This is a genomic window from Pseudomonas sp. NPDC089407, from assembly GCF_044900445.1.
GTDB lineage: Bacteria > Pseudomonadota > Gammaproteobacteria > Pseudomonadales > Pseudomonadaceae > Aquipseudomonas.
Map to the genome: position 1 here is coordinate 1 of NZ_JBJDNB010000015.1, position 56,665 is coordinate 56,665.

48 protein-coding genes and 1 pseudogene (1 of these 49 cut by a window edge) are annotated in these 56,665 nt (G+C 62.0%); 28 read left to right on the plus strand and 21 right to left on the minus strand.

From position 1 onward, the window contains the following. The coding region (locus ACI2KG_RS13455; protein ID WP_404662234.1) for an amino acid adenylation domain-containing protein at positions 1-6,672 on the plus strand (6,672 nt) is incomplete at its 5' end. A 222-nt stretch (positions 6,673-6,894) separates the two neighbouring features. Here the strand turns inward: ACI2KG_RS13455 and ACI2KG_RS13460 are convergent. Then, positions 6,895-9,351 (minus strand): TonB-dependent siderophore receptor, encoded by a 2,457-nt coding sequence (locus ACI2KG_RS13460; protein ID WP_404662235.1) that lies wholly within the window; start codon positions 9,349-9,351, stop codon positions 6,895-6,897. 127 nt (positions 9,352-9,478) lie between these two features. Beyond that, positions 9,479-10,339: a formylglycine-generating enzyme family protein gene (locus ACI2KG_RS13465; protein ID WP_404662236.1), complete on the minus strand. Its 861-nt coding sequence runs from the start codon at positions 10,337-10,339 to the stop codon at positions 9,479-9,481. A 594-nt stretch (positions 10,340-10,933) separates the two neighbouring features. On the opposite strand from ACI2KG_RS13465, the gene ACI2KG_RS13470 reads away from it, so the two are divergent. Further along, a complete protein-coding gene (locus ACI2KG_RS13470) occupies positions 10,934-11,815 on the plus strand; it encodes a DMT family transporter (protein WP_404662237.1) in 882 nt (293 codons plus the stop codon). A 3-nt stretch (positions 11,816-11,818) separates the two neighbouring features. On the opposite strand, the gene ACI2KG_RS13475 is transcribed toward ACI2KG_RS13470, so the two are convergent. Together ACI2KG_RS13475 and ACI2KG_RS13480 are read right to left on the minus strand one after the other, a co-directional pair. Further along, positions 11,819-12,277: a DUF4265 domain-containing protein gene (locus ACI2KG_RS13475; RefSeq protein WP_404662238.1), complete on the minus strand. Its 459-nt coding sequence runs from the start codon at positions 12,275-12,277 to the stop codon at positions 11,819-11,821. Positions 12,278-12,290: 13 nt separating this feature from the next. After that, entirely contained in the window at positions 12,291-13,166 is an 876-nt protein-coding gene (locus ACI2KG_RS13480) for a DMT family transporter (protein WP_404662239.1), read from the minus strand. Positions 13,167-13,414: 248 nt separating this feature from the next. Here ACI2KG_RS13480 and aceK point away from each other — a divergent pair, with 248 nt between their 5' ends. Further along, on the plus strand, positions 13,415-15,130 hold the full coding sequence (aceK, locus tag ACI2KG_RS13485) for a bifunctional isocitrate dehydrogenase kinase/phosphatase (protein ID WP_404662240.1): 1,716 nt from the start codon (positions 13,415-13,417) through the stop codon (positions 15,128-15,130). Between the two features lie 128 nt (positions 15,131-15,258). Here aceK and ACI2KG_RS13490 read toward each other — a convergent pair whose 3' ends face one another. Next, entirely contained in the window at positions 15,259-16,119 is an 861-nt protein-coding gene (locus ACI2KG_RS13490; protein ID WP_404662241.1) for a DUF6279 family lipoprotein, read from the minus strand. 130 nt (positions 16,120-16,249) lie between these two features. On the opposite strand from ACI2KG_RS13490, the gene ACI2KG_RS13495 reads away from it, so the two are divergent. Further along, positions 16,250-17,086, plus strand: coding sequence for a S1 RNA-binding domain-containing protein (locus ACI2KG_RS13495; protein WP_404662242.1), 837 nt, complete (start codon positions 16,250-16,252; stop codon positions 17,084-17,086). 5 nt (positions 17,087-17,091) lie between these two features. Here the strand turns inward: ACI2KG_RS13495 and ACI2KG_RS13500 are convergent, their stop codons facing one another. After that, on the minus strand, positions 17,092-17,472 hold the full coding sequence (locus ACI2KG_RS13500; RefSeq protein WP_404662243.1) for a hypothetical protein: 381 nt from the start codon (positions 17,470-17,472) through the stop codon (positions 17,092-17,094). Between the two features lie 350 nt (positions 17,473-17,822). Here ACI2KG_RS13500 and ACI2KG_RS13505 point away from each other — a divergent pair, with 350 nt between their 5' ends. The 3 genes from ACI2KG_RS13505 to def all read left to right on the plus strand — a co-directional run bounded on the left by ACI2KG_RS13505 (position 17,823) and on the right by def (position 19,699). Next, the gene (locus ACI2KG_RS13505) at positions 17,823-18,002 is read left to right on the plus strand and encodes a CsbD family protein (RefSeq protein WP_325979805.1); all 180 of its coding nucleotides are present in this window, start codon (positions 17,823-17,825) and stop codon (positions 18,000-18,002) included. Between the two features lie 204 nt (positions 18,003-18,206). Further along, positions 18,207-19,166, plus strand: coding sequence for a YihY/virulence factor BrkB family protein (locus ACI2KG_RS13510; protein ID WP_400613559.1), 960 nt, complete (start codon positions 18,207-18,209; stop codon positions 19,164-19,166). Beyond that, entirely contained in the window at positions 19,163-19,699 is a 537-nt protein-coding gene (gene def / locus ACI2KG_RS13515) for a peptide deformylase (RefSeq protein ID WP_404662244.1), read from the plus strand. The genes ACI2KG_RS13510 and def overlap by 4 nt, the downstream gene beginning before the upstream one ends. On the opposite strand, the gene ACI2KG_RS13520 is transcribed toward def, so the two are convergent. Next, positions 19,654-20,022, minus strand: coding sequence for a GNAT family N-acetyltransferase (locus ACI2KG_RS13520; protein WP_404662245.1), 369 nt, complete (start codon positions 20,020-20,022; stop codon positions 19,654-19,656). The two genes, def and ACI2KG_RS13520, sit on opposite strands and share 46 nt — an antisense overlap. 356 nt (positions 20,023-20,378) lie before the next feature. On the opposite strand from ACI2KG_RS13520, the gene ACI2KG_RS13525 reads away from it, so the two are divergent. The 6 genes from ACI2KG_RS13525 to ACI2KG_RS13550 all read left to right on the plus strand — a co-directional run bounded on the left by ACI2KG_RS13525 (position 20,379) and on the right by ACI2KG_RS13550 (position 23,970). Beyond that, the gene (locus ACI2KG_RS13525) at positions 20,379-20,636 is read left to right on the plus strand and encodes a DUF2790 domain-containing protein (RefSeq protein WP_172285903.1); all 258 of its coding nucleotides are present in this window, start codon (positions 20,379-20,381) and stop codon (positions 20,634-20,636) included. A 286-nt stretch (positions 20,637-20,922) separates the two neighbouring features. After that, entirely contained in the window at positions 20,923-21,255 is a 333-nt protein-coding gene (locus tag ACI2KG_RS13530) for a type II toxin-antitoxin system HicB family antitoxin (protein ID WP_404662246.1), read from the plus strand. Positions 21,256-21,410: 155 nt separating this feature from the next. Then, positions 21,411-21,836 (plus strand): YybH family protein, encoded by a 426-nt coding sequence (locus tag ACI2KG_RS13535; protein WP_404662247.1) that lies wholly within the window; start codon positions 21,411-21,413, stop codon positions 21,834-21,836. A gap of 44 nt (positions 21,837-21,880) precedes the next feature. After that, complete coding sequence (locus ACI2KG_RS13540; RefSeq protein ID WP_404662248.1) at positions 21,881-22,225, plus strand: YciI family protein; 345 nt, start codon at positions 21,881-21,883, stop codon at positions 22,223-22,225. A 21-nt stretch (positions 22,226-22,246) separates the two neighbouring features. Next, a complete protein-coding gene (locus ACI2KG_RS13545; RefSeq protein WP_404662249.1) occupies positions 22,247-22,732 on the plus strand; it encodes an SRPBCC family protein in 486 nt (161 codons plus the stop codon). Further along, entirely contained in the window at positions 22,732-23,970 is a 1,239-nt protein-coding gene (locus ACI2KG_RS13550; protein ID WP_404662250.1) for an RNA polymerase sigma factor, read from the plus strand. The genes ACI2KG_RS13545 and ACI2KG_RS13550 overlap by 1 nt, the downstream gene beginning before the upstream one ends. 126 nt (positions 23,971-24,096) lie before the next feature. Here the strand turns inward: ACI2KG_RS13550 and ACI2KG_RS13555 are convergent, their stop codons facing one another. Together ACI2KG_RS13555 and ACI2KG_RS13560 are read right to left on the minus strand one after the other, a co-directional pair. Beyond that, on the minus strand, positions 24,097-24,567 hold the full coding sequence (locus ACI2KG_RS13555) for a MaoC family dehydratase (RefSeq protein ID WP_012273633.1): 471 nt from the start codon (positions 24,565-24,567) through the stop codon (positions 24,097-24,099). Positions 24,568-24,601: 34 nt separating this feature from the next. Next, complete coding sequence (locus ACI2KG_RS13560; RefSeq protein WP_404662251.1) at positions 24,602-25,546, minus strand: lysophospholipase; 945 nt, start codon at positions 25,544-25,546, stop codon at positions 24,602-24,604. Between the two features lie 218 nt (positions 25,547-25,764). On the opposite strand from ACI2KG_RS13560, the gene fadD2 reads away from it, so the two are divergent. Both fadD2 and fadD1 read left to right on the plus strand, forming a co-directional pair. Further along, positions 25,765-27,453 (plus strand): long-chain-fatty-acid--CoA ligase FadD2, encoded by a 1,689-nt coding sequence (fadD2, locus tag ACI2KG_RS13565; RefSeq protein WP_404662252.1) that lies wholly within the window; start codon positions 25,765-25,767, stop codon positions 27,451-27,453. Between the two features lie 327 nt (positions 27,454-27,780). Continuing rightward, positions 27,781-29,478: a long-chain-fatty-acid--CoA ligase FadD1 gene (gene fadD1 / locus ACI2KG_RS13570; protein ID WP_400613580.1), complete on the plus strand. Its 1,698-nt coding sequence runs from the start codon at positions 27,781-27,783 to the stop codon at positions 29,476-29,478. Positions 29,479-29,636: 158 nt separating this feature from the next. Here the strand turns inward: fadD1 and ACI2KG_RS13575 are convergent, their stop codons facing one another. Together ACI2KG_RS13575 and ACI2KG_RS13580 are read right to left on the minus strand one after the other, a co-directional pair. Next, the gene (locus ACI2KG_RS13575) at positions 29,637-30,944 is read right to left on the minus strand and encodes an NAD(P)/FAD-dependent oxidoreductase (protein ID WP_404662253.1); all 1,308 of its coding nucleotides are present in this window, start codon (positions 30,942-30,944) and stop codon (positions 29,637-29,639) included. Between the two features lie 23 nt (positions 30,945-30,967). Beyond that, positions 30,968-32,332, minus strand: coding sequence for a glutamine synthetase family protein (locus tag ACI2KG_RS13580; protein WP_404662254.1), 1,365 nt, complete (start codon positions 32,330-32,332; stop codon positions 30,968-30,970). A gap of 569 nt (positions 32,333-32,901) precedes the next feature. On the opposite strand from ACI2KG_RS13580, the gene hrpA reads away from it, so the two are divergent. Continuing rightward, positions 32,902-36,807: an ATP-dependent RNA helicase HrpA gene (gene hrpA / locus ACI2KG_RS13585; protein WP_404662255.1), complete on the plus strand. Its 3,906-nt coding sequence runs from the start codon at positions 32,902-32,904 to the stop codon at positions 36,805-36,807. 233 nt (positions 36,808-37,040) lie between these two features. Continuing rightward, positions 37,041-38,162 (plus strand): beta-ketoacyl-ACP synthase III, encoded by a 1,122-nt coding sequence (locus ACI2KG_RS13590; RefSeq protein WP_404662256.1) that lies wholly within the window; start codon positions 37,041-37,043, stop codon positions 38,160-38,162. A gap of 201 nt (positions 38,163-38,363) precedes the next feature. On the opposite strand, the gene ACI2KG_RS13595 is transcribed toward ACI2KG_RS13590, so the two are convergent. Continuing rightward, positions 38,364-39,608, minus strand: a complete 1,245-nt coding sequence (locus ACI2KG_RS13595) for a putative porin (protein WP_404662257.1) — start codon at positions 39,606-39,608, stop codon at positions 38,364-38,366. 262 nt (positions 39,609-39,870) lie between these two features. Here ACI2KG_RS13595 and ACI2KG_RS13600 point away from each other — a divergent pair, with 262 nt between their 5' ends. Further along, positions 39,871-40,998, plus strand: a complete 1,128-nt coding sequence (locus tag ACI2KG_RS13600) for a GNAT family N-acetyltransferase (RefSeq protein WP_404662258.1) — start codon at positions 39,871-39,873, stop codon at positions 40,996-40,998. 125 nt (positions 40,999-41,123) lie between these two features. On the opposite strand, the gene ACI2KG_RS13605 is transcribed toward ACI2KG_RS13600, so the two are convergent. From ACI2KG_RS13605 to ACI2KG_RS13620, 4 genes are all read right to left on the minus strand, one after another. Continuing rightward, positions 41,124-42,956, minus strand: a complete 1,833-nt coding sequence (locus ACI2KG_RS13605; RefSeq protein WP_404662259.1) for an ABC transporter ATP-binding protein — start codon at positions 42,954-42,956, stop codon at positions 41,124-41,126. Between the two features lie 63 nt (positions 42,957-43,019). Further along, positions 43,020-43,577, minus strand: a complete 558-nt coding sequence (locus ACI2KG_RS13610) for a peptidylprolyl isomerase (RefSeq protein ID WP_404662260.1) — start codon at positions 43,575-43,577, stop codon at positions 43,020-43,022. Further along, positions 43,571-44,383: an alpha/beta fold hydrolase gene (locus tag ACI2KG_RS13615; RefSeq protein WP_404662261.1), complete on the minus strand. Its 813-nt coding sequence runs from the start codon at positions 44,381-44,383 to the stop codon at positions 43,571-43,573. The genes ACI2KG_RS13610 and ACI2KG_RS13615 overlap by 7 nt, the downstream gene beginning before the upstream one ends. 13 nt (positions 44,384-44,396) lie before the next feature. Then, complete coding sequence (locus ACI2KG_RS13620; RefSeq protein ID WP_012273620.1) at positions 44,397-45,320, minus strand: LysR family transcriptional regulator; 924 nt, start codon at positions 45,318-45,320, stop codon at positions 44,397-44,399. Positions 45,321-45,369: 49 nt separating this feature from the next. Between ACI2KG_RS13620 and ACI2KG_RS13625 the strand changes: the two genes are divergently transcribed. From ACI2KG_RS13625 to arfB, 5 genes are all read left to right on the plus strand, one after another. Further along, a complete protein-coding gene (locus tag ACI2KG_RS13625; protein ID WP_400613600.1) occupies positions 45,370-45,684 on the plus strand; it encodes a 3-phosphoglycerate kinase in 315 nt (104 codons plus the stop codon). Between the two features lie 109 nt (positions 45,685-45,793). Continuing rightward, positions 45,794-46,393 (plus strand): FMN-dependent NADH-azoreductase, encoded by a 600-nt coding sequence (locus tag ACI2KG_RS13630; protein ID WP_003254608.1) that lies wholly within the window; start codon positions 45,794-45,796, stop codon positions 46,391-46,393. 314 nt (positions 46,394-46,707) lie between these two features. After that, complete coding sequence (locus ACI2KG_RS13635; protein WP_404662262.1) at positions 46,708-47,583, plus strand: carboxylate/amino acid/amine transporter; 876 nt, start codon at positions 46,708-46,710, stop codon at positions 47,581-47,583. A gap of 1 nt (position 47,584) precedes the next feature. Beyond that, a complete protein-coding gene (locus tag ACI2KG_RS13640; protein WP_404662263.1) occupies positions 47,585-48,520 on the plus strand; it encodes an AEC family transporter in 936 nt (311 codons plus the stop codon). 65 nt (positions 48,521-48,585) lie between these two features. Beyond that, on the plus strand, positions 48,586-48,999 hold the full coding sequence (gene arfB / locus ACI2KG_RS13645) for an alternative ribosome rescue aminoacyl-tRNA hydrolase ArfB (protein WP_404662264.1): 414 nt from the start codon (positions 48,586-48,588) through the stop codon (positions 48,997-48,999). Positions 49,000-49,156: 157 nt separating this feature from the next. Here the strand turns inward: arfB and ACI2KG_RS13650 are convergent, their stop codons facing one another. Continuing rightward, positions 49,157-50,458, minus strand: a complete 1,302-nt coding sequence (locus tag ACI2KG_RS13650; RefSeq protein ID WP_404662265.1) for a mechanosensitive ion channel family protein — start codon at positions 50,456-50,458, stop codon at positions 49,157-49,159. Between the two features lie 103 nt (positions 50,459-50,561). Between ACI2KG_RS13650 and ACI2KG_RS13655 the strand changes: the two genes are divergently transcribed. Beyond that, entirely contained in the window at positions 50,562-51,923 is a 1,362-nt protein-coding gene (locus ACI2KG_RS13655; protein ID WP_404662266.1) for a DEAD/DEAH box helicase, read from the plus strand. Positions 51,924-52,093: 170 nt separating this feature from the next. On the opposite strand, the gene ACI2KG_RS13660 is transcribed toward ACI2KG_RS13655, so the two are convergent. Continuing rightward, positions 52,094-52,366, minus strand: coding sequence for a hypothetical protein (locus ACI2KG_RS13660; protein WP_404662267.1), 273 nt, complete (start codon positions 52,364-52,366; stop codon positions 52,094-52,096). A 206-nt stretch (positions 52,367-52,572) separates the two neighbouring features. Here ACI2KG_RS13660 and ACI2KG_RS13665 point away from each other — a divergent pair. Next, positions 52,573-52,772, plus strand: a pseudogene (locus ACI2KG_RS13665) (3-oxoacyl-ACP synthase). A 49-nt stretch (positions 52,773-52,821) separates the two neighbouring features. Here ACI2KG_RS13665 and ACI2KG_RS13670 read toward each other — a convergent pair. Both ACI2KG_RS13670 and ACI2KG_RS13675 read right to left on the minus strand, forming a co-directional pair. Continuing rightward, positions 52,822-53,115 (minus strand): addiction module antidote protein, encoded by a 294-nt coding sequence (locus tag ACI2KG_RS13670; RefSeq protein ID WP_404662268.1) that lies wholly within the window; start codon positions 53,113-53,115, stop codon positions 52,822-52,824. Further along, positions 53,108-53,410, minus strand: a complete 303-nt coding sequence (locus tag ACI2KG_RS13675; RefSeq protein WP_404662269.1) for a type II toxin-antitoxin system RelE/ParE family toxin — start codon at positions 53,408-53,410, stop codon at positions 53,108-53,110. Before ACI2KG_RS13675 ends, ACI2KG_RS13670 begins: the two co-directional genes overlap by 8 nt. 178 nt (positions 53,411-53,588) lie before the next feature. Here ACI2KG_RS13675 and ACI2KG_RS13680 point away from each other — a divergent pair, with 178 nt between their 5' ends. Next, positions 53,589-53,984: a transcriptional regulator gene (locus tag ACI2KG_RS13680; protein WP_201205240.1), complete on the plus strand. Its 396-nt coding sequence runs from the start codon at positions 53,589-53,591 to the stop codon at positions 53,982-53,984. 106 nt (positions 53,985-54,090) lie between these two features. Next, positions 54,091-55,017 (plus strand): DMT family transporter, encoded by a 927-nt coding sequence (locus tag ACI2KG_RS13685; RefSeq protein WP_404662270.1) that lies wholly within the window; start codon positions 54,091-54,093, stop codon positions 55,015-55,017. Positions 55,018-55,147: 130 nt separating this feature from the next. On the opposite strand, the gene ACI2KG_RS13690 is transcribed toward ACI2KG_RS13685, so the two are convergent. Further along, on the minus strand, positions 55,148-56,320 hold the full coding sequence (locus tag ACI2KG_RS13690; protein WP_404662271.1) for an MFS transporter: 1,173 nt from the start codon (positions 56,318-56,320) through the stop codon (positions 55,148-55,150). Positions 56,321-56,426: 106 nt separating this feature from the next. Between ACI2KG_RS13690 and ACI2KG_RS13695 the strand changes: the two genes are divergently transcribed. After that, on the plus strand, positions 56,427-56,665 hold the 5' portion of the coding sequence (locus tag ACI2KG_RS13695; RefSeq protein ID WP_404662272.1) for a LysR substrate-binding domain-containing protein. The gene runs 655 nt beyond the window's last position; only the first 239 of its 894 coding nucleotides appear in the window; the start codon lies at positions 56,427-56,429; its stop codon lies beyond the right edge, outside the window.

A 56,665-nucleotide genomic window follows, 5' to 3' on the forward strand; every position in this document is an offset into this window, starting at 1 on the left:
TACAGCGACAGCAACCTGAACATCGATGTGGCGCCGCTGAACCTGGCTTACGTGATCTACACCTCCGGCTCCACCGGCCGCCCGAAAGGCGCCGGCAACAGCCACCAGGCGCTGGTCAACCGCCTGTGGTGGATGCAGAAGGCTTATGGCCTGGACGCCAGCGACAGCGTGCTGCAGAAAACCCCGTTCAGCTTCGACGTGTCGGTGTGGGAGTTCTTCTGGCCGCTGATGACCGGCGCACGCCTGGTCATGGCCCAGCCGGGCGCGCACCGCGACCCGCAACTGCTGGTGGAAACCATCAACCACTACGGCATCAGCACACTGCACTTCGTGCCATCGATGCTGCAGGCGTTCATGACCCACGAAGCGGTGGAAAGCTGCACCAGCCTCAAACGCGTGGTGTGCAGCGGTGAAGCGCTGCCGGCGGAGCTGGCGCGCCAGACCCTGCAGCGCCTGCCGGCGGCCGGCCTGTACAACCTGTACGGCCCGACCGAAGCGGCGATCGACGTTACCCACTGGACCTGCCAGCCGGACGAGAGCATCAGCGTGCCGATCGGCCAACCGATCGACAACCTGAAAACCCACATCCTCGAAGGCAGCCTGCAACCGGCGGTACGTGGCAGTGCTGGCGAACTGTACCTGGGCGGCGTGGGCCTGGCCCGCGGTTACCACCAGCGCCCATCGCTGACTGCCGAACGCTTCGTACCGGACCCGTTCAGCGCCAACGGCGGGCGCCTGTACCGCACCGGCGACCTGGCGCGTTATCGCGCCGATGGGGTGATTGATTACGCCGGGCGTATCGACCACCAGGTGAAGATCCGCGGCCTGCGTATCGAACTGGGCGAGATCGAAGCACGCCTGCTTGAACTGCCGAGCGTGCAGGAAGCGGTGGTGCTGGCCCAGGACGGGCCGAGCGGCAAACAACTGGTGGGTTATGTGGTGCCTGCCGACAGCACGCAAGAGCAGAACGCCTTGCGTGACAGCCTGCGCGAAGCCCTGAAGACCGGCCTGCCGGACTACATGGTGCCCGCGCACCTGCTGCTGCTCGACAAGCTACCGGTGACGCCGAACGGCAAGCTGGACCGCAAGGCCTTGCCACAGCCGGATGCCAGCCAGTTGCAAGGCGAGTACATCGCCCCGCAAAGCGAACTGGAGCAGCAAATTGCGGCGATCTGGGCGGATGTGCTGAAACTGGAGAAGGTCGGGCTCACCGATAACTTCTTCGAGCTGGGTGGCGATTCGATCATTTCGTTGCAGGTGGTGAGCCGTGCGCGTCTGCTGGACCTTCAGTTCACACCTAAAGAGTTGTTCGAGAACCAGACGGTACAAAGGTTGGCGGCGGTAGCACGACGTGATGCGCGTGCAGCCATCGATCAAGGGGCGGTTTCTGGCAGCATGCCATTGACTCCGATCCAGCAGTGGTTCTTTACCGAAGACATCCCTCAACGCCAGCACTGGAACCAATCGGTGCTGTTACAGCCGCGCGAAGTACTCAATAGCGAAACCATGAATGCCGCATTGTCTGCGTTGGTGGCGCATCACGATGCATTGCGTCTGGCTTTTGAACAAAGCGAAAGCGGCTGGCGTGCGACATTCCATGACGCGCCCCAGGCATTGCTTTGGACGCGTTCGATACTGGATAGCAGTCAATTGCCGCAGGTGACGGAGCAGGCGCATCGCAGTCTGGACCTTCAGCAAGGGCCACTGTTGCGTGCAGTGCTCATCGACCTGGCCGACGGTAGCCAACGTCTGCTGCTGGTGGTGCACCACTTGGTTGTCGACGGTGTTTCGTGGCGTGTACTGCTGGCCGACCTGCAACAGGCTTACCAGGCTTTGCGGGTCGGGAAACTGCCGCAGCTGCCGCCGAAGACCAGTTCGTTCAAGGCTTGGGGGCAGCAGCTACAGGACTACGCCGCAAGCCCCCGGTTGATGGCACAGATGAGCTTCTGGCAGGCGCAACTACAAGGTGTGAGCGATGCGTTGCCGTGTGACAACCCGCAAGGCGCAAACCTGCAAAAGCACGTGGCGTCTGTCAGCAGTCGTCTGGATAGTGAGAGCACGCGTCAACTGCTTCAGGTTGCACCTGCGGCATATCGCACGCAGATCAACGACCTGCTGCTGACGGCATTGGCCCGTGTGGTTTGCCGCTGGGCTGCACAACCGCAGCTGTTGGTACGCTTGGAAGGTCATGGTCGTGAGGATCTGTTCGAGGGTATCGACCTCAGTCGGACGGTGGGTTGGTTCACCAGCATGTATCCGGTAAGCCTGCAGCCACAGCATGGCATGGCCGATTCGATCAAGGCGATCAAGGAGCAACTTCGGGCGGTTCCGGACAAGGGCATTGGTTATGGGCTGCTGCGTTACCTAGGCGATGACGAGGCACGCAATACCTTGGCGCAATTACCTCAAGGCGACGTGGTGTTCAATTACCTTGGCCAGTTCGATGGTAGTTTTGATGCATCCTCAGGTCTATTCGTGCCTGCCAAGGAATACCCGGGGGCACCTCAAGATGAGTCCGCGCCGCTGGCAAGCATGCTGACAATAAATGGGCAGGTATACGGTGGTGAGCTCAAGCTGAACTGGAGCTTCAGCCTGGATCGGTTCGAGCTGGCATCGCTGCAGCGCTTGGCCGATGACTATGTTGCCGAACTCAAGGCATTGATCGCTCATTGCTGCCAGCAACAGCACATCGGTGTCACACCTTCGGACTTCCCGCTCGCAGGCCTGAACCAAGCTCAACTGGACAGCTTGCCAGTACCTGTTCATCAGGTCGCCGATATCTATCCGTTGTCGCCAATGCAGCAGGGCATGTTGTTCTATACCCTGCAGGGGGCTGAGTCCGGGCTGTATATCAACCGGACTTCAGTAGAAGTGGCCGGCCTTGAGATCGACCGTTTCATTGCGGCCTGGAATCAGGTGATTGCGCGTCATGACATTTTGCGCACCGGCTTTTGGCTTTCGCCGACGCTGGCAGAGCCGCTTCAGGTGGTGCATCGCCAGGCCGAAATGCCTACACGGGTACTGGATTGGCGTGGCCGTGAGGTAAGCGCAGATGATTTGCGCACCTTGGCAGCGGACGACACCGCGCAAGGCTTCGATCTGATGCATGCGCCACTGATGAAACTGATATTGGTCAGGCTGGACGATGAGCGTTTGCATCTGATCTGGACGCGCCACCATATCCTCATGGACGGCTGGAGCAACTCGCGACTGCTGGGTGAGGTTCTACAGTGCTACTACGGTCAGGGGCCGAGTGTGCCGGTCACGCGCTTTGCCGAGTACATCCGCTGGCTCGCCCGCCAGCCGCAGGCTACGTTGCAGGCGTTCTGGTCCTGCAAGCTTCGCGAGCTTGAAAGCCCGACCCTGCTGGCAGGTACTGTTGCCCCGTATGCCGATAGCAAGCTTGAAGGCCACGATGCGTTGTACCTCAACTGGGATGCGGTGAAGACTTCGCGCCTGCGTCGACAGGCGCAGCGTTTGCGGGTAACGCCGAATACGCTCATTCAGGCTACCTGGCTGCTGTTGCTGCAACGCTATACGGGGCAGTCCAGCGTCTGCTTCGGCGCAACGGTAGCGGGGCGGCCTGCGGGCCTTGTGGGCTCAGATAAAATGTTGGGCCTTTTCATCAACACCCTGCCTGTGGTCCAGGCTCCACAACCGGGCGCAGTGGTGTCAGACTGGTTGCAACAGTTGCAGGCCTACAACCTGGAGCTGCGTGACCATGAGCACGCAGCGTTGGCAGATGTGCAACGCTGGGCCGGTCAACCCGGACAGCCGTTGTTCGACAGCATCGTGGTGTTCGAAAACTACCCGGTGGATGAGCGTTTGCGCGAAAGCGCGGGCAGCAAGCTGCGGTTCGGTGAAGTCAGCAACCGTGATGTCACCAACTTTGCCATGGACTTGGCGGTTCACCTGAGCGACACGTTGTCGGTCGAGTTCCTTTACCTGCGCAGCCGCTTTACCCAGGCAGCCACTGACGCCATACGCGGCAGCTTCGAGTCGTTGCTCACCGCAATGCTGGATAATCCTTTAGCTACCATCGGCAGCCTGGATATGCTCACGTCGGCCCAGACGCAACAGGTGGTCGAGCGCAATCAACTGTCTGCGGACGATGGCAACAAGGTGCACCTTGCCGGGCAAATCGCGCGGCACGCCCTCGAGCGTCCTCAGGCGGTGGCAGTGAGTTGTGGTGAGCAGGCGCTGACCTACGCCGAGCTGGATGGTCGTGCCAATAGACTGGCACATCATCTGATCAGCCTGGGCGCGCGCCCTGAAGTCACGGTCGGCATCGCCCTGGAACGGTCAGTGGACGTGATCGTGGCATTCCTCGCCGTGATGAAAACCGGCGCCGCCTATGTACCGCTGGATATCGACTATCCGCAGGACCGACTGCAGTGGATTGTCGAAGACTCCGCCATGAAATTGCTGATCAGTCGCAGTGGCTTGCGTGAGCGCTTTGCCTTGGTTCGCGACTGTGTCGAGTTGGACCTGCTGACAGCGCTGGAGCTGCCTGACAGTGCGCCGCAGCTGCAGGTACAGGACAACAACCTGGCTTACCTGATCTATACCTCCGGCTCTACCGGCAAGCCAAAGGGCGTGGCCGTAAGCCATGGGCAGATACGCATGCATTGCCAGGCCATCGCCCAGTTGTATGAGATGGATAAGGCGACGCGCGAGTTGCTGTTCATGTCGTTTGCATTTGACGGTGCCCAGGAGCGCTGGCTTTCGACCTTGTCGACCGGTGGCAGCCTGGTGGTACGCGACAACCGGTTGTGGACGGCCGAAGAAACCTGGCAGGTGTTGCATGCACAACGTATCGATATTGCCTGCTTCCCACCGGCTTACCTGCAGCAACTGGCCGAATTCGCCGAAGCGTCGAAACAAGCTGCGCCACCGGTACGCATCTATTGCTTTGGTGGCGATGCGGTGCCCGATGCTCTGTTCGAACTGGTCAAACGCACCTTGCGGCCTCACTACCTGACCAATGGCTATGGGCCGACAGAAACGGTCGTCACGCCACTGTTGTGGAAAGTACCGGTGCAGCAATCGTGCGAAGCGGTCTATGCACCGATCGGTACACGGGTCGGTATGCGCACGCTGCACGTACTCGACCAGAACCTGAACCCGTTACCTGATGGCATCGCCGGCGAGCTCTACATCGGAGGCGAGGGTGTAGCGCGGGGCTACCACCGGCGCCCGGCGCTGACGGCCGAACGATTTGTCGCAGACCCTTTCAACCCAGGCTCACGCTTGTATCGCACGGGTGACCGGGTACGACGTCGTGCCGATGGGGTCATCGACTTCATCGGCCGGTTGGACAACCAGTTGAAGATTCGAGGGTTCCGCATCGAACCGGGAGAGATCGAAGCGCGCCTGCGCAATCTGCCGGATATCAAGGACGCGGTCGTTGTGGCTCGCGAGGTTGCCAATGGCAAGCAGCTGGTGGGGTACGTGGTAGCTGCAAGCGCGACGGTAGAGGCGGCGCAGGTGCGTGATGCCTTGCGTGTTGAGCTGCCCGACTACATGGTGCCAGCGCACATTGTTCTGCTTGCGTCGATGCCACTTACGCCAAACGGCAAGATAGACCGTAAAGCACTGCCCGCGCCAGAAGCTAACGGGCAGCGCAGGCGCGTGGCGCCCCGCAATGATGTCGAGCATGTACTGTCGCGTATCTGGCAGGAAGTGTTGGAGGTTGACCAGATCGGGGTCGACGACAACTTCTTCGAGCTCGGTGGCGACTCGCTGCGGGTGCTGAAAATGCTGTCCAAAGTCCGCGCTCACGGTGATCTGACCATTGAGTTGAAGCTGCGCGATGTCATGGCCAAGCCGACTATTGGTGAGTTGTCGGGCTTTTCTGTCGCAGGCAATGACCTTGACCCACTGTTGTTGCTCAACAGCCGTGTCACCGATGCCACACCGTTGTTCTGCTTGCACGCAGGCTTTGGCACTGTGTTTGACTACGAGCCGCTGGCGCGTCGCCTGGATGGCCATTGCAGTGTCTTCGGTTTGCAGTGCCGCATGCTGCTGGATCGTGGCTGGGAGGATGACTCGCTTGAATCGATGGCCATTGACTACGCCCAGTACATTCGCCAGAAACAACCTGAAGGCCCCTATCACCTGATGGGATGGTCGCTGGGTGGAACTCTGGCGCTGATGGTCGCCCGGGAACTGGAGAATCAAGGGCAGCGAGTAGCTGCACTTGGCCTGGTAGACAGCTACATGCCGAAGCCGGGTTCAGTATTGGCTGTAGGCGACTGGGGTAATGATTTGCGAAGCTTCCTGAGCGTCGTGCTGGGCGCTGCAAAGGACGCGTTGCCAACAGCAACGGTACCTGTCGATACCGATACAACTACCTTGGAGCAACTGATCGAACGATGGCGCGCCAACAATGGCGAAGGGGCGGCGTATGCCGAAATCAGCAGCGGCGAGTTGGCCCACACCTTCGTCGTGGCCATGCGATTGAAGGCGCTTTCGTTGATGATCAGCGATTTGCCGAAAACCATGGTGCAGGCTTCATGCTGGTGGGCAGGCAATACCCTCAACCCGTTCTGGGCCCGTCGTAGCAATGTCAATGTAGCCATCAATGCCGGGCATTACGAAATCCTCAAGCAACCGGAAGTGCTCGATGGCCTGGTCGCAATGGTTCGGGAGGTTGACAAGGTCAGCGATTGACAGAGCATGCCCCTGAACAAGGGGCGTTGCCTGGATACAGCAACCTGCGGTGACATTCGTCCAGGATGATACCGCAGGTTTTTTTTGCGCAGGCTGCCAGCCTGCACCAACTGCAATGCAGGACCGTCAGGTGAGTTGGCCTTTAACGATGGATGATGGCCGGCAGCGAGGCAAAAAAACGCCCTTCATGAAGAAGGGCGCTGTCCATTCGAGCGGGCAGAATCAGAAATCGTAACGGACATCGAGTGTTGCGTTACGCGGTGCGCCATAGTGGCCATAACTGCCGGCCATGCCGGAGTAATACTTTTCATCAAACAGATTGTTGACGTTTACGGTAGCCGCCAGGTGTTCAGTCACCTGGTAGCGGGCCATGAGGTTGACCACGGCAAAATCGTCATCCTTGGCCTTGGCATTGTTGATGTTGGCAAAGGTCAGTGATTTGCTCGAATCCCAGTTCACACCACCGCCCACCGTCAACTTGTCCCAGTCGCCCTTGAGATGATAGGTGGTCCACAGGCGGAAAGTGTCCATGGGCAATTGAGTGGTAAGGCGTTCCCCATCGGCGTCCTTGGTTTTGGCGTGACTGTACCCCGTCTGCACGTTCCAGCCCGGTGCGATCTCACCGGTGACCTCAAGGTCGAAGCCTTTGGTCTTGGCCCCGTCAACGGCACGATAGGCCGAGGAGCCGGTCGGGGTAAGCTGGCCGGGATCGAGTTCGGCAAAGTTGTCACGTTCGACCATGAACACGGCAGCGCTGGTGTTAAGACGGCCCTGGAAGAACTCGCCTTTCCAGCCCGCTTCGTAGTTCTTGCCGACTACTGGCTTGAGGACTTTGCCATCCTTGTCCATCGACGTTTGCGGTTTGAAGATATCGGTGTAGCTGAAATACACGGACTGTTCAGGCGTCACGTCATAGATCACGCCGGCGTACGGTGTCACCTGGCCGGTTTCACGCATCTTGCTGACGGTGTTGGTGTTGGCGATCAGCGACGTCAAGTCGGAGTCGTAGGTGTACTGTGAAACCCGGGCGCCTAGCAGCAGGTGAAGATCATCCGTGAGGTTGAAGCGGTTGGCCACGTAGTAGCCGCTTTGGCGAGTCTTGATGTTGAAGATCAACGATGGACGGTAGCCGTCGCGGGCAAGGTAGTTGTCCCACGTGTAGAAATTGAAGGTGGCAATTCCGCCTGTCTGGGAGTGGTGGTCGTTTTCGTACTCGGAGTAGTTGTAGCCCAGTACCAGATCGTGGCTACGGTTGAACAGGTCGTAGGTGCCGGCGAGATTGACGTCCAGGCCTTTTTGCGTTTGGTCGGCAGAGATTTTGGCCCGCTCGGCGCTTGCCGAACCGGTGGCTTCGTTCAGGTATGCGACCCCGGATGTGCTTCGATACCAACCCAGGTCGGCATCACGGTCCACATCCATGTAGTTGGCCACCACCCGAAGCTTCCAGTCGTTCACCAACTGCTGTTCCAGGGTCGCGGTGTAGTTCATGGTTTCGAAGTCGTCATACATCCACCGTGCACCGGAGCTGGTGGAGCGTGAGAAATCGGTTTGCTTGCCATTGGTGAACAACAGTGGAACACCAGGTGAGCCGGTCGACCGGTATTTCTGATAGTCGACACCGAAGCGTACCAACGTCGTGTCGGTCACATCGGCCTCGACAACCCCATAGAAAATTTCACGCTTCTGGTCGTACCAGTCCATGAACGTGTGGTTGTCCTGCTTGGCCGCGACCATGCGTCCTCGTACGTTGCCGCTTTCCGTCAGGGGGCCAGATACATCCGCTTCGCTGCGATAGTTGTCCCAGGAACCCACGCTGCCCTTGATATAGGACTTGAACTCACGGGTCGGTTTTTTGCGGATCAGGTTGATGACCCCACCAGGTTCACCTGCCCCTGTCATCAGGCCGGTGGCTCCGCGGACGATCTCCACCCGGTCGTACAATGCCATGTCCAGCAGTGTGCTGGGCATGTTGCGCGTCTGGTTTTCCTGGCTGGTATTGACGCCATCGAATTGGTAAGTGTCTATGGCACTGCCGCGTGAGTAGACGTTGAAACGCTCCCCGCCGTCCTGGGAAATGGTGATGCCTGGTGTTTGTTTCAGTACGTCAGTAATAGCGCCCAGATGCTGGTCATCCATGCGTTGACGGGTGACAACAGTAATCGATTGGGGGGTTTCGCGAAGCGACAGGTTCATTTTTGTAGCCGTGCTTGTCACGCCTGTCGTGTAAGAGCCTGTGCCTTCGGTAGTTGCGTCCAGGCCGACGCTATTGACGTTGGTCGCCGAAAGCTCGACCTGGCCGTCCTTTGCACTTGAGCTGGCCGTCACGGTCACGGTGTTGCCATCGATCTGGTAACGCAAGCCGGTGCCTTGCAGCAACGTCCGCAACGAAGACTGCAGGTCATGCCTGCCTTTCAGCGCTGTGGAACGCACCCCGCTGATATCCTCCGGGCTATACAGCAACTGGGTATCCGTCTGCTTGGCCAGTGCCTGCAGCGCCGAGTTCATCGACTGCGCCGGAATATCCAACGTCCACTCCTGCGCCTGCACCTGGGCAACCAGCGCACCGGACAGGGCCAGGCCCAGGCCGATGCGCGACAGTGCGCGCTGGGGGCGAAGGGAATGACGGATCAGTAACGCTTTGGCAAGCGGGTTGAGCGGGCCGGGCAAGGACTTGGACATCTATTGCGGTCTCGTTGGCAGAGGGGTTTTTAGTTATGTCAGCTATGTGACGCAGCACGCGAGAAAAACCGGAACGATTCTTATTGGCGATTTTTTTCAGGGCTGCTGCGTCTACTGCGTCACACCTTCACAATTCGCGTGCTACGCGAAAGCCGAGGAAGTCACCACGGGTGGTCTTGAGGCGGTCGTTGCGGTTGGCCGAGCGGGAGAAGATCGGCGGCTCGCCCCAGTCGTTGCCACGCATGTGCGCGCGGATGCATTTGGGGTCGTGGATCCAGGCGCTGCCGTCGCTGGGGGCGCCTTCGTAGCTTTCGTGATAGCAGTCGGCAACCCATTCGTAGACGTTGCCATGCATGTCGTACATGCCGAAGGCGTTGGCCGGGTAGCTGCCCACGGGCGAGGTGAAGGCGTAGCCGTCCTTGGGGCCGTAGGTGTTGGCGTGCTTGCTGATTTCGTACTTGCCCGGCTCGTCGAAGGGGAAGGGGAACGGCCCGGTCGAGCCGCCGCGGGCGGCGTATTCGCGCTCGGCTTCGCTGACCATGCGGTAGGGCTTGCCGGTGGTTTTGGCCAGCCACTGGGTGTAGGCCTGCACTTCGTCGTAGTCGACGCACACTGCGGGTTGGCGGGGGCCTTGCTTGTAGGTCGGCTTGCTGGCTTCGCACCAGCGGCCTGGGCGTTCGTCGCCGCTCTTGATGACGGTGCCGGTGGCCTTGATGTAGGCGTCCAGTTCACCCGCGGTTACCTGGTAGCGGCTCATGGCGAACGGCTTGGCGAAGGTCACGGTGTGCAGTGGGCCCTCGTCGGGCTGGCGGCCGACTTCGTCGTCGGGGGCGCCCATGACATAGCTGCCGGCGGGCAGCACGACCATTTCCGGGCAGTCCTTGCAGTCTTTGAACACATCGCCGGGCTTGGCGGCGTGGGCATAGGCGCTGACCAGCAGCAGGCAGGTGATCTGGGCTGGCCGGTAGAGCCAGGTGGATACGTTCATCGGTATTCCTCGAAGCGGGTGAATGCGTGCTGCGTTTCGCATTCAGACGAGTCGGGGGGGTGAGAAATTAACCAATACAGACGCGGCCTCTTGCCAGTCAGCTAGCGTCACTGGGGCTGCTGCGCAGCCCATCGCCGGCAAGCCAGGCTCCCACAGGGATCGCGAAAATCTTGAGGTTTGCGCCGTACCTGTGGGAGCCTGGCTTGCCGGCGATGGGGCGCGAAGCGGCCCCGGCAATAGCGCCGGCGGGGTAGTTGCCAGCCAGGAAACACCGGGCTATAGTCCAGCCCATTGTTCTCTTCCCGAAGACCTGTTCATGCCAGCCAGCCCCTCCACCACATGCTTTGCCATCGCGCCAGTCGCGGGCATGGTCGTGCGTGGCAGCCAGCAGCCAGCCATGATCAGTCACTACCCACCACCTGTCAGTGGCGTTGTAGGCGGCGTAGCTCCGCCTCCTTGCGTGGTTGTGCTGGGCTGATCGGCTTCTGGCCGCATCCCTTCGCACACGCAACCTACTGAACACGGTCGGCTACTTCCCTCGCTGAAGCGCACGCCGTCCGTTTGGCTTATTCGCCTACTATCAGGTGGCAATACATGTCTGTCTTTAGCAAAGCATCCGTGGCCTCGGCGGCCACCACCAGCCTGTTCGTCCTGCTGTGGAGCAGCGGGGCGATCGTCTCCAAGCTGGGCCTGGCGCATGCCAGCCCGTTCGCGTTCCTGCTGTTGCGTTCGGCATTGGCCCTGACTGGCCTGTTGCTGATCGGCCCGCTGCTGGGGCTGCGCTGGCCGCGCAGTCGCGGGGCTATCCTGCGGGCCCTGGGTACCGGGTGCGTCCTGCTCGGTGCCTACCAGATCTTCTACCTGTTGGCGCTCAACACCCATGTCACCCCAGGCATCATGGCCACGGTGATGGGGGTGCAACCGATCCTTACCGTGGTGCTGATGGAGCGCCAGCGCTCGTGGAGCCGCCTGTTCGGCCTAGGGTTGGGCTTGAGCGGCCTGATCATGGTGGTCTACCAGGGCATCAACCTAAGTGGGGTGTCGCTGGCGGGGATGCTGTTCGCCCTGCTGGCGCTGGCCAGCATGACCTTTGGCTCGATCCTGCAGAAGCGCATCACCGACAACCCCATGGGCACGCTGCCGCTGCAATACCTGGCCGGCTTTGCCATGTGCGCGCTGTTCGCACCGCTGCAGCCGCTGCAGGTGCAGTGGACCGGCGGCTTTATCGGTGCGTTGCTGTGGATGGGCCTGGTGGTCTCGTTGCTGGCGACCTTGCTGCTGTACCGGCTGATCGCCAAAGGCAACCTGGTCAATGTCACCAGCCTGTTCTACCTGGTGCCGGCAGTCACCGCCGTGATGGATTTCCTCATCTTCGGTAACCGCCTGGCGCCGCTCAGCCTGCTGGGCATGGGGCTGATCGTGGTGGGCCTGCTGTTCGTGTTTCGCAAGCCCGCCGCCCGTTTGGCCGAGGCGTAAGCCTTAGCGGAACTCTTCGGGGATGGCGTGGCGCAATACGCCCTCCTCGAAGTCAAGTAGGCCGGCTTCGCGCTGGGTGAGCAGGTAGTAGAGCAGGGTGTCGAGTGACCGCTGCGGCGGCACTTCGACGGCCAGCATCTTCACTGCCGGTTCGGTTTCGCAGGCGCAGCCGAAGTCCTGCAAGGCGGCGCGAACCTGGTCCAGGGTTTCCGGTGGCCGCACGACAATCCGGAACACCGAGCTGCCGCCACTCTGGCGCAGTTCGGCGAACCAGGTTTCGCCGGCCTCTTCGCGGGTGACGATCACGTCGCCCGGGGCAATGCCGTAGACATGAAACGGAATGTTGTCGATGGCATAGCCACCTTCTACCGCCTTGGCCCACAGGCCCTCGACCGAGGCCGGTGGGTAGCCGTTGGCGTCCTGTGCCAGGCGGAACAGGACCTTCTTGTACGTGCTGTCCATCACACCTCCCGCTTCAGTTGCGCGCCGGGCGCAGCACCAGCCACAACGCCGCGCCAATCAGCACGCCGCCGTACAGGTGCGCCATCGACAGCGGCTCGTCGAGCAACCACGCCCCCCACACTACGCCGAATACCGGGATCAGGAAGGTAACGGTGCTGGCTTTTACCGGGCCGATTTCGGCCAGCAGGCGGAAATACAGAATATAGGCGAAAGCGGTGCACAGCAGGCCCAGGCCCAGCAGCGACAGCCAGACCTGCCAGCCACCCCAGCTCGCCGGCGGCTGGGTGAGGGCGCTCCAGGCAAACAGCGGGGTCATCAGCAATGTTGCGCCGAGCATGCTGCCCAAGGCCGAAAGCCGGCTGTCCAGGCCGCTGACCCAGCGCCGTGCGAGGAAACCGGCAAAGCCGTAGCAGGTGGTGGCGGCCAGACAGGCCAGAGCCCCTTGCACCAACGCCATATCGAAGGTGACCGGGCCGGCACCGCTGAGGATGCCGACGCCGAACAGGCCAAGGAAGATGCCACCGAGCTTGGGCAGGGTCATGGCCTCGCGGAAGAACAGTGCACCGATCAGCACGCCCATCAGCGGCGTAGTGGCGTTGAAGATCGCCGAGTAGCCGGCGGGCAGTACCTGTGCGGCCACCGAGTAGAAGGTGGCGGGGATGCCGGAGTTGATCATGCCCAGCACCAGGCAGGCGCCGAGCTTGCCCTGGAAGTCCCAGCGCACGCGGGCGGCGGCGAGCAGCGCGATCAGGCCGAGGCAGGCAATGGACACACGGAAGAACGCGGTCGGCACCGTGCCCAGCTCGGGGGCGATGATGCGCATGAACAGAAAGCTCGCCCCCCATACGGCGGCAAGGGTCAGCAGGCGGGCTAGGGCGATGGGGCTCACAACGGTCTCCGGAGGCAGGGCAGGGGCGCGAGTGTACGCCAGGGTGCGGGGGGATTCTTGTGCTTTCTTGCGGTGTAAACCTGCTCTGACGCAATCGCCGGCAAGCCAGCTCCCACAGGTACTCCACCCTCTTCAGCCCTGTGGTAATCCTGTGGGAGCTGGCTTGCCGGCGATTGGGCCAGCACAGCCTTCGCATTACGGGCAGGCCGACTAAGCTCTCTATCTCACCTTGCCCCGAGGCGCTCCCCATGCCCCAGCCCTGGCCCGCAGTCGAAATCGCCCGCACCATCCTCGCCGGCTTCGACGACTACCGCGACCACTTCCAGCGCATCACCCTCGGTGCCCGCCAGCGCTTCGAGCAGGCGCGCTGGCAAGTTATCCAGCAGGCCGCCGCCGAGCGCATCAACCTCTATGAAGAGAAGGTCGCCGAGGTCAATGGTTGGCTGCGCCAGGCGTTTGCGGCAGACGTGCTGCTGGACGTGGAACAGTGGCCACTGGTGAAAAACGCCTACATCCACCTGATCGACCCGCGCCTTGACGATGAGCTGGCCGAGACCTGGTACAACTCGCTGTTCTGCAGCCTGTTCAGCCATGACCTGATCAGCGACGGCTGCATGTTCATCCACACCACCCGGCCGTCCATGCGTGGCCGCGAACGGGCTGCGCAAACCCGAACCTATCGGCTTGAAGGCGGCCTGAAGGGCTTGTTGCGCGCGCTGTTCGCCGATTACCCGTTCGATGTGCCCTATGGCGACCTGGAAGGGGACCTGGCGCGCCTGGAAGAGCAACTGCGCGAATGCCTGCCTGACTGGGTGTGCAAGGACCCGGCCCTGGCTCTGGAGCTGTTCGTGCCGGTGCTGTACCGCAACAAGGGCGCCTACCTGGTCGGGCGCCTGTACAACAGCGACGAGCAGTGGCCCTTGGTGATCCCCCTGCTGCACCGCGAGGGCCACGGCATCGAGGCTGATGCGCTGATTACCGACGAGTCGGAAGTGTCGATCATCTTCTCGTTCACCCGCTCGTACTTCATGGCCGATGTGCCGGTGCCGGCCGAGTTCGTCAACTTTCTCAAGCGCATCCTGCCGGGCAAGCACATTGCCGAGCTGTACACCTCGATCGGCTTCTACAAGCAGGGCAAATCGGAGTTCTACCGCGCCCTGATCAACCACCTGGCCAGCAGCGACGACCGTTTCGTCATGGCGCCGGGGGTGCGGGGCATGGTCATGAGCGTGTTCACCCTGCCGGGTTTCAACACCGTGTTCAAGATCATCAAGGACCGCTTTGCGCCGTCGAAGACGGTTGACCGTGCCACGGTGATCGACAAGTACCGGCTGGTGAAAAGCGTCGACCGGGTAGGGCGCATGGCCGATACCCAGGAGTTTGCCGATTTTCGCTTCCCGCGTAGCAAGTTCGAGCCGGAGTGCCTGGCCGAGCTGCTGGAGGTGGCACCCTCGACCGTGGTACTGGAAGGCGACACGGTGCTGATCCGCCACTGCTGGACCGAGCGGCGCATGACCCCGTTGAACCTGTACCTGGAGCATGCCAGCGAGGGCCAGGTGCTGGAAGCGCTGGAGGATTACGGCCTGGCCATCAAGCAGCTGGCGGCGGCGAACATCTTTCCCGGCGACATGTTGCTGAAGAATTTCGGCGTTACCCGCCATGGCCGGGTGGTGTTCTATGACTACGACGAAATCAGCTTCTTGACCGAGGTGAATTTCCGCCATATCCCGCCACCGCGTTACCCGGAGGACGAAATGTCGGGCGAGCCGTGGTACTCGATCGGGCCGCATGACGTGTTCCCCGAAGAGTTTCCGCCGTTCTTGTTTGCCGATATTGGCCAGCGGCGGTTGTTCAGCCGTTTGCATGGGGAGTTGTATGACGCGGATTACTGGAAGGGGCTGCAGGCGGCGATACGGGAGGGGAAGGTGATTGATGTGTTTCCGTATCGGCGCAAGGCCCGATAAATGCTTTGCCTGTCCCGGCCCTATCGCAGGCCAGCCAGCTCCCACAGGGCCCCACAATATTCAGCCCTGTGGTAATCCTGTGGGAGCTGGCTTGCCGGCGATAGGGCCGTTGCAGGCAATCAATGAGCTCAGCCCTTCAAACACTTCAACTCACTGAAATCGGTGCGCACTTTGCCCAGCCGCTCCTGCAGAAACCGCCGCTGCTGCGGGGTACTCTGCTGCACCAAATCCACCAGCAAGCTGCGCGCCTGCTGCTCGGTATTCTGATACGCCGCCCGATACTCCGGCGTCCACAAGCTCTCCTTGCGCTGCAACAAGGTCGCCAGGCGCGGCTCGAAGCTGGCGTCGTTGCGCTGGTTCATCGCCAGCAGCAGTTGCTGCTGCCAATGGGCGCGGTTGGCGATCCATTCACGGTTCTGGTCGCCCAGCGCCGCGGACCAGGCTTCTACCCGTTGCTTCTGCACCGGGGTCAGCTCGCCAAACCACGGCGTCAGGCGTTTTTCCATGCGCTCGCTACGGCGGGTTATTTGCTTGGCCAGCGGGGTATCTACATATTTTTTCTGCCGCTCGCTGATGTCGTCGCGAAACGCCTCGCGCATTTCCGCCACTTGGCTATCGCTCATGCCGCGCAGCAATTCAGCGGCCGACGGGGTGATTTCCTCGGCCACCACGCCAATCGCCTGGCGGGCTTCGCGGGTGCGTTGCTGCAGGGCCTGGTCGGTCACCTGATTGTCGGCGACCATGCCGCGTACCCGGTCCAGCCAGTCGAGGTAGCCGGGCAGCTGGGTTTTGCAATGCCAGGCCAGGTGTTGCTTCAGGCGGTCGTCGAGCAGGGTTTTCTGCTCGCGGTTCATGTCCAGGTAATCGCCCAGCGACCACGGCACCAGGTGGTCGAGGTTGCGGTAGGCCAGGTCCATGCGGCTGCAGGCGGCAAGGGCCAGGGCGAAGCCGATGGCGATAAGCAGGGCTTTGGACAGGCGGAGTGGCATGTGCTGTTCCTTGCTGGGACTGGCCAGACGGTAGACGCAAGGGGCGGCTGACGGTTCCACTGTATCAGCGGCCGGGCGACACGCTGGCTTCAGGTGTAGAATAGCCTCCTTGTCTTGAGGATCATCGGAAATGGCTCTGCTTGGGCGTTACAACAGTTTGCAAATCGTGAAACACGTGGACTTCGGTCTGTACCTGGACGGCGGCGCCGATGGCGAGATCCTGCTGCCCGGGCGCTACATCCCGAAAAACGCCGAAACCGAAGTCGATGACTGGCTGAACGTGTTCATCTACCTGGACAGCGAAGACCAGCTGATCGCCACCACCGAGAAGCCCAAGGTGCAGGTTGGCGAGTTTGCCAGCCTCAAGGTCAAGGACATCAACGGTGCCGGCATCTTCTTCGACTGGGGCCTGTCCAAGGACCTGCTGATGCCATACTCGGAAGAAGCGCGGCAGCTGAAGATCGGCGACTACTGCGTGGTGCACGTGTACCTCGACAAGCGTACCCGCCGTATCACCGCCACTTCACGCCTGGACCGTTACCTTGACGTTGCCCCGGCTGACTACAAAGTGGGCCAGCCGGTCGAATTGCTGGTGGCAGGCGAAACGCCGATGGGCTTCAAGGCCATCATCAATAACCGCCACTGGGGCCTGATCCACAAGAACGAGGTATTCAAGTTCCTGCGTTCGGGCATGCACGAGAAGGGCTTCATCAAGGAACTGCGCCACGACGGCAAGATCGCCCTCAGCCTGCAGCCGGTAGGCGCTGCCCTGGCCGACAGCCTGCAAGAGCAGATCATGGCGCGCCTGGAAGCCGAAGGTGGGGTGCTGGGTGTGTGTGACAAGAGCGACCCGGCGCTGATCAGCAAGCTGTTCAACGTCAGCAAGGGCAACTTCAAGAAGGCCATTGGCGGCCTGTTCAAGCAGGGCCTGATCGTCATCCATGACGACCGGATCGAAAAGGCCTGACGGCCTTACACCTGCACGAAGTTGCGGAAGTCCAGCTGCTCGCCACCCGGACGGGTGTCGCGCAGCAGCGAGTCGCGGTCGGCGCTGAGGGCCAGGCTGATGGTCGAGCGGCGCTTGCCGGGCTTGCGCACTTCCATCTGCTCCAGGTGGGCCTTGAGGAAGTTGGTGGGCACCTTCAGGTGCTGCAGCTCATCGTTTTCCGGGGTGTGCAGCAGCAGGTTGACCCAGTCGGCCTGGCCCTTGCCCAGCAGCGCCACCGGCACTTCGAACCACCACAGGTTGCGTTTGTTGTCCAGGATGGCGAACAGGGTGTTGCTGCTGTTCAGCACCGGGCGGGCCAGTGCTTCGTTACGCCGGGCGATGGCGGCGGGTTTGTCGAGTTTCATGCAGGTTCCTGCGGGTTGACGCTATGAAGGCCTGCATTGTGAGGGGTGGCACGGGGGCGGGGCAAGGATTGTAATTTGCTGTGTCTGGGCTGGCCCTTCGCGGGTAAACCCGCGAAGAGGCCAGTTGCCGTACCGACGAACCGGCAGGCTCAACTCAGAAGTGGCCCCATCAGCAGTAGTCACAGTCGCAGAAAAACTGCGTAGGCGTGCACGGGTAATTTGGTGCGGTATTCGCCCGTAGTTTTACCGTTCGGCTTGTGGCTGGAAAATTGGTTGAAACTCCTGGCGCAGACGTTGGGTCCACCCTCTGTCGACACGGTTCACGTGTCTCCATTTGCAGGAGTTTTGCCATGAGCGGTACTAAAGACAAAGCGAAAGGCCTGGCCAACGAGGCGATCGGCAACGTGAAACAGGGTGTTGGCAAGGTGACCGACAACGACAAGTTGCGGGCCGAGGGCAAGGCGCAGGAAATCAAGGGTGAAGGGCAACAGATCAAGGGTGATATCAAGGATGCGGTGAAGAAGCCTTGATTTGAGGGGGCCTGTGCCGGCCTCATCGCGGCTGAAGCCGCTCCTGCATTGGGCAGTGTACGCCGGCCAATGCAGGAGCGGGTTCACTCGCGAAGAGGCCCTCACTTTCGTAAGAATATTCTGTAAATGGCCGGGAGCAGCACAGCATCGGCATGGTCTATTAAACTTGCCTGTTGTAACGATCGAGCGGCGAAAGGAGACGCTATGATTTTTCCCGCCCTGCAGGGCCTGCCCTTGCACCGCGTGCTGGTGCGTACCGTCAAGGAATTCCTCGACGACGAGATGTCCACTTATGCCTCGGCCCTGGCCTACCAGGCGCTGTTCTCGCTATTCCCCTTCCTGCTGTTCCTGATCGCCCTGATCGGCTTCCTGCACCTGCCAGACTTCTTTTCCTGGTTGCGCCTGCAATCGGAACTGGTGCTGCCACCGCAGGCCCTGGAGCAGGTCAACCCGGTTATCGACCAGCTGCAACAGTCCAAGGGCGGGCTGCTGTCGGTCGGTATCGTCATCGCCCTGTGGACGGCATCTGCCGGCGTGCGCCTGATGATGAGTGCAATGAATGCAGCCTACGACGTGCCTGAGGGCCGTCCGGTATGGAAGCGTATTCCGCTGTCCATCTTCTACACCGTGGGCTTGGCCGGCATGCTGCTGGCGGCCGCCGCGCTGATGGTACTCGGCCCGCAGGTCATGGAATGGATCGCCTCCCAGGTTGGCATGGAGGAGTTCATCGTTACCCTGTGGACTGTGCTGCGCTGGCCGGTGATCGTCCTTTTGCTGATGGTGGCGGTGGCGCTTATCTACTACGTGATGCCGGATGTGAAACAGAAATTTCGCTTCATCACCCCGGGTTCGGTATTGGCGGTGGTGGTGTGGATCCTGGCTTCGCTGGGCTTCGCCTACTACGTGAAGACCTTCGCCGACTACAACGCCATGTACGGCAGTATTGGTGCAATCATCGTGCTGTTGCTGTATTTCTATATCTCGGCTGCCGTGCTACTGCTTGGCGCCGAAATGAATGCCGTGATCGAGCACATGTCGGCCGAGGGCAAAGACCCGGGCGAGAAGGATTTCGACGGCGAAAAGCCCAAGGAAACCATCACCGTGCTGGGCCATGAGCACCCGAAACCGAGCGAGCCTCATACCTCCGAGCCTCAACCCCGATGATCCGCGAAATCCTGAAAATGGGCGATGAACGCCTGCTGCGCATCGCCCCTCCCGTACCCGAGCACATGCTCGGCAGTGCCGAGCTGCAGCTACTGATCGACGACATGTTCGAAACCATGCGCCACGTTGGCGGCGTGGGCCTGGCCGCGCCGCAAATCGGTATCGACCTGCAACTGGTGATCTTCGGCTTCGAACGCAGCGAGCGCTACCCGGATGCCGAGGCGGTGCCGCAGACCATTCTGCTGAACCCGGTCATCACGCCGACTTCCAGCGAGGTCGAGGACGGTTGGGAGGGCTGCCTGTCGGTGCCCGGTTTGCGTGGCGTTGTGCCGCGCTTCAAGCATATCTGCTACGAAGGCATCGACCCGCAGGGCAACCCGATCAGCCGCTTTGCCGACGGCTTCCATGCCCGGGTGGTGCAGCATGAGTGCGACCACCTGATCGGCCGCCTGTACCCGTCACGCATCCAGGACTTTGCCAAATTCGGCTACACCGAGGTGTTGTTCCCCGGGCTGGAAGTCAACGACGACTGACCCCGCTGCAGGGCTACCAGCCGTTTGCTGCGCTGGTAGCGTTGCAGGCGGCCAGCCAGGGCTTCTGGCAACTGCCAGGCCTGGTCGAAACCCAGGCGCTGGTAGAAGGGCGCCAGGTCCGGGTGGCAGAACAGCCAGGTTGGCCCATCGGCCTGTGCCAGCGCTGCCTCGACCAATCGCCCGGCCACCCCTTGGCCGCGTTGCTGCGGGTCGACGAACAGGCCGGTCAGCCAGAAACCCTCACCCACCTTGCTCAGACTTAGCCCGGCGATGATGCCCGGGCCTCTGGCCACCCACAGTGTTGCATCGCTCGCTGCACGCATGCGCGAGCCGTGCTGGCGGTAAAAATGGTCCAGCAGCCGGCGTTCTGTGTCCGAAAGTTTCGAACACGATAAATTTTCAGAAATCACGGGCCCTTACCCTGAAAGCTCACCAGAGGCTCTGGCTTAAGGATTTGCAGCCATCTTGTCGCAGATTGTTGCAAATCCGGCAAGGGTGAATATCCGAGTTCGGGGTTCAACTATTGCTGGCCGGGAGTAGACTTTTATTCATCCCCCCTGGCAGTACGAAGCGGGATCGGTACTTCGTGCCCTCTTTTACCGAAGATGGCAACTTCTCCGCGCCGCACACGGCAATAGAAGTCAATCGATCAGCTTGAAAGCTCAAAAGGCAAACCCACATGAAACCATTACTGATTCTTGCATTGGTCGGTATGTCCTCGTTCGCCCTTGCCGATGAGGCCAAACCCGTCTCCAGCCAGCCTGTGGCCCAGCAGTACGACTACTCGATGAACCTCGACATCAAGCGGGTGATCAACCTGTCGACCATCCCTAATGTCTGCGAAGTGGTACCTGCGACCATGACCTATGAAGACCACCAAGGCCAGGTGCATACCATCCAGTATCGTGCCATGGGTGAGGGCTGCCAGCAGGGTTGATCGACGCGGAATCTGAGTGCCACGCAATCCTGTAGGAGCGGCCTTGTGTCGCGAAAGGGCTGCAAAGCAGCCCCAGCAGTTTTTGCATCTGCGCGAAAATCCTGGGGCTGCTTTGCAGCCCGTTCGCGACACAAGGCCGCTCCTACAGTTGGCGGTGTTAATTGATCAGACGTCTAAAAGGCGGGCGAAAGGTCATGAGTTTGAAAGATCCTGAATGAATATTTAGAAGAGCGTGATATCCGAGCTTGATAGCATTCTTTGCGAGTATTTGTGCAGGAGTCAGGACATGAGTTGCATGCGCTACAAAGGCTACGCTGCGCGTATCGAGTACGACGCGCGCGACGACATCTTCGTCGGCCGTGTGCTCGGCATGCGTGACATCATCAGCTTTCACGCCAGCTCGGTCCCTGAGTTGCACGATGCGTTTCGCGATGCGCTTGAGGACTATCTGGCCGATTGTGCAGAGCAGGGCATCGCGCCAGAGAAGCCTGCCTCGGGCAAGGTGATGCTGCGTATACGGCCCGAAGTTCATGCAGCCGCCAGTGTTGCAGCCCGCGCTGCCGGCAAAAGCTTGAACCAGTGGGCCGACGAGGTTTTTGAACAAGCCGCAATGGTCTGAACCAGACTGCTCTGGACTCTTGCTCACTGATAACCTGTCAACTTTGAAGCAGAATAATTTCCAAGCCCTGTCGATTCCTCCGATTCCCGTTCGACCATAGCTGAAGGCACGCTCAACCGCGCGTCCAAACCTATGACCTGTCGGAGGAACCCCCGATGAGTACCGCCGCCGAAACCGAGATCCGCCAACTGATCGAGTGCTGGATGCAGGCCGTGCGCGATCGCGACATCCCCAACATCATTGCCCCCTATGCCGACGACATCGTCGCCTTCGATGCCATCCAGTCCCTGCAATTCAAAGGCAAGGCCGTGTACACGGCGCACTGGGAAATGTGCATGAACATGTGTACCGGTCCCATGGTCTTCGAGCTCGCCGAACTGACAGTGCATGCGGCCGGCGACCTGGCACTGGCCCATTGGCTGAACCGCTGCGGCCCGGGCGACGACGAAAGCCAGTGCGGCTTCATGCGCGCCACCGTGGGCTATCGTCGTCAAGGCGGCCAGTGGCAGGTAATCCACGAACACTGGTCGGCGCCTTTCGACATGGAAACGCAAAAAGCCCTGTTCGATCTCAAGCCCTGAGCCGTTATCGCCAAACGCACTTTGCCAATGCCCTGGAGGCGACCATGAAATACCTGTGCCTGGTCTATTGTGACGAGGGGCTGTTGCACAGCCTGCCCGACAGCCCGGAAGACGCCGAATGCAAGGCTTACGCTGAAGCTGTCCATGGCTCCGGTCGAATGCTCGCGGCCGAGGCATTGAAGCCGGTGCAGACGGCCACCACGGTGCGCATGCGTAACGGGCACATGAGCCTGACCGACGGCCCGTTCGCCGAAACCAAGGAGCAGCTGGCCGGCTTTTACCTGGTCGAGGCCCGCGACCTTAATGAAGCGCTGAACATCGCCAAGGGCATCCCAGCCGCGCGGGTTGGCACTGTCGAAGTGCGACCAGTGCGCGAACTGCAACCCTGACTGCCACGGAGAGACCCCAGCATGAGCCTTGCACCCCTTGCGCAAGCGCAACACGAGTTGTCCATCAGCCGCCTGATTGACGCCCCCCCGGCTAAGGTGTTCCGCGCCTGGACCGAACCCCAATGGCTGATGCAGTGGTGGGGGCCGCACGGCATGACCACCCCGGAGTGCGAGATGCAGTTGTGGGCCGGTGGCCTGTTCCGCACCCTGATGCGGGCGCCGGATGGCAGCGAGTACCCTAACCAGGGCGTGTTTCTGGAAATTGCCGCGCCGCGCCGGGTGGTGTTCACCGATGCTTTCGGCCCCGGCTGGGTGCCGTCCAGCAAAGCGTTCATGACTGCCGTGATCAGCTTTGACGAAGAGCAGGGCAAAACCCGCTACACCGCCCGTGCCTGGCACTGGAATGCCGCCGACTGCCGGGCCCATGAGGAAATGGGCTTCCACCAGGGCTGGGGAGAAAGCCTGGACCGCCTGGTGGAGGTGGTGACCCAGCGGATGCCTGACTGATGGCGGCACCGGCGCAGGTGCGCGCCGAGGTCGAGGCGGTGTACCGGGCTGAGTCGCGGCGCATCCTGGCGACGCTGATTCGCCTGCTGGGTGATTTCGACCTGGCCGAGGAGGCCATGCATGATGCCTTCTTCATTGCCGTCGAGCGCTGGCAGCACGACGGTATCCCCGCCAACCCGCGGGCATGGCTGGTATCTACAGGGCGCTTCAAGGCCATCGATGCGCTACGCCGGCGTGCCCGGTTCGACCGCTCCCAGGCTGACCTGAGCATGCTGCTCGACGGCCAGGCGCAAGACCCCAGTGAAGAAGAGCTGCTGGCAGACGACCGCCTGCGGTTGATCTTCACCTGCTGCCACCCGGCGCTGTCGGCCGATGCGCAGGTGCCACTGACCCTGCGCGAAGTCTGCGACCTGACCACCGAGCAGATCGCCCGTGCCTTCCTGCAAAGCCCTGCCACCATCGCCCAACGGATTGTCCGCGCCAAGGCCAAGATCCGCGATGCCGGCATCCCTTACCAGGTGCCTGAGCTGGTTGAGCTGCCCGAGCGCCTGGAAAGCGTGTTGCGGGTGATTTACCTGGTGTTCAACGAGGGGTACTCAGCGTCTTCCGGGGAGGCACTTTTGCAGCAGGCGTTGAGTGACGAGGCCATCCGCCTGGCGCGGTTGCTGGTGCAGTTGCTGCCTGACCCGGAGGCAGTCGGCCTGCTGGCGCTGATGTTGCTGCAGGCGTCACGGCAACAGGCGCGCACGGATGGCCAAGGCAACCTGGTGCTGTTGGAGCAGCAGGACCGTAGCCTGTGGGACCAGCAACGCATCGCCGAGGGCTGCGAGCTGGTGCGTCAGGCCCTGCAAAGCCGCGGTTTTGGCGCCTATAGCGTGCAAGCGGCAATTGCTGCGGTGCATGCCGAAGCGGCAACGGCTGAAGAGACGGACTGGGCCGAGATCGTCGGGCTGTATGACGTGTTGCAGCGGCATTGGCCGTCCGCCGTGGTGGAGCTTAACCGGGCGGTGGCGCTGGCCAAGCGGGATGGTCCGGCGGTTGGTTTGCGGGTGGTTGAAGGCATTCTGGCACGGGGGGAGTTGCAGGACTATCACCTGGCGCATGCGGCGCGGGGTGAACTGCATTACCAGCTGGGGCAGGTGGAAGATGCACGTGCGGCGTGGCGGCAGGCGCTGGCGCTGACCCGGCAGGCGCCTGAGCGCAGGCATATCGAGCGGCGGTTACAGGCGCTTGAATGATGTTGGCAGTACCGGCCCTATCGCCGGCAAGCCAGCTCCCACAGGATCACCACAGGTTCTGACATTGAGGTAATTCTGTGGGAGCTGGCTTGCCGGCGATAGGGCCAGTGTCGGCTACATCACTTTTCAGCTAGCCACAAAATTCGGCGGCGACACCAGCTCGACGGTCTGCTGCTTGCGCGGCGCGAGGATCTCGGCCTCCCCTTGAACCACCAGCTCATCATTCTGGTTGTACACATTGGTGGCGATGCGCACCTTGAACTTGGGCAGTTTTTCGAGGATTTCCAGGCGTACGGTCAGGGTGTCGCCAATTTTCACCGGCTTCTGGAAGCTCATCTGCTGGCCCAGGTAGATGGTGCCAGGGCCAGGCAGGGTGCAGGCCACTGCCGCGCTGATCAGCGCGCCACTGAACATGCCGTGGGCAATGCGCTCGCGGAACATGCTCTTGGCGGCGAACTCGGCGTCCAGGTGCACCGGGTTGTGGTCACCGGACATTGCCGCGAACAGCTGGATGTCGCGTTCTTCGACGGACTTCTTGTATTCCGCCTTCTGACCTACTTCGAGGGCTTCGTAAGGCGTGTTGGTGACCTGGGACATCGGGGCTTCCTTAAGCGGTAGGCGAGGGCGGCTATCATTCACTGCGCACAGGGCGGCCAAGGGCCAGCGCCTGTTCAAGCCAGCCGAGAATGTCGGCGGTGACCTCGTCACGGTTGGTTTCGTTGAGTAATTCATGCCGCGCTTCAGGATAGACGCGCAGCTGTACATGTCGATTGCCGGTCGCGCGCAGGGCGTCGGCCAGATGGGTGAGACGCTTGCCGGCACTGACCGGATCACATTCCCCACCGATTACCAGCATGGGCAGGTTCGGATCGATCTGCGCGAGGTTACTCGGCTGGCTGATCTGCGCCAAGCCTTGCAGCAGGTCGAGCCACAGCTGGTTGCTGCAGCGAAAGCCGCACAGCGGGTCATTGACGTACAGGTCGACCTCGGCCGGGTCGCGGCTGAGCCAGTCGAAGGCTGTACGGTTGGGCTTGAAGGCCTTGTTGAACGAGCCGAACGACAACCATTCGATCAGTGCGCTTTTACCCAGCGGCCCCTGGCGCCAGGCCTCCAGCCGGGCAATCAGGCGGGCCAGGCGATACAGCGCGGCCGGCTGGTAGTTGGAGCCGCTGAGGATCGCCCCCTGCAGGCTGCCACTGTGGTGCAGCAGGTAGGCCTGGGCGATGTAGCTGCCCATGCTGTGGCCGAACAGGAACAGCGGCGTGCACGGGTATTGCTGGCCGATGTGCTGGGCCAGGCGGCCGAGGTCGTTGACCACGGCATTCCAGCCATGTTGGCGGGCGAACAGGCCGAGGCTGCTCTGTTCGGCAGTGCGCCCGTGGCCACGCTGGTCGGCGGCGAACAGGGCAAAGCCGGCCTCGCTCAGAGCCTGGCCCAGGCGCTGGTAGCGCCCGGCATGCTCGGCCATGCCATGGGCCAGTAGCACCACGGCTTTTACCGGCGTGGCCGGCAGCCATTGGTGTACGTACAGGCTGCAGTGCTCGCTGGCGGGCAGCCAGAAGGCGTCGTGGGGCATGGCGGGTCCTTGTGCGCACGGGTACCCGGACAGTGTATGCACAACCGGCCGGATTGCAGGAAGGGCACAAATAAGATTCACAATGTTAATGGCGGCACTTGGCGTGTATGCCACCTCGGGCTTACCTGCTAACGTCGGATCAACGCCTTTTTGCCAGCAGGCATTCAGGTAAAGGACTAAAGGACGCAGTGCAGGTCCAGGCAGAGGAACAATAATAAATGCAAGCCGACTTCTGGAATGACAAGCGCCCGGCGGGCGTGCCTTCCACCATCGACATCAATGCCTACGCCTCGGTCGTCGAAGTGTTCGAGCGCTCCTGCAAGCGCTTTGCCGACCGCCCGGCATTCAGCAACCTGGGCGTGACCCTGAGCTACGCGGAACTGGAGCGCCATTCGGCGGCTTTTGCCGCCGGGCTGCAGCAGCACACCGACCTCAAGCCCGGCGACCGTATCGCGGTGCAGATGCCCAACGTGCTGCAGTACCCGATTGCCGTGTTCGGCGCCATGCGCGCCGGGCTGATCGTGGTCAACACCAACCCGTTGTACACCGAGCGCGAGATGCGTCACCAGTTCAAGGACAGCGGCGCGCGTGCGCTGGTGTACCTGAACATGTTCGGCAAACGGGTGCAGGAGGTGCTGCCCGACACCGGTATCGAGTACCTGATCGAGGCGAAGATGGGCGACCTGCTGCCGGCCGCCAAGGGCTGGCTGGTCAACACCGTGGTCGACAAGCTGAAGAAGATGGTGCCGGCCTATCAGCTGCCGCAGACCATAGCATTCAAGCAGATGCTGCGCGAGGGGCGCGGGCTGACACCGAAACCGGTGCCGCTGAGCCTGGACGACATCGCCGTGCTGCAGTACACCGGTGGCACCACCGGCCTGGCCAAGGGGGCGATGCTCACCCACGGCAACCTGGTGGCCAACATGCTGCAGGTGCTGGCCTGCTTTTCGCAGCATGGGCCAGATGGGCAGAAGCTGCTCAAGGACGGCCAGGAGGTCATGATCGCGCCGCTGCCGCTGTACCACATCTATGCCTTTACCGCGAACTGCATGTGCATGATGGTCACCGGCAACCACAACGTACTGATCACCAACCCGCGGGATATCTCCGGCTTTATCAAGGAGCTGGGCAAGTGGCGGTTCTCTGCGTTGCTGGGGCTCAATACCTTGTTCGTGGCGCTGATGGATCACCCAGGCTTCCGCCAGCTGGACTTCTCGGCGTTGAAGGTCACCAACTCCGGCGGCACGGCGCTGGTCAAGGCCACTGCCGAGCGGTGGGAGGCGCTTACCGGCTGCCGCATCGTCGAAGGTTACGGCCTGACCGAAACCTCGCCGGTAGCTAGTACCAACCCCTATGGCCAACTGGCGCGGCTGGGCACGGTGGGCATCCCGGTGGCGGGCACCGCGTTCAAGGTCATCGACGATGACGGCAACGAAATGCCGTTGGGCGAGCGTGGCGAGCTGTGCATCAAGGGGCCGCAGGTGATGAAGGGCTACTGGCAGCAGCCCGAAGCCACCGCCCAGGCCCTGGATGCCGAAGGCTGGTTCAAGACCGGTGATATTGCAGTGATCGACCCGGATGGCTTTACCCGCATTGTCGACCGCAAGAAGGACATGATCATCGTCTCGGGTTTCAACGTGTACCCCAACGAGATCGAGGACGTGATGATGGGCCACCCCAAGGTCGCCAACTGCGCCGCCATCGGCGTGCCGGACGAGCGTTCCGGCGAGGCCGTGAAGCTGTTCGTGGTGCCGCGTGAGGCCGGGCTGAGCGTGGATGAGCTCAAGGCCTACTGCAAGGCCAACTTCACCGGCTACAAAGTGCCCAAGCACATCGTGCTGCGCGATTCGCTGCCGATGACGCCGGTGGGCAAGATTCTGCGGCGGGAGCTGCGGGATATAGCTTGAGTTAGCTGCAAGCTGCAAGCTGCAAGCTACAAGCTACAAGCTACAAGCTACAAGCTACATGTCAGAGCGTTGGGTGCGCTCTATCTTGCCGCTTGAAGCTTGAAGCTTGCCGCTTTAAGTTAAATACTCTAAAAATGACCTGCATTCTTCATTGAGTCATTTTTGTGACCGCAAGGCCTGTTTTGGCCTCTAGGCGACCCCAGGCAAAGCTGTTACTCTCGGCCCGCTTTCTGATGATCCGGTTTGCAACGAACCGTCATCTCATATCAATAATAAGCGCATCGACGCGTGAATCGAACTTCGCTGTTGCTGAAGGAGTGGGCTTCCATGATCGAAAATTTTTGGAAGGATAAGTACCCAGCCGGGATTACGGCGGAAATCAATCCTGACGAATTCCCCAATATCCAGGCGGTACTCAAGCAATCCTGCCAACGCTTTGCCGACAAACCGGCCTTTAGCAACCTGGGCAAGACTATCACTTATGGCGAGTTGTATGCGCTGTCGGGGGCCTTTGCCGCCTGGCTGCAGCAGCATACCGACCTCAAGCCGGGTGACCGCATTGCCGTGCAACTGCCCAATGTCCTGCAGTACCCGGTTGCGGTGTTCGGTGCCATGCGCGCCGGGCTGATCGTGGTCAATACCAACCCGCTGTACACCGTGCGGGAAATGGAACACCAGTTCAACGACTCCGGCGCCAAGGCCCTGGTGTGCCTGGCCAACATGGCCCACCTGGCCGAAAAGGTGGTGCCCAAGACCCAGGTCAAGCACGTCATCGTCACCGAAGTGGCCGACCTGCTGCCGCCCATCAAGCGCCTGCTGATCAACAGCGTGATCAAGTACGTGAAGAAGATGGTCCCGGCCTACAACCTGCCGCAGGCCGTGCGCTTCAATGACGCACTGGCGCTGGGCAAGGGCCAGCCGGTGACCGAGGCCAACCCGCAGGCCAACGACGTGGCGGTGCTGCAATACACAGGCGGCACCACCGGCGTAGCCAAGGGCGCCATGCTGACCCACCGCAACCTGGTGGCCAACATGCTGCAGTGCCGGGCGCTGATGGGCTCGAACCTGCACGAAGGCTGCGAAATCCTGATTACCCCGCTGCCGCTGTACCACATCTATGCCTTTACCTTCCATTGCATGGCCATGATGCTGATCGGCAACCACAACGTGCTGATCAGCAACCCGCGTGACCTGCCGGCGATGGTCAAAGAACTGGGCAAGTGGAAGTTCAGCGGCTTTGTCGGCCTTAACACCTTGTTCGTTGCCCTGTGCAACAACGAGGCGTTCCGCGCCCTGGACTTCTCCGCGTTGAAAATCACCTTGTCGGGCGGCATGGCCTTGCAGCTGAGCGTGGCCGAGCGCTGGAAAGCCGTTACCGGCTGCGCCATCTGCGAAGGCTATGGCATGACCGAAACCAGCCCGGTGGCGGCGGTGAACCCGGCCGAGGCCAACCAGGTCGGCACCATCGGTATTCCGGTACCGTCCACCTTGTGCAAGGTCATCGACGACGCCGGCATCGAGCTGCCGTTGGGAGAAGTGGGCGAGCTGTGCGTCAAGGGCCCGCAGGTGATGAAAGGCTACTGGCAGCGCGAAGACGCTACTGCCGAAATCCTCGACAGCCAAGGCTGGCTGAAGACTGGCGACATCGCCCTGATCCAGCCTGACGGCTACATGCGCATTGTCGACCGCAAGAAGGACATGATCCTGGTTTCGGGCTTCAACGTGTACCCCAACGAACTGGAAGATGTGCTGGCAGCCTTGCCGGGCGTACTCCAGTGCGCAGCCATTGGTGTGCCGGACGAGAAGTCGGGTGAAGTGATCAAGGTGTTCATCGTGGTCAAGCCGGGCATGACCGTGACCAAGGAGCAGGTGATGGAGCACATGCGTGCCAACGTGACCGGCTACAAGGTGCCACGACAGATCGAGTTCCGCGATTCGCTGCCGACTACCAACGTGGGCAAGATTCTGCGCCGCGAGCTGCGTGATGAAGAGCTGAAGAAGCAGGGGCTGAAGAAGATCGCGTAATCACAGGGTTACGCGGTCCCTGTAGGAGCGGCCTTGTGTCGCGATCGGGCCGCGAAGCGGCCCCAGAAATTTCAGCATAAAAGCTGATATCCTGGGGCCGCTTTGCGGCCCGATCGCGACACAAGGCCGCTCCTACAAAGCTTGCGCAAACCTCAGATTTAGCGCAATTTTTCCAGCATCTGGTAATACCACATCCCCGCCGCCAACAGCGGATTCCCCAGCAAGTCCCCCATCGGCACCCGCACATGGTTGCACTGGGCAAAGGTGTCGAATTTCTCCAGCGTCCCGGTCAGCGCTTCGGCCATGATTTCGCCCATGATGTGGCTGGTGGCAATGCCGTGCCCCGAGTAACCCTGGCAGTACCAAACGTTGTCCGACAGCTTGCCCAGCTGCGGGATGCGGTTGACCACGATGCCCATGGCGCAGCTCCACTCGAACTCGATCGGCACACCTTTCAAGGCCGGGAAAGTGCGCTCGATGCACGGGCGCAGTTCGCCTTCGATATCCCGTGAGTCACGCCCGGAATAGTTGGCGCCGCCGCCGAACAGCAGGCGCTTGTCGGCCGTCAGGCGGTAGTAGTCGAGCACGAAGCGGCAGTCGTATACCGCCAGGTCCTGCGGGTTGATCTGCTCGGCCAGTTCGCCCAGCGGCGCCGTGGTGACAATGCCACCCATGGCCGGGAAGATCTTGCCCTTCAGCTGGCGCTTTTCCAGCTTGTGATACACATCGCCGGCCAGCATCACCTGGCGGGCCTCGACCCGGCCATGGGCTGTGACCACCGCCGGGCGCGGGCCGTGGACGATGTCCAGCACCTCGGAGTTCTCGAAAATCAGTGCGCCCAGGCTGTGCGCGGCACGGGCTTCGCCCAGGCACAGGTTGAGCGGGTGCAGGTGCAGGTTGCGCAGGTTCTTCAACGCGCCCTGATACAGCGGGCTCTGCAAGTGCTCGGCCACTGCCGTGCGGTCTAGTAGCTGCACCTGCTCGCCCATGCCACGGCGATGGGCTTCGGCCTCGAAGGCGCGCAGCTCGTTCATGTGCGAAGGCTTCATGGCCGCATGCAGGTGGCCGCGCTTGAGGTCGCAGTCGATGCCATAGCGCGCCACGCGCTGCTCGATTACCTGGTGGCCGCGCCAGCGCAGGTGCCAGATAAAGTCGTCGACATCGGCGCCCAGGTGGTTGCGCATCTGTGTGCGCATGGCCTCATCGCCCGACAGGCTGCCGGTGACCTGGCCGCCATTGCGGCCGCTGGCGCCCCAGCCGATGCGGTTGGTTTCGACGATAGCGACCTTCAGGCCGCGTTCGGCCAGTTCGACTGCCGTGGCCACGCCGGTGAAGCCGCCGCCGATGATCGCCACATCCACCTGCACCGTGCCCTTCAGTTGCGGGTATGCGGTGTGGTCGTTGAGGGTGGCGCTGTAGTAGGACGGCGCGCGCTGCGCCGGGCCGTTGTTCAATGCTGCGTTCATGGGTGTCCTTGTTAGGTAGGGGCTCAGGCCTGGTGCAGGTACCAGCGCCAGTCCTGTTCGCTGACTTCGGCCATGAACTGACGGTACTCGGCGCGCTTGACCTTCAGGTACACGCCGAGGAAGTCTTCGCCCAATGCCTCGCGGGCCCAATGCGACTGCTGCAGGGCGTCAAGGGCGGTCAGCCAGTCGGTGGGCAGGTGTTCGGTGGCATTGGCATAACCGTTGCCTTCCACTGGGGCGCCCGGGTCCAGCTGTTCGCGAATGCCGCGGTGGCTGGCAGCAAGAATGGCCGCGGCGGCCAGGTAGGGGTTGGCGTCGGCACCGCAAATGCGGTGCTCTACGTGCCGGCTGTTGGCCGGGCCACCCGGTACGCGCAGGCTCACGGTGCGGTTGTCGACGCCCCAGGTCGGCGCCAATGGCGCATAGCTGTTGGCCTGGAAGCGGCGGAACGAGTTGGCGTTGGGGCAGAACAGCAACAGCGAGTCACGCAGGTGGCGCAGCATGCCGGCCACGGCCTGGCGCAGCAGCGGGGTGCCGGCCTTGTCGTCGCTGGCGAACAGGTTGTTGCCGGCGCTGTCGGCCAGGCTCAGGTGCATGTGCATGCCGGTGCCCGCCAGCTGGGCGAACGGTTTGGCCATGAAGCAGGCCTGCATGCCGTGGGCATGGGCCACCCCTTTGACCAGGCGCTTGTAGCGCACCGCCTGGTCCATCGCTTGCAGCGCGTCACCGTGCTCCAGGGTGATTTCCACCTGGCCCGGGGCGTATTCGGAAATCGCCGTGCGCGCCGGAATGCCCTGGGCCTTGCAGGCGGCGTACAGGTCGGCCAGGAACGGCTCGATCTGTTCCAGTTCGCGCAGCCCATAGACCTGGGTGCTGCGGGGGCGGCCACCGTCGTTGTCCAGCGCCGGTTGCGGGCGACCCTGGGCATCACGCTGCTGGTCGAGCAGGTAGAACTCCAGCTCGCAGGCCATGACCGGGTGGTAGCCGTCGGCCTTCAGTGCCTCGAGGGTGCGCAGCAGCACATGGCGCGGGTCGGCGATGCTGGCCGGCAGGCCTTCGCTCGGGTGCATGCTGACCTGCACGGCGGCGGTCGGCACCCGGCGCCAGGGCAGGCGCACCAGGCTGCCTTCAAGCGGGTAGGCGCGGCAGTCGATATCGCCCACATCCCAGACCAGCCCGGAGTTTTCCACGTCATCGCCGTTCAGGGTCAGGCCGAGGATGGTGCTGGGCAGCGGGCGGCCGGTCTGGTACACGGCCAGCAGTTCATCGCGGTGCAGCAGCTTGCCGCGGGGCACGCCGTTGGCGTCGAGGATGAACAGTTCGAACAGCTCGATATCGGGGTTGTCAGCCAGGAAACGGCTGGCTTGCTCTACGGGTGCAAAGTGCATGATGGATTCGCTCACGGGCGCACAGGGCCACCGCGCAGGCAGGCGGCCCAGTTGAGTCAAACGGCCAGGTGGTGGCCGGCTTTGGTCACAATGGCGTGAGCGAGGTGTCCGGTGGGCGCGCGTGGCGGCAGTGCCACAAGGCCCAGAAGGCGAGAATGATGTGCACCAGCGGATTTTCCCCGGCACGGCTCCGGGCCTTCGGTAGCGAAGGGCGTGAAGACGGTGGGGCGATGGGCTGGGCGGGAGTCATGCCTTTGATACTCACATGCGGCTTAAGGTTGATTAAAGCAGTGAATGGCAACCTTTACATAAGCTCTTGCTAAACTTTCAGCCACTGTGCGATCCCTTGTAGGAGCGGCCTTGCGTCGCGATGGGCTGCGGTAGCAGCCCAAGATCTGCGCCCCGGCACAAATCCACGGGGCTGCTGCGCAGCCCATCGCGACGCAAGGCCGCTCCTACAGGGTGCGCGCCAGCCTGGACAGCAAAGCAGGCCCAAATCTGCGACAATCGCCCATCCTTCGAATGCCGATCATGAAAAAGCAGGCTCACCTGCATCATTAAAAAGCCCCATGACTGACCACGCCATCGACAAACTGCTGCAAAACCTCGACCACGCCATGATTGCCGACCGCCATCGCCTGCGCCGGCAACTGCACGAACTGCGCAAGCGCCCCGATGAGGCGAAGCTGGCGCAATGGGTGGAAAAGGTCCAGGCCTCCTGCGCCCAGGTTACCGCACGCCAGCAGAGCGTGCCGACCGTGCGTTACGACGACAGCCTGCCGATCGCCGCCAAGCGCGACGAAATCAAAAAGGCCCTGGCCGAACACCAGGTGCTGGTAATTGCCGGTGAAACCGGTTCGGGCAAGACCACCCAGCTGCCGAAGATCTGCCTGGAGCTGGGCCGTGGCAGCCATGGCCTGATCGCCCACACCCAGCCACGCCGCATCGCCGCGCGTAGCGTGGCGGCGCGGGTTGCCGAAGAACTGGGCACGCCGCTGGGCGGGCTGGTCGGCTACCAGGTGCGTTTCGAAGACCAGAGCGATGCCAACACCTTGGTCAAGTTGATGACCGACGGCATCCTGTTGGCCGAAACCCAACACGACCGCTTTCTCGAACGCTACGACACGATCATCGTCGACGAAGCCCACGAGCGCAGCCTGAACATCGACTTCCTGCTTGGCTACCTGAAGACCCTGCTGCACCGCCGGCCAGACCTGAAGCTGATCATCACCTCGGCAACCATCGACCTGGAGCGTTTTTCCAAGCATTTCGACGGCGCGCCGATCATCGAGGTGTCCGGGCGTACTTTCCCGGTGGAAACCTGGTACCGCCCGCTCACCAGCGAGCAGGACGAAGAAGGCAACCAGATCGAGGACGACCTCACCGTCGACCAGGCGATTCTCGCCACGCTGGATGAACTGGCCCACCACGAACGCAGTGAAGGCAAGGGCCCCGGCGATGTGCTGATCTTCCTGCCGGGCGAGCGGGAAATCCGCGATGCCGCCGAAATTCTGCGCAAGGCGCAATTGCGCCATACCGAGATCCTGCCGCTGTATGCGCGCCTGTCACCGGCCGAGCAGCAGCGCATTTTCCAGTCGCACACCGGGCGCCGGGTTATCCTGGCCACCAACGTCGCCGAAACCTCGCTGACCGTGCCCGGCATCCGCTATGTGATCGACACCGGTACCGCGCGCATCAGCCGCTACAGCTACCGCGCCAAGGTCCAGCGCTTGCCGATCGAGGCGGTGTCGCAGGCCAGCGCCAACCAGCGTAAAGGCCGTTGCGGCCGGGTCGAGCCGGGCATTTGCGTGCGCCTGTACAGCGAAGAGGACTTCAACGGCCGGCCAGCGTTTACCGACCCGGAGATCCTGCGTACCAACCTGGCGGCAGTGATCCTGCAGATGCTGCACTTGCGCCTGGGCGCGATCGATGCCTTCCCGTTCATCGAGCCGCCAGATGGCAAGGCCATCAGCGACGGCTTCAACCTGCTGCAGGAGCTGTCGGCGGTCAACCGCGAGAACCAGCTGACCCCGCTCGGCCGCCAACTGGCGCGCTTACCGATCGACCCGCGGTTGGGCCGCATGCTGCTCGAAGGCGCCCGCCAGGGCAGCCTGCAGGAAGTGCTGATCGTGACCAGTGCGCTGTCGGTGCAGGACCCGCGCGAACGCCCGCCGGAGCGCCAGCAGGCCGCTGACCAGGCCCACGCGCAGTGGAAGGACGTGGACTCTGACTTCGCCGCGCTGGTCAACCTGTGGCGCGGCTTTGAGGAGCAGCGCCAGGCGCTGACTGCCAACCCGCTGCGCAACTGGTGCCGCAAGAACTTCCTCAACTACCTGCGCCTGCGCGAGTGGCGCGATGCCCATCGCCAGCTGGCGCTGATCTGCCGTGACCTGCAACTGACGGTGAATAAAGAACCGTCCGACTACCAGAAGATGCACAAGGCCATCCTCAGCGGCCTGCTCAGCCAGATTGGCCAGAAGACCGAAGAGGGTGACTACCAGGGCGCCCGCCAACGGCGCTTCTGGGTGCACCCGTCGTCGGGCCTGGGGCGCAAGCGCCCGCAGTGGGTGATGGCCGCCGAACTGGTCGAAACCACCAAGCTGTATGCGCGCATGGTGGCCAAGATCGAACCGGACTGGATCGAGCCGCTGGCCGGGCACCTGGTCAAGAAGAACCACTTCGAGCCGCACTGGGAGAAGAAGCGCGGGCAGGTGGTGGCCTACGAACAGATCACTCTGTACGGCCTGATCCTGGTCGGCCGCCGCCCGGTGCACTTCGGCCCGATCGACCCGGTTACCTCGCGCGAGCTGTTTATCCGCGAAGGCCTGGTCGGTGGCGAAATCCAGTCGCGGGCCAAGTGCCTGGCGGCCAACAAGCGCCTGCTGGAACAGCTCGATGAGCTGGAAGCCAAAGCGCGCCGGCGCGATATCCTGGCCGATGAAGAGACGCTGTATGCGTTCTACGAAGCGCGCCTGCCTGAAGACATTCACCAGACCGCAACCTTCGATGCCTGGTACCGCATGGGCAGCCAGAAGGATGCCAACCTGCTGATCATGCACGAAGAAGATGTGCTGGCCCGCGAGGCCAGCGAAGTCACGGCGGCGCTGTACCCCGACAACCTGCAGGTGGGCGAGCTGCGCTTGTCGCTGACCTATCACTTCGAGCCGGGCCACCCCCGTGACGGCGTGACCGTGCGCGTTCCCGCACCGCTGTTGCCGAACTTGCCGGGCGAGCGCCTGGAGTGGCTGGTGCCGGGCTTGCTCGAAGCCAAGTGCGTGGCGCTGGTGCGTAACCTGCCCAAGGCCCTGCGCAAGAACTTTGTGCCGGTGCCGGACTTCGTCAAGGCATCGCTGGCGCGCATGGCCTTTGGCCAGGGCGCGTTGCCCCAGGCCTTGGGCCAGGAATTGTTGCGCATGACCGGTGTGAGGGTGCCCGACGAGGCCTGGGCCGAGTCCGTCAACCTCGTCGAAGGCCACCTGCGCATGAACATTGAAGTGGTCGATGGCCAGGGCAAGTTCCTCGGTGAAGGTCGCGACCTGGCCGAGCTGACTGCCCGCTTTGTCGCCGCCAGCCAGGCGGCGTTGGCCGTGCCGCGCAATGCCGATGCCGAGAAACCGGTACAGGCCAAAGCGTTCAGCGAAGTGGCGCAGAGTACCCAGCAGAAGATCGCCGGCCTGTCGATGACGGTTTACCCGGCATTGGTGGACGAGAATGGTACGGTGCGTGAGGGGCGTTTCTCGACCCAGGCCGAAGCCGAGTTCCAGCACCGCCGCGCCTTGCAGCGCCTGTTGTTGCAGCAGCTGGCAGAACCGGCCAAGTTCCTGCGTGGCAAGCTGCCAGGGCTGACCGAACTGGGCCTGCTGTACCGCGAGCTGGGGCGTGTCGAAGCGCTGGTCGAGGATATCCTGCTGGCCAGCCTGGACAGCTGCATTCTTGAGGGTGAGCAGCCGTTGCCACGCGACGGCGCTGCCCTGGCCGGGTTGGCCGAGCGCAAGCGCGGCAGCTGGGCCGAGCACGCCGAGCGCCTGGCGCGGCAGACCCTGGAAGTGCTGAAGCTGTGGCATGGGCTGCAGAAGCGCTTCAAGGGCAAGATCGACCTTAGCCAGGCGGTGGCGCTGAACGACATCAAGCAGCAACTGGGCAACCTGGTGTATCCGGGCTTTGTGCGCGAAACACCGGGGGCCTGGTTCAAGGAACTGCCCCGTTACCTGAAAGCGGTGGAACTGCGCCTGGAGAAGCTCGGTTCGCAGGTGCAGAAGGACCGGGTGTGGAGCGGCGAGCTGGCCAATTTGTGGGCGCAGTACAAGGCCCGTGCCGACAAGCATGCCCAGGAAGGTAAGCGTGACGAGCAGCTGACCGTGTACCGCTGGTGGCTGGAGGAATACCGCGTTTCGCTGTTTGCCCAGCAACTGGGGACCAAGGTGCCGATTTCGGATAAAAGATTGAGCAAGCAGTGGAGCCAGGTGGAGGGCTAAACTTCCTTTATTTGTGGCACACTTCGGTGAGATTGGGGCCGCTTTGCGGCCCTTCGCGGCGGTCCGGCGTCCCGGTGAACCCGCTCCTACATACGGCGCGATCCTTTGTAGGAGCGGGTTCACCCGCGAACGAGGGCGCAGCCCTCGCCCCAAAATTGGCACTAAAGTGCCACTAAACCGTCATATTCCCAGCCAGCGCCCCGTGGCGATGGCCTTTGACCAGAGGAACGACCGTGCATAACGTCGTCATCAGCGGCACCGGCCTGTACACCCCGGCCCAGAGCATTTCCAACGAAGAACTGGTGGCCTCCTTCAACGCCTGGTCGCAACAGTTCAACCAGGACAACGCCGCCGCCATCGAGCGCGGCGAAGTAGAAGCCGCTCCGTTGTCCGACGCGGAGTTCATCGAAAAGGCCTCGGGCATCAAGAGCCGCTTCGTCATGGACAAGGCCGGCATCCTCGACCCGCAGCGCATGAAGCCGCGCCTGCCAGAGCGCAGCAACGACGAGCCGTCGGTGCTCTGCGAAATGGCCGTGGCCGCTGCCCACCAGGCCCTGGAGCGCGCCGGCCGCACCGCGGCGGATGTCGACGGGGTGATCGTCGCCTGCTCCAACCTGCAACGCCCGTACCCGGCCATCGCCATCGAAGTGCAGCAGGCGCTGGGTATCCAGGGCTTTGCCTTTGACATGAACGTAGCCTGCTCGTCGGCCACCTTCGGCATCCAGACCGCTGCCAACAGCGTGGCCTTGGGCCAGGCGCGCGCGGTGCTGATGGTCAACCCCGAGGTGTGCACCGGGCACTTGAATTTCCGTGACCGTGACAGCCATTTCATCTTTGGTGATGCCGCCACTGCGGTGCTGCTGGAGCGTGCCGACAAGGCCACCTCTGCGCACCAGTTCGACATCGTCAGCAGCAAGCTGTGGACCGCGTTCTCCAATAACATCCGCAATAACTTCGGCTTCCTCAACCGTGCGGCGGAAGAGGGCGAAGGCGCAGCAGACAAGCTGTTCATCCAGGAAGGCCGCAAGGTGTTCCGCGAAGTGTGCCCGAAGGTGGCCGAGCTGATCGGTGAGCACCTGCAGGAAAACGACCTGCAACCGAGCGATGTGAAGCGCTTCTGGCTGCACCAGGCCAACCTCAGCATGAACCACCTGATCGTCAAGAAACTGCTGGGGCGTGAAGTGGCCGAGCAAGATGCACCGGTGATTCTCGACCGCTATGCCAACACCAGCTCGGCGGGGTCGGTGATTGCTTTCCACCTGTACCAGGATGACCTGGCCAAAGGCGCGCTTGGGGTGTTGAGCTCGTTTGGGGCGGGGTATTCGATTGGTAGTGTGATTCTGCGCAAGCGCTGATATTTGTAGTGCCTTTACCGGCCCAATCGCCGGCAAGCCAGCTCCCACAGGTACTGCACAGACCTTGAGATCTGCGCGGTACTTGTGGAAGCTGGCTTGCCGGCGATTGGGCCGGGTGCATTTCTGCCAGGCAAAAAAAGCGGGAAACGCCGGATGGGGTCGGCATTTCCCGCTTCAGCGTGAAGCAGAGGAGGGTGTTGCTTAGAACTTGGCTTCCAGGTCTACCTGCAGGGTGTCTACGTCAGCATTGCTGTTCGGCAACTGCGACAGGTCGGTCTTGGCCATGAGGTAAGCCGCACCCAGCGAGAAGTTCTTGTCGATCTCATAGCCGACCTTGAACTTGTGCCCACGCGAGCCGGTAAAGCCGTTGCCGAAGTCAGAGTCGGTGAACAGGCTGACCACAGCGTTACGCTGCACGTCACGATAGTTGTAGTCCAGGCTCCAGGCGCCGACCTTGGTTTTCAGGCCGGCCAGCCAGGCCTGGTCTTCGCCATCGGTGCTCTCGGTGTTTTTCACGTACTGGCCGTAGGCGGACAGTGGAATGGCGAAGCCGGTGAAGTCCAGCTGACCGAAGCCTTCGACCAGGTTGAATTCATTGGTGGTGTTGCCAAACGACTGCAGGATGGCTGCTTCCTTGTCGTTATCGTAGCCATAGATGCTGGCACCTACCGTGAGTTTGAGCACGTCAGCCGGTGCGAACTTGGCGCCCAACTGGCCGTGGTATACCTGGGCATCATGCTTGTACTGCACACCGTCGCCGTCGACGTTGTCTTTCAGGGTGTACTGGCCGGCGCTGGCAAACACCTCGGCCCCGCCCAGGTCAGCCTTATAAGTGGCTGCCACGCCTTCCGGGTTAATGTCGCTGTCCCAGATGATGTCACCCATGCTGACCCACGGTTGTGGCATCTTGCCGCCAATCAGGTGCAGGTTGGGCACCGCGGTCGGGTGCCAGTCGAGGTAGGCCAGGTCGACCCACAGCGACTTCTTGTCGAAGTAGTTGTCCAAGCTTTGGTTGGTCGAACGGCGATCGGCGCTGCTGCCGGTGGCGATACGCACGCCGGCGTCGACCTGTGGGTTGATCTCGCTGTAGAAGCCTACACGGGCGCGCACGCGCTGGCGGTCCTGGTTGCCGCTGCTGCTGTTCGGGTCATCAACGTTGACGTCTTCGTAACGCAGGCGCACATCACCCTTGATCTGGGTCTTGGCGGCCCATGCCACTTTTTGTTCGAAGGAGCTCATACGTTCGGACTGAGCTTTCTGGTCGGCCTTTTCCTTGGTTTCTTTTGCCAGGTCGCCCTGCAGTTCGTTGTACTGCGCCTGGTTGATCGAGCCGTTGGCGCGGAGCATTTCGAGCAGCTTGGCGTCGACAGCAGCACTGGCCGGGGCGCTCAGAGCCAGCATCATGCCGGTGAGGCTCACTCCGGTAAGTGTAGAAACAAGACGCATAAGGTTCTCCCTACTGAAAAAAATGGGGGAGGCTCAAGCGCCTGCCCCTGCGTTGGCATGTCTTCGGAAAGGGCCTGAATAGACAGGTTCTGGGGTTCCGGAAAACAGGCGCAAGTATTGCGGGGGCCAATGACAGATTAATGTCTAATTAGTGGCACTGTTGTTAAGTAATTGAGAATAAAAGGATCAGCCCGGCGTTCGTCATTTGAGTGTCGGGCCTTCCTTGGGGATACTGAAGGCCTTCAGACAGCGAGTCGAAAACGTGACCAGCCTGTACAGCCTTGCCCATTTGCGTGATCTTCCGGCGGCCACCTGGGACGCCATGGTGCCGATCGGCCAACCGTTCCTGCGCCATGCGTTCCTCAGTGCCATGGAGGACAGTGGCAGCGTGGCGCGCAACACCGGTTGGGCTGCCGAACACCTGGTGCTGGAGCGTGACGGCCAGGTGCGGGCGCTGTTGCCGGCCTATCGAAAGTGGCACTCGTTTGGCGAATACGTGTTTGATCATGGTTGGGCCGACGCCTGTGAACGCGCCGGCATTGGCTATTACCCCAAGCTGCTCGGTGCGGTGCCGTTCAGCCCGGTCAGCGGCCCGCGCCTGCTGGCCAGCGACCCGGCCGATAGCCTGCTGATGTTGCAGGCGTTGCCGGAGTACCTGAACAAGGGCGGACTGTCTGGGGCACACATCAACTTCACCGACCCGCAGCTGGATGCGCAGATGGCCGGCTTGCCGGGCTGGATGGAACGGCTGGGCTGCCAGTTTCACTGGCGTAATCAAGGCTACCGCGACTTTCAGGACTTTCTCGACAGCCTCAGCTCGCGCAAGCGCAAGCAGATGCGCAAGGAGCGCGAGCAGGTGGCGGGGCAGGGCATCGATTTTCGCTGGTACCGCGGCGATGAACTGGACGAAGCGCAGTGGGATTTCGTCTTCCTGTGTTACGCCAACACCTATGCGGTACGCCGCCGTGCGCCTTACCTGACCCGCGAATTCTTCAGCCTGCTGGCCGAGCGCATGCCCGAGGCGGTACGCGTGGTGATGGCGCGTCAAGGTGGGCGTGATGTGGCGATGGCGTTGAGTCTGGTAGGTGGCGACAGCTTGTTTGGCCGTTACTGGGGTTGCCTGGATGAATTCGACCGGCTGCACTTCGAGACGTGTTTCTATCAGGGCATGGACTTTGCCATTGCCGAAGGGTTGCAGCGTTTCGACGCTGGGGCGCAGGGCGAGCACAAGCTGATACGCGGGTTCGAGCCGGTGCTGACGCGGTCTTGGCATTACCTGCTGCACCCGGGGTTGCGGCGGGCGGTGGAGGACTTCCTGGTGCAGGAGCGGGAAGGGGTGAGGGGGTATGCCGAGGAGGCGCGGGGGATGTTGCCTTATCGGCGGGACTGAGCGTCTCGTATTGCCTGTAATGGCCCTATCGCCGGCAAGCCAGCTCCCACAGGTACCCCACAGATTTCAAGGCTTGTGGTGATCCTGTGGTAGCTGGCTTGCCGGCGATAGGGCCATTACAGGCGTCAGTCAACCCCGACAAACCCCCCGGTCTGGTGGTGCCACAAACGGGCATACAGCCCTTGCTGCTCCAGCAATTCACTGTGGCTGCCACTCTCGACAATCCGCCCCTTGTCCAGCACCACCAGCCGGTCCATCCGGGCAATGGTGGATAGCCGGTGGGCAATGGCGATCACGGTCTTGCCCTGCATCAGCGTCTCCAGGCTTTCCTGAATCGCCGCCTCCACCTCCGAGTCCAGCGCCGATGTGGCTTCGTCCATGATCAGGATCGGCGCATTCTTCAACAGCACGCGGGCAATGGCGATGCGCTGGCGCTGGCCACCCGACAGTTTCACCCCACGCTCACCGACGTGGGCATCGAAACCTGTGCGGCCCTGGGCATCCGACAGTTGCGGGATGAACGCGTCAGCCCGCGCACGGCGTACGGCTTCCTGCAGCTCTGCGTCACTGGCACCTGGGCGGCCGTACAGCAGGTTGTCACGGATCGAACGGTGCAGCAGCGAGGTGTCCTGGGTGATCATGCCAATCTGCGCGCGCAGGCTGGCCTGGCTGACTTCGGCAATGTCCTGGCCGTCGATCAGGATGCGCCCGCCCTGCACGTCGTACAGGCGCAGCAGCAGGTTGACCAGGGTCGACTTGCCGGCCCCGGACGGGCCGATCAGGCCGATTTTCTCGCCCGGGCGGATGTCCAGATTCAGCCCTTCGATGATGTTGGCAGCGTTGCCGTAATGGAAGTCGACATCATCGAAACGCACCGCACCGCGGCTTACCTTGAGTGGCGGGGCATTGGGCGGGTCGGTGACGGTGACCGGCTGGGCGAGGGTTTGCAGGCCGTCCTGGACCATGCCGATGTTCTCGAAGATGCCGTTGACCACCCACATGATCCAGCCCGACATGTTGACGATGCGGATCACCAGGCCGGTGGCCAGGGCGATGGCGCCGACGGTGATCAGCGACTGGCTCCACAGCCACAGCGCCAGGCCGGTGGTAGTGACCACCAGCAGGCCGTTAAGGGTGGTGATGACCACGTCCATGCTGGTGACCACCCGCGACGCCAGTTGGGTTTTCTCGGTCTGTTCGCGGATCGCTTCGCGGGCGTACTGCTGCTCGTAGTCGGTGTGGGCGAACAGCTTCAGGGTGGCGATGTTGGTGTAGCCATCGACGATACGCCCCATCAGCTTGGAACGGGCGTCGGAAGAGATCACCGAGCGTTCCTTCACCCGCGGCACGAAGTAGAACAGTGCGGCGATGTAGCCGACGATCCACACCAGCAGCGGCAGCATCAGGCGCCAGTCGGCCTCGGCGAACAGCACCAGCGAGGTGATGGCGTAGATCAGTACGTGCCATAGCGCGTCCACCGCCTGCACGGCAGAATCACGCAGCGAGTTGCCGGTCTGCATGATGCGCTGGGCGATGCGCCCGGCAAAGTCACTCTGGAAGAAGTTCAGGCTCTGCTTGAGCACGTAGGTGTGGTTCTGCCAGCGGATCAGGCTGGTCATGCCGGGGTTGATGGTCTGGTGCACCAGCAGGTCGTGCAGGCCGAAGAACACTGGGCGCAGCAGCAGGATCACCACCAGCATCCAGATCAGTTCGCCACTGTGCTCGCTGAAGAAGTTGGCGTTGGGCGTGCCTTGGGCCAGGTCGATGATGCGGCTGAGGTAGCTGAACATCGCCACCTCGATCAACGAGGCGAACAGGCCGACCACCAGCAAGGCGAGAAAGCTGGGCCATACCTGGCGCAGGTAATACAGGTAGAACGGCCACACGGTGGTGGGTGGCGATTCAGTGGGTGCTTCGCGAAAGATATCGATCAGCTGTTCAAAACGGCGGTACAGCATGGGTAACGACACTCCTGTTCCATCCGGCCCTCAGGCGGTTGCACGTCCCTGTGCAGCCTGCGGTCAGTCGATGCGTTTGGCCGACTTGATGTACACCGGGTCGGCCGGTACATCACGCATGCCTTTCTTGATGGTGGTTGGCGAGTTGACGATCTGGTCGACCACCTCCATGCCCTTGGTCACTTTGCCGAACACGGCATAGCCACGGTCACGCCCCGGGTTGAGGAAGTCGTTGTCGGCCACGTTGATGAAGAACTGGCTGGTGGCCGAGTTCGGGTCCGAGGTGCGCGCCATCGACAAGGTGCCACGGGTGTTCAACAGGCCGTTGCTGGCTTCGTTCTTGATCGGGTCCTTGGTGTCTTTCTGCACCATCTGGTCAGTGAAGCCGCCGCCCTGAACCATGAAACCCGGGATTACCCGGTGGAAGATGGTGTTGTTGTAGAAACCGCTGTCGACGTATTGCAGGAAGTTCTTGGTGCTGAGCGGCGCCTTTTCGGCATTCAGTTCGATTTCGACCTGGCCGAAGCTGGTGTCCAGCACAACGTGCGGGGTCTTGTCGGCGGCCATGACGCTGGTGGCGAAAGCGACCGAGCAGGCGGTGAGCAGGAGTTTTTTCAGCATGGGCTCAAAGATCCTTGAGAGGTGGAAGCGGCTGCGAGGAATTGCAGCAGGGTCTGGTTAAAGACCTCGGGTTGATCGAGGGGCGTAGCGTGCCGCGAATCGTCGACGACGACCAGCCTGGCGTTGGGCATCAGGGCGACGTAGCGCTGTTTCAGTTGTATCGGGGTGTAATCGTGGTCGGCGGCAATGATGAGGGTAGGACAGTGAATCTGGCCAATGCGTTCCTGCACGCCCCAGTCGACGATGGCGTCGAAACTCTTCAGGTAGGCGCGCTTGTCGTTGCGCGCCCAACGCTGGGCCATCTTCTGCCGCAGGTCGGCTTGCTCGGGTTTGGGGAACAGCCGTTCGGCCAGCCCCTTGCCGACGGTTTCGACACTGAGGATACGCGCCAGGCCCCAGCGCTTGAGCCACCACAGCCAGTCACTGCGGGTACGGCGCTTGACCTCGGGGGCGCTGTTGACGATGCACAGGCTGCGCAGCCACTGCGGGTGGTCGACGGCAAACTGGAAGCCGACCATGCCGCCCATGGACAAGCCGACGAAATGCACCGGGCCGGTGTGCAGGTGTTCGAGCAGGGCCAGCAGGTCGGCACTGAAGGTGGCGATCTGGTAACCGTCATGCGGCTTGTCGGAGCGTCCGTGGCCGCGAATGTCCATGAGGATTACCCGGTAGTGCTGGCTCAGCAGCGGCACCTGCAGCTCCCAGTCCTGGCAGCTGGAGCCCAGCCCGTGCAGCAGCACCAGCGGTTCGCCCTGGCCATATTCCTGGTAATGCAGTGCGCATCCTTCGTGTTCGAAATAGGCCATGGGCGCGGTCCTCTCAGGCTTGTGGGGGGGCTGCGAAGGGCACGTCCAGTGGCGCGGTGTCGAAATTGCGCAGCAGGTCGATGAGAATCTGCGTGGCCGGGCCCAGGGTCTTCTCTTTGCTCGAATAAAGGTAGAACAGTGGGTGGCGGCTGCCACCCTGGTCCAGCGGCAATGGCTTGAGCACGCCTTCGCGCAGTTCGCGTTCGATCATGTGCCGGGGCAGCCAGGCAAAGCCCAGGCCGCTGCTGACGAACGTGGCGGCGGTGCCCAGACTGCCGACGGTCCAGCGCTGCTCTGCACCCAGCCAGCCGACGTCGCGCGGCTGTGCGCGGCCAGAGTCGCGAATCACCACCTGCAACTGGCTTTCCAGGTCCTGGAAGGTCAGCTCACGGCCCAGGCGGTGCAGGCTGTGTTCGGGGTGGGCGACGGCGACGAACTCCACCGCGCTCAGCTCGGCGCCCAGGTAACCGCCGATGCTGTAGCTGCTGATGGCCAGGTCGGCGATGCCTTCGTGCATCACTTCTTCCACACCAGACAGCACTTCTTCACGCAGGCGCACCCGGCAGCCGCGGCTTTGCGGCATGAACGCGGCCAGCGCGCGCACCAGGCGGGCACTGGGGTAAGCGGCATCGACCACCAAGCGCACTTCGGCCTCCCAGCCCTGCTCCATGTGGTGGGCGAGGTCTTCAAGCTGGCTGGCCTGCTTGACCAGGTGGCGCGAGCGGCGCAGCAGCACGTTGCCGGCCTCGGTCAGCACCGCCTTGCGGCCGTCGATGCGCAACAGTGGCACGCCCAGTTGCTCCTGCATGCGCGCCACGGTGTAGCTGACCGATGACTGCGAACGGTGCAAGGCCTCGGCAGCCTGGGCAAACCCGCCGTGATCGACCACTGCTTGCAGGGTTCGCCACTGGTCTAGGGTTACGCGCGGCGCTTTCATCTTTCGCTCCTGTTGTCCTAAGCTGCGCTCTTTGCACGGAGCGCGGCCCATGAAGAAATGTTGTGCGGCAATACTGATGTGCCTGCCCCTCGGGGCCATGGCCTATCCCATCGATGTGGAGAAGGCGCTGACCGGGGTCAAGCTCGACTACACGGCCTACGACACCGCCTACGACATTGGCGCCATCACCCTCAACAACTATGGGCAAGTGCCGGCGGCGTGCAAAGTGACGTTTCGCAACGGCCCGGAAGCACCGCGGGTGCGCCGGGTGAACGTTCCGGCCGGTAAAAGCGTCGATGTCACCGCCAAATTCAACCGGCAGATCATCAAACTGCGAATCGCCTTGAACTGCAGTGCCGAATAAACCGATTAATCGATAGATTGAACCCACTTTTTACGCTTTTTTATCGATAGGTCAACATTTAATCTTCCCTCCATCGAATCGCAACCCTTTTTGCCGATGGAGGCACTCCATGTCCCGCGTACTGATCATCGAAAGCAGCGCCCGCCAGCAGGATTCCGTTTCCCGTCAACTGACCAAAGACTTCATCCAGCAATGGCAGGCCGCCCACCCGGCCGATCAGATCACCGTACGCGACCTGGCGGTAAGCCCGGTGCCACACCTGGATGCCAACCTGCTGGGCGGCTGGATGAAGCCGGAAGAACAACGCAGCGCCGCCGAACTGGAGGCCCTGGCCCGTTCCAACGAACTGACTGATGAATTGCTGGCTGCCGACGTGCTGGTGATGGCTGCGCCGATGTACAACTTCACCATTCCAAGCACCCTGAAGGCCTGGCTGGACCACGTGCTGCGCGCCGGCATCACCTTCAAGTACACCCCGACCGGCCCGCAAGGCCTGCTGACCGGCAAGCGCGCCATCGTCCTGACTGCCCGCGGCGGCATTCATGCCGGCGCCAGCAGCGACCACCAGGAACCCTACCTGCGCCAGGTCATGGCCTTTATCGGCATTCACGATGTCGACTTCATTCATGCCGAAGGCCTGAACATGAGCGGCGAGTTCCACGAGAAAGGCGTCAACCAGGCCAAGGCCAAACTGGCGGCGGTGGCCTGAGGTTTAACGAATTCCCAACCCTGACACCTGGTTTTGCTCCTTTGGGTGTACCTGCCCGGCCAATGGCCGGGCTTTTTTATTCCCGCAGGCCGCCGCGGTTTGCGCTGTGTAGGAGCGGCCTTGCGTCGCGAAAGGGGTGCGAAGCGCCCCCAGGATTTCAGCTTCGCCGCAGATATTGCCGGGGCCGCTTTGCGGCCCTTTCGCGACACAAGGCCGCTCCTACACGGCATTCCCACCCGACCTTACATTCCTCATGGTTGAACTCATTTACCGCAACCCGCTAAGGTCGCGACCTTGATTCACGAGAGGCAACCATGGGCTACCTGATAATCGTCGCGCTGATCCAGGCGTTTTCCTTCAGCCTGATCGGCGAGTACCTGGTCGGGCACGTCGACAGCTACTTCGCCGTGCTCGCCCGGGTGCTGCTGGCCGGCCTGGTGTTCTTGCCGCTAACCCGCTGGCGCCAGGTCGAGCCGCGCTTCATGCGCGCCATGCTGCTGATCGGCGCGCTGCAGTACGGCATCACCTACGTCTGCCTGTACCTGAGCTTTCGTGTGCTCACCGTGCCGGAAGTGCTGCTGTTCACCATCCTCACGCCCTTGCATGTAACGCTGATCGAAGACGCCCTGAACCGGCGCTTCAACCCGTGGGCGTTGCTGGCCGCGCTGGTGGCCGTGGCCGGTGCCGCAGTGATTCGCTTCGACAGCATCAGCGGCGAGTTCTTCATCGGTTTCCTGCTGCTGCAATTGGCCAACTTCACCTACGCCGCCGGCCAGGTGCTGTACCGCCACCTGGTCGCACGCAACCCCAGCGACCTGCCGCACTACGCCCGCTTCGGCTACTTCTACCTCGGTGCCTTGCTGGTGGTGCTGCCGGCCTTCCTGCTGTTCGGCAATGCCCAGCACCTGCCGAGTACCGACGTGCAGTGGCTGGTGCTGCTGTTCCTCGGCCTGTGCCCGACGGCGCTGGGCCTGTACTGGTGGAACAAGGGCGCGTGCCTGGTCTCCGGCGGTACCTTGGCGGTGATGAACAACCTGCATGTACCGGTGGGGCTGCTGCTGAACCTGCTGATCTGGAACCAGCACGAACCGCTGGGTCGGCTGTTCATCGGCGGGGCTATCATCCTTGCCTCAGTATGGCTGAGCCGCCTGGGTGGTCGCGCGCAGACGCCGCTGGCCGGCAAGGCCTGACATGCACACCATCTTCGTCATCGTGGCGCCGATCTTCGCCCTGATCCTGGTCGGCTACCTGTGCCGCAAAACCAACAAGCTAGGCGACAAGGCCGCTGCCGAGATCAACAAGATGGTTGTCTGGCTGTGCCTGCCGGCGTTGCTGTTCAAGGTGACCGCCACGGCCACCTGGAGCGAGATCTGGCACCCCGGCTTCATCGTTGCCTTTGGCGCGGGTGCCCTGGCCATGTTCGTGGTCACGCTGCTGTGGCGCCTGTACAGCGGCCACGGCCTGGTCGCGGCGAGCATCGACGGGCTCAGTGCGGGTTACGCCAACACCGGCTATATCGGCATCCCGCTGTGCCTGCTGTTGTTTGGCCAGGCGGGGTTGCAGCCGGCGTTGATCTCGTCGTTGATCGTGGTATGCCTGGTGTTTGCCATCTCGCTGACACTGATCGAGGTCGGGCTACAGGTGGAGCGGCACATTGGGCGCGCCATCTTGCTGGTAAGCAAGGCGCTGGCGAAGAACCCGTTGGTGATTTCGCCGCTGGCGGGCGCTGCCTGGGCGGTATCTGGCTTGGGTCTGGCGGAACCGGCCATGCACTTTCTGGACATGCTGGCGCTGGCGACCACGCCTTGTGCGCTGATATCGCTGGGTGCGTTCCTGGCAGAAAAACGCCCGGGTACACAGGCCAGCCCGTGGCCGTTGGTGGCCTTGAAGTTGGTAGGGCAGCCAGCACTGACCTGGGTGCTGGCGTTCAAGGTGTTCAGCCTGCCGACCCTGTGGGCGGCCTCGGCAGTGCTGCTGGCCGCGTTGCCGACCGGCACCGGGCCGTTCATGCTGGCGGAGTACTACAACCGCGAAGCGGGGCTGATTTCGCGGACCATCCTGTTGTCGACGGTGGCTTCGCTGGTGACCTTGACCGGCTTGTTGTACCTGCTGGGGTATGCGGGGTAGTGGCCGTTGGAGTATCAGAGCGCGGCACAGGCTGTGATAATGGGCGCAATCACAAGGGCCATGTCATGCTGACCATCTCCAATACGGTGCATCTGCCGAATGCCGACATCGAACTGACCTACATCCGCGCGCAAGGCGCGGGTGGGCAGAACGTCAACAAGGTGTCCAGCGCCGTGCACCTGCGCTTCGACATCCCGGCCTCGTCGCTGCCTGCGTTTTACAAAGAGCGGCTGTTGGCACTGCGTGACAGTCGCATCACCGGCGACGGCGTACTGATCATCAAGGCCCAGCAGTACCGCACCCAGGAGCAGAATCGCGCTGACGCACTGGCACGTCTTGCTGAATTGATCATCGCAGCCGGCAAGACCGAAAAGAAACGCCGCCCCACCAAGCCCACCCTCGGCTCGAAGACCCGCCGCCTTGAAGGGAAGGCCAGGCGCAGCACGGTCAAGGCGGGGCGGGGCAAGGTGGATTTCTAGAGCTGGTGGGGAGCATAGGACTTCAGTCCTGTGCTGCTTGTACTGGCCCTATCGCCGGCAAGCCAGCTCCCACAGGTACTGCACAGCTCTCGAGTTTTGCGCGGAACCTGTGGGAGCTGGCTTGCCTGCGATGGGCTGCGCAGCAGCCCCGGCAATCTCAAGCCTCGCTCATATCTTCCATTCGACGCGTCACAGGTTCTTGCGCCAAACGCCCGCTCAACCCCACCCGCATGTCATTGCCACTCGGTTGCTGATACAGGCTCAAGCCAAACTCCGGCAACACCGCCAGCAGGTAATCGAAGATATCCCCCTGAATCCGCTCGTAGTCCGCCCACACGGTGGTGGTGGTAAAGCAGTAGATCTCCAGCGGCACGCCCTCGGCCGTGGTCTGCATCTGCCGCACCATGCAGGTCATGTTCGGGTGCACGTTGGGGTGGTTCTTCAGGTAGGCCAGGGCAAACGCGCGGAAGGTGCCGATGTTGGTCAGCTTACGGCGGTTGGCCGACAGCTCGGCCACCGGGCCCAGTGCCTCGTTCCAGTTCTGCAGTTCCTGGCGCTTGCCGGCCAGGTAATCGCCCAGCAGGCTCACCTGGGTCAGGCGCTGCTCCTCTTCGCGAGTAAGGAAACGCACACCGGCGGCGTCGATGAACAGGCTGCGCTTGATCCTTCGGCCACCGGACTGCTGCATGCCGCGGTAGTTGCGGAACGACTCGCTCATCAGGCGCCAGGTGGGGATCGAGACGATGGTCTTGTCGAAGTTCTGCACCTTCACGGTGTGCAGGGTGATGTCTACCACATCACCATCGGCCCCTACCTGCGGCATTTCGATCCAGTCACCCACATGTAGCATGTCATTGCTGGTCAGCTGCACGCTGGCAACGAACGACAGCAGGGTGTCCTTGTACACCAACAGCAGCACCGCCGACATGGCCCCCAGGCCGGACAGCAGCAACAGCGGCGAGCGGTCGATCAGGGTGGCGACGATAACGATGGAAGCAAAGATCCACAGCATCATCTTGGCCAGCTGCACGTAGCCCTTGATCGAGCGGGTGCGGGCGTGTTCGGTGCGGGCATAGATGTCGAGCAGGGCGTCCAGCAGGCACGACAGCGCCATGGTCATGAACAGCAGGGTAAAGGCCAGGGCGACGTTGCCGAGGAAATGCTGGGCGGTTTCGGACAGTTCCGGCACCAGTTTCAGGCCAAATTGCAGCACCAGTGACGGCGTGGTTTGCGCCAGGCGGTGGAACACCTTGTTGTGGCGTAGGTCGTCCAGCCACTTCAGCGCCGGTTGGCGGGCCAACAGGCGCGCGCCGTGCAGCATCAGGAAGCGCGCCAGGCGGCCGACTACCAGGGAAACAAGCAGCAGCACCGCCAGGCCGATGGCCGCGTGCAGCATGGGGTGTTGGTCGAGGGTGCCCCACAGGTCGAGGGAGTCACGCCAGATTCGTTGGATATCCATGGGCTTGGGTACAGTCTTTTTGCGAAACGAAGGGCCATTAAAACGCGGATGGCGACGAAGTTGCCAAAAGAAATTCGGCTAAGGCGGCAGAAAACGTTACCCTATGCAACTGAATTTCCCGCACTTGCCTGAGGTTACCTCCGTGTTCTCCCAATTCGCCCTGCATGAACGCCTGCTTAAAGCCGTGGCCGAGCTTAAATTTGTCGAGCCAACCCCGGTGCAGGCCGCGGCCATCCCCCTGGCCCTGCAAGGGCGTGACCTGCGCGTGACTGCGCAGACTGGCAGCGGCAAGACTGCAGCCTTCGTGCTGCCGCTGCTTAACCGCCTGGTCGACCTGAAAGGCGGGCGTGTCGAGATCCGCTCGCTGATCCTGCTGCCGACCCGCGAGCTGGCCCAGCAGACCCTCAAGCAAGTGCAGTTGTTCTCGCAGTTCACCTATATCAAGGCGGGCCTGGTCACCGGTGGTGAAGACTTCAAGGAACAGGCTGCCATGCTGCGCAAGGTGCCGGACGTGCTGATCGGCACCCCGGGCCGCCTGCTGGAGCAACTGAATGCCGGCAACCTCGACCTGTCCCACGTGCAGGTACTGATTCTCGACGAAGCCGACCGCATGCTGGACATGGGCTTTGCCGAAGACATGGAGCGCCTGTGCAAGGAGTGCGAGAACCGCGAGCAGACCCTGCTGTTCTCCGCCACCACCGGTGGCGCGGCCCTGCGCGACATCATTGGCAAGGTGCTGAAGGACCCTGAGCACCTGATGCTCAACAGCGTTTCGCAACTGGCTGAAGGCACCCGCCAGCAGGTCGTCATGGCCGACCACGACCAGCACAAAGAGCAAATCGTGCAGTGGTTGCTGGCCAATGAAACCTTCGACAAGGCGATCATCTTCACCAACACCCGCGCCATGGCCGACCGTATCTACGGCCACCTGGTGGCCAAGGATGTGAAGGCCTTCGTGCTGCACGGCGAGAAGGACCAGAAGGACCGCAAGCTGGCCATCGAGCGCTTCAAGCAAGGCAGCTCCAAGGTATTGGTTGCCACCGACGTGGCCGCCCGTGGCCTGGACATCGACGGCCTCGACCTGGTGATCAACTTCGACATGCCGCGCAGCGGCGACGAGTACGTGCACCGCGTGGGCCGTACCGGCCGTGCCGGCGGCGAAGGCCTGGCGATCTCGTTGATTACCCACAACGACTGGAACCTGATGTCGAGCATCGAACGCTACCTCAAGCAGCAGTTCGAGCGCCGGGTAATCAAGGAAGTGAAGGGGACCTACAGCGGTCCGAAAAAGGTCAAGGCTTCGGGCAAGGCGGCTGGCAGCAAGAAGAAGAAGGTCGAGAAGAAGTCCGGCGACAAGAAAACCGCCGCCAAGCGCAAGCCTACTGCCAAGCCGAAGGCCAACGCGCCGCTGGCCAGCGCTGATGGTTTGGCGCCGCTGAAGAAGCGCAAGCCTGCTGCTGAGTAATCAGCCTCTAGCAGGCTGACGCATTCCCTGTAGGAGCGGCCTTGTGTCGCGAAAGGGCTGCGGAGCAGCCCCAGGATTTCGGCGCAAATGCACAAATTGCTGGGGCCGCTTTGCCGCCCTTTCGCGACACAAGGCCGCTCCTACAGGGGCGCGCGTCAGCAGGAATCACCTCACTCAGCCTTCTTCTCCGCCTGCTTCAACTCCGTGATCCGCTGGTCAATCAGCTGACACTTGTCGGGCAAGTCCTTGCTCGCCGTCCCCAAATCCATCCCTTGTAGCTCGTCATTGATCTCCTTGGCCTTCTGCGGGTTCTGCTCGGTCAACTGGGTAACCAACCCGGCCAGCTCTTCACGTTTCTGCGTCGCTTCTTCGGGTGTGCAGGCCCAGACGGGCAGGGCGCACAGCAGGGCGGCGGCGCAGGCGATGGGTAGCAGCGGTTTCATCGTTTTTACCTCCAGCGGTGGCTATGCGCGGTGGAGAGTTGTGAGTGCAGCGAAGTTCAGGGCTCGCGACCGATGGATCATTTTTCATGATGGAAGTAGTCCGTTTCTGAAAAGCCTCCATATTCCCCCGGCGCCGTTGAACAGCGCGCTACATCACTCTAGGCTCGGAGGAAATGAGAGGGGGACCTGACGTGAGGCCAGAGATCATGAGCAAACCATCGAGAACTGACTGGAGCCGGCTGGCCCGGCAAGAAGACAAGGATATCGACTTATCAGATATCCCAGAGCTGGAGCAGGACTTTTTCCGCGAGGCTGAGCTGCGCGTCCCCGCCGAGCACGGAGCTACCAGCCCCACATAAACCGGTTGTTGCGCCAGTACATGCAAGCGCAGCAAAGCCTTTTGTGACAAGAGTAATGAGATCGAGCACTCCCACTATCACTGGAAAAGCGGTATGTCAGCCCGCGATGTGGGGACGCGCTGTCATGTCTATTCCCAGTGCTTTCATTACGGTCAGGAACGATTTAAGGGTCGGATTGCCATGCTCGCTGAAAGACCGGTAAAGCTGTTCCCGAGACAGGCCGGTTTCTTTCGCCAGCTCGCTCATGCCTTTCGCTCGTGCTACCACGCCGACAGCTTTGGCGACATAGCTGGCATCCCCGGTCTCAAGGGCGTCGGTCATGAACCCCGCTATTGCTTCGGGAGTAGTAAGGTATTCGGCGGGATCGAATTCAGAGAAGGTTTCAGTCATTTTGCATCCTCCACGAACGCAGAATCTGGTGGGCTGCCTTGATGTCTCGTTGTTGGCTGCTTTTATCGCCGCCGCACAAAAGAATGACGAACGTGCTGCCCGCCTGGTGGAAATACACGCGGTAACCAGGCCCATAGTGGACCCTGAGTTCGCTGACGCCGTGGCCAACCGGTGACACATCGCCAGGTAAGCCCTCCATCAATCGGTTGATCCGAGAAATGATTCGGGTTCTGGCACTGATGTCCCGTAGCCCGCTCACCCAATGTCTGAAACTGCTGGATTCGATTTTCTTCATCGAGTGAATGTAGTTTATAAACTACAGATGGCGAGTCAGCAAATGGTTTCTGTCTATTGCCGTATCAGGCGCTTCACGCCCGCGCATTTCCTCCCTTCCAATATCTCTCGGAACACCGCACCCCTTCGGCGAGTCCCACCTGTGTACCCTCTTCCGTCCACAGCAGGAGCCCGTACCCATGAGCATCGCCTACGACTGGGACTTGATCGAACGCTTGCTGCACGAGGTGCAGAACGGCGGCGGTCACAGCTTTACGCCACGCCCCTATGCCGAGCAGCACGCTGCCGCACTCGCCGCCAAAGGTGAGCCGGTGGGTGACCTGGACCACCTGAAAACCCGTGCCTGCGAGTACGAAAAGCTGTTGTTCGAGCGCGGCTTTATCGAAAGCCGGCCTGAAGAGGACGGCGGCAACGGCGAGAACTTCGTGCTGACCGAGCGCGGATCGCGGCTGATGAGCCTGATCGACAGCAGCATCCCTGGCTTTGAGCACCCGCGCCAGGTGCTGGATGAGCAGGAAGATGCGCTGGACGAAACCACGTTTGAACAGGTGTCGGCAAAAGCGCAGATCGCTTGAGGTCGTTTTGAGGCTGGCAAGGGCGGCCATGAAACCCCGATAATCGGTAGCTTCTGAACGCTGCCGAGTCCTTGCCCATGCCCACGATCACCTCAGAGGCCCGCCCATGAGCGCGGTCCGCAAGAACCCAGACGCCTTTGCTTTTCAGGTCATGCTGGGCCTGTGCCTGATCTGGGGCTGCCAGCAGGTGCTGATCAAGAGCGCTGCTGTCGACATAGCCCCGGTGATGCAGGCAGCGTTGCGCAACGGTATCGCCGCCGTGTTGGTGGGCCTGATGCTGTGCTGGCGCGGGGGCTGGGAGCAGGTCGGCAGTACCTGGCGCGCCGGGCTGCTGGCAGGTGGGCTGTTCGGCATCGAATTCCTGTTCATTGCCGAGGGCCTCAAGCTGACCTCGGCAGCGCATATGTCGGTGTTCCTCTATACCGCGCCTGTATTTACTGCACTGGGCCTGCATTTCAGCCTGGCCAGTGAACGCCTGCGGCTACTGCAATGGTTGGGCATTCTGCTGGCTTTTGGTGGCATTGCCATGGCCTTTGCCGGTGGCATGTCGTTCGAGCATATGGATGGCCGCACCTTGCTGGGCGATGCCTTTGGCGTGATCGCAGGGCTGGCCTGGGGGGCAACCACGGTGGTGGTGCGCTGCTCACGGCTTTCGGAAGCGCCGGCGACCTTGACCTTGTTCTATCAGCTGGCGGTGGGTTTTGCCGGGTTGTTGCTGATTGCCCTGCTTAGCGGGCAGATCGGCGAGGTGTCGCTGACGCCGTTGGCCATGGGCAGCGTGCTGTTCCAGGGGATTGTGGTGTCGTTCGTCAGCTACCTGACCTGGTTCTGGTTGCTGCGCAAATACCTGGCGTCAAACCTGGCGGTGTTTTCCTTCATCACCCCGTTATTCGGGGTGACCTTTGGTGTCTTGCTGCTGGATGAGCCTTTGAGCGCGAATTTTGTGGTGGGGGCATTGATGGTGTTGCTGGGGGTGATTCTGGTGAGTGCTGAGCCTTGGGTGAAGCAGCAATTGCGGCGGTTGGTGGGGTGATGGTGTTTACCTGTGCCGGCCTCTTCGCGGGTGAACCCGCTCCTACAAAGGGCAGCGCAGTTCTCGAGGTATGCGCCCCCGTTGTAGGAGCGGGTTTACCCGCGAAGAGGCCGGTACTGACAATTGAGATTCAGGATGTAACCCTGGCCTGACAACCACCAACCTGCTGTACCCCACTGCCAATCAGCACCAACCCCCCAGCCACCGCCAGCCCACCCGCCGCCACCATCAGCGCCGGTTGCAACCCGCCGGCGTAATGGCTGCTGAGCGCCGCCAGCAACGGCCCGCTCAACTGCCCCAGGGCAAAGCACGCAGTCAGCAGCCCGGCATTGCGCTGCGTGGCATGCGGTGCCAGTTCCCGCGAGCGCTGCATGACCAGTTGCATACAGGCCAGGAACGGCCCACCGCACAGCACCACGCCCAACGCCAACCCGACACCCCCGCCCATCAGGCAAGCCAGCACGCCCAGGCCTTGCAGCCACAGGGTGGCGGTCAGCCAGGCCGAAGTGCGTCCGCCGCGGCGTAGGCTCACCAACAGCACACCCAGCGCCGCCGCCAGGCCAAACGCCGGCCAGAACAGGTCAGCCAGCCACTGGCCATGAAACTGCTGGTTGGCCATCTGCGACAGGAAGGTGGCCGGCAGGATGTACCCCACACCGTACAGCGCATACACCAGCCCCAGCCGGCCAATGCCGACACTGTGGGACGGGCCCTGATGGGCTGGCGACGATGTTGGTGCCGCTTGCACCGCCCGGGGCAGCCACGGCCGTACGGCCAGCAGCATCAACAGCGCCGCCACGGCATAGATCAGCCACAGTGCTGCCGAACCCAGCCCCAGCCCATGCGCCACCAGTGCCAGCAGCCCGGTCACGGCAATACCCAGTCCGGGCCCGGCGAACACCAGCGCACCCAGGCGTTGGCGGTTGTGGGCATTGGCCACTTGCTGGCTGAGGCTGGTAAGCATCACCAGCACCCAGGCACTGGCTACGCCAGTGCCAAAGCGCAACAGCAGGTGCGCCCAGAAGCCGTCGGCAGCCCACGAGGCCAGGGTCAGCGCCACGCATAGCCACAGCCCGCCATGCAGGCGCAGGCGCACCTGGCCGGGCGAGCGAGCGAACATCGCGTCCACAGCACCGATGAAATAACCCAGGTAATTGGCCGCTGCCACCAGCCCCGCGACCGTCAAGTCGAACTGGCCTTCGGCAATCAGTTGCGGCAGTTGCGGGGTGAGGGCGAAACGGCCGATGCCCATGGCCAGCATCAGCGCCACAGCGCTGGCCAGCAGTTGAAGAAGTGGCGACATGACAGGTCTCCTGCACGGATGTAAGCGATGACTGGCAGGTTAGGGCGGTTTCATTTTCAATAAAATTGAATAATGATGATCAAGTTGTTCTGTTTTGGAGAATGTCGTGGAATTCAGCCAGCTGCGTATCTTCCAGGCGGTCGCCGAGGAAGGCTCGATTACCCGTGCCGCCGAGCGCCTGCACCGGGTGCCGTCGAACCTGTCGACGCGCTTGCGTCAGCTCGAAGAGCAATTGGGCGTCGAGCTGTTCCTGCGTGAACGCCAGCGCTTGCAACTGTCACCGGCAGGCAAGGTGCTGCTGGACTACGCCAACCGTATGTCGAACCTGCGCGACGAGGCACTGGC

Excerpts from the sequence above, each read along its gene's own strand:
- ACI2KG_RS13635 (WP_404662262.1), top strand. The coding sequence starts at position 46,708 with ATGGGCTACCTGATAATCGTCGCGCTGATCCAGGCGTTTTCCTTCAGC.
- aceK (WP_404662240.1), top strand. The coding sequence starts at position 13,415 with ATGCCCCAGCCCTGGCCCGCAGTCGAAATCGCCCGCACCATCCTCGCC.
- ACI2KG_RS13680 (WP_201205240.1), top strand. The coding sequence starts at position 53,589 with ATGAGCATCGCCTACGACTGGGACTTGATCGAACGCTTGCTGCACGAG.
- ACI2KG_RS13465 (WP_404662236.1), bottom strand. The coding sequence starts at position 10,339 with ATGAACGTATCCACCTGGCTCTACCGGCCAGCCCAGATCACCTGCCTG.
- ACI2KG_RS13535 (WP_404662247.1), top strand. The coding sequence starts at position 21,411 with ATGAGTACCGCCGCCGAAACCGAGATCCGCCAACTGATCGAGTGCTGG.
- ACI2KG_RS13650 (WP_404662265.1), bottom strand. The coding sequence starts at position 50,458 with ATGGATATCCAACGAATCTGGCGTGACTCCCTCGACCTGTGGGGCACC.
- arfB (WP_404662264.1), top strand. The coding sequence starts at position 48,586 with ATGCTGACCATCTCCAATACGGTGCATCTGCCGAATGCCGACATCGAA.
- ACI2KG_RS13620 (WP_012273620.1), bottom strand. The coding sequence starts at position 45,320 with ATGAAAGCGCCGCGCGTAACCCTAGACCAGTGGCGAACCCTGCAAGCA.
- hrpA (WP_404662255.1), top strand. The coding sequence starts at position 32,902 with ATGACTGACCACGCCATCGACAAACTGCTGCAAAACCTCGACCACGCC.
- ACI2KG_RS13555 (WP_012273633.1), bottom strand. The coding sequence starts at position 24,567 with ATGTCCCAGGTCACCAACACGCCTTACGAAGCCCTCGAAGTAGGTCAG.
- ACI2KG_RS13510 (WP_400613559.1), top strand. The coding sequence starts at position 18,207 with ATGATTTTTCCCGCCCTGCAGGGCCTGCCCTTGCACCGCGTGCTGGTG.
- fadD2 (WP_404662252.1), top strand. The coding sequence starts at position 25,765 with ATGCAAGCCGACTTCTGGAATGACAAGCGCCCGGCGGGCGTGCCTTCC.
- ACI2KG_RS13495 (WP_404662242.1), top strand. The coding sequence starts at position 16,250 with ATGGCTCTGCTTGGGCGTTACAACAGTTTGCAAATCGTGAAACACGTG.
- ACI2KG_RS13610 (WP_404662260.1), bottom strand. The coding sequence starts at position 43,577 with ATGCTGAAAAAACTCCTGCTCACCGCCTGCTCGGTCGCTTTCGCCACC.
- ACI2KG_RS13560 (WP_404662251.1), bottom strand. The coding sequence starts at position 25,546 with ATGCCCCACGACGCCTTCTGGCTGCCCGCCAGCGAGCACTGCAGCCTG.
- ACI2KG_RS13520 (WP_404662245.1), bottom strand. The coding sequence starts at position 20,022 with ATGCGTGCAGCGAGCGATGCAACACTGTGGGTGGCCAGAGGCCCGGGC.
- ACI2KG_RS13605 (WP_404662259.1), bottom strand. The coding sequence starts at position 42,956 with ATGCTGTACCGCCGTTTTGAACAGCTGATCGATATCTTTCGCGAAGCA.
- ACI2KG_RS13595 (WP_404662257.1), bottom strand. The coding sequence starts at position 39,608 with ATGCGTCTTGTTTCTACACTTACCGGAGTGAGCCTCACCGGCATGATG.
- ACI2KG_RS13540 (WP_404662248.1), top strand. The coding sequence starts at position 21,881 with ATGAAATACCTGTGCCTGGTCTATTGTGACGAGGGGCTGTTGCACAGC.
- ACI2KG_RS13460 (WP_404662235.1), bottom strand. The coding sequence starts at position 9,351 with ATGTCCAAGTCCTTGCCCGGCCCGCTCAACCCGCTTGCCAAAGCGTTA.
- ACI2KG_RS13675 (WP_404662269.1), bottom strand. The coding sequence starts at position 53,410 with ATGAAGAAAATCGAATCCAGCAGTTTCAGACATTGGGTGAGCGGGCTA.
- ACI2KG_RS13630 (WP_003254608.1), top strand. The coding sequence starts at position 45,794 with ATGTCCCGCGTACTGATCATCGAAAGCAGCGCCCGCCAGCAGGATTCC.
- ACI2KG_RS13655 (WP_404662266.1), top strand. The coding sequence starts at position 50,562 with ATGCAACTGAATTTCCCGCACTTGCCTGAGGTTACCTCCGTGTTCTCC.
- ACI2KG_RS13470 (WP_404662237.1), top strand. The coding sequence starts at position 10,934 with ATGTCTGTCTTTAGCAAAGCATCCGTGGCCTCGGCGGCCACCACCAGC.
- ACI2KG_RS13685 (WP_404662270.1), top strand. The coding sequence starts at position 54,091 with ATGAGCGCGGTCCGCAAGAACCCAGACGCCTTTGCTTTTCAGGTCATG.
- ACI2KG_RS13625 (WP_400613600.1), top strand. The coding sequence starts at position 45,370 with ATGAAGAAATGTTGTGCGGCAATACTGATGTGCCTGCCCCTCGGGGCC.
- ACI2KG_RS13530 (WP_404662246.1), top strand. The coding sequence starts at position 20,923 with ATGAGTTGCATGCGCTACAAAGGCTACGCTGCGCGTATCGAGTACGAC.
- ACI2KG_RS13500 (WP_404662243.1), bottom strand. The coding sequence starts at position 17,472 with ATGAAACTCGACAAACCCGCCGCCATCGCCCGGCGTAACGAAGCACTG.
- ACI2KG_RS13690 (WP_404662271.1), bottom strand. The coding sequence starts at position 56,320 with ATGTCGCCACTTCTTCAACTGCTGGCCAGCGCTGTGGCGCTGATGCTG.
- ACI2KG_RS13505 (WP_325979805.1), top strand. The coding sequence starts at position 17,823 with ATGAGCGGTACTAAAGACAAAGCGAAAGGCCTGGCCAACGAGGCGATC.
- ACI2KG_RS13640 (WP_404662263.1), top strand. The coding sequence starts at position 47,585 with ATGCACACCATCTTCGTCATCGTGGCGCCGATCTTCGCCCTGATCCTG.
- ACI2KG_RS13660 (WP_404662267.1), bottom strand. The coding sequence starts at position 52,366 with ATGAAACCGCTGCTACCCATCGCCTGCGCCGCCGCCCTGCTGTGCGCC.
- ACI2KG_RS13550 (WP_404662250.1), top strand. The coding sequence starts at position 22,732 with ATGGCGGCACCGGCGCAGGTGCGCGCCGAGGTCGAGGCGGTGTACCGG.
- ACI2KG_RS13525 (WP_172285903.1), top strand. The coding sequence starts at position 20,379 with ATGAAACCATTACTGATTCTTGCATTGGTCGGTATGTCCTCGTTCGCC.
- ACI2KG_RS13580 (WP_404662254.1), bottom strand. The coding sequence starts at position 32,332 with ATGCACTTTGCACCCGTAGAGCAAGCCAGCCGTTTCCTGGCTGACAAC.
- ACI2KG_RS13615 (WP_404662261.1), bottom strand. The coding sequence starts at position 44,383 with ATGGCCTATTTCGAACACGAAGGATGCGCACTGCATTACCAGGAATAT.
- def (WP_404662244.1), top strand. The coding sequence starts at position 19,163 with ATGATCCGCGAAATCCTGAAAATGGGCGATGAACGCCTGCTGCGCATC.
- fadD1 (WP_400613580.1), top strand. The coding sequence starts at position 27,781 with ATGATCGAAAATTTTTGGAAGGATAAGTACCCAGCCGGGATTACGGCG.
- ACI2KG_RS13670 (WP_404662268.1), bottom strand. The coding sequence starts at position 53,115 with ATGACTGAAACCTTCTCTGAATTCGATCCCGCCGAATACCTTACTACT.
- ACI2KG_RS13545 (WP_404662249.1), top strand. The coding sequence starts at position 22,247 with ATGAGCCTTGCACCCCTTGCGCAAGCGCAACACGAGTTGTCCATCAGC.
- ACI2KG_RS13575 (WP_404662253.1), bottom strand. The coding sequence starts at position 30,944 with ATGAACGCAGCATTGAACAACGGCCCGGCGCAGCGCGCGCCGTCCTAC.
- ACI2KG_RS13490 (WP_404662241.1), bottom strand. The coding sequence starts at position 16,119 with ATGCCACTCCGCCTGTCCAAAGCCCTGCTTATCGCCATCGGCTTCGCC.
- ACI2KG_RS13475 (WP_404662238.1), bottom strand. The coding sequence starts at position 12,277 with ATGGACAGCACGTACAAGAAGGTCCTGTTCCGCCTGGCACAGGACGCC.